General features: G+C 49.9%; 54 protein-coding genes, 1 tRNA gene and 1 pseudogene (2 of these 56 running past the window's edge). 28 read left to right on the top strand and 28 right to left on the bottom strand.

The window, feature by feature from the left end:
• The 7 genes from IPF95_01540 to IPF95_01510 all read right to left on the bottom strand — a co-directional run.
• Positions 1-188 carry the 5' portion of a nucleotidyltransferase domain-containing protein gene (locus IPF95_01540; protein ID MBK6473376.1) on the bottom strand. Its footprint begins 109 nt before the window's first position, so the window shows 188 of its 297 coding nt (coding positions 1-188); the start codon lies at positions 186-188; the stop codon falls past the left edge of the window.
• A gap of 115 nt (positions 189-303) precedes the next feature.
• Positions 304-618 (bottom strand): hypothetical protein, encoded by a 315-nt coding sequence (locus IPF95_01535; protein ID MBK6473375.1) that lies wholly within the window; start codon positions 616-618, stop codon positions 304-306.
• Between the two features lie 123 nt (positions 619-741).
• Positions 742-1,173, bottom strand: coding sequence for a hypothetical protein (locus IPF95_01530; GenBank protein MBK6473374.1), 432 nt, complete (start codon positions 1,171-1,173; stop codon positions 742-744).
• 223 nt (positions 1,174-1,396) lie between these two features.
• On the bottom strand, positions 1,397-2,272 hold the full coding sequence (gene fabD / locus IPF95_01525; GenBank protein MBK6473373.1) for an ACP S-malonyltransferase: 876 nt from the start codon (positions 2,270-2,272) through the stop codon (positions 1,397-1,399).
• A gap of 85 nt (positions 2,273-2,357) precedes the next feature.
• Positions 2,358-3,110 (bottom strand): Bax inhibitor-1/YccA family protein, encoded by a 753-nt coding sequence (locus IPF95_01520; GenBank protein MBK6473372.1) that lies wholly within the window; start codon positions 3,108-3,110, stop codon positions 2,358-2,360.
• Between the two features lie 89 nt (positions 3,111-3,199).
• Complete coding sequence (gene folE, locus IPF95_01515; protein ID MBK6473371.1) at positions 3,200-3,826, bottom strand: GTP cyclohydrolase I FolE; 627 nt, start codon at positions 3,824-3,826, stop codon at positions 3,200-3,202.
• Positions 3,816-4,235 carry a 6-carboxytetrahydropterin synthase gene (locus IPF95_01510; GenBank protein MBK6473370.1) on the bottom strand — a complete coding sequence of 140 codons (420 nt, stop codon included), beginning with the start codon at positions 4,233-4,235 and terminating at the stop codon, positions 3,816-3,818. The genes folE and IPF95_01510 overlap by 11 nt, the downstream gene beginning before the upstream one ends.
• Before the next feature lie 86 nt (positions 4,236-4,321).
• Between IPF95_01510 and rfaD the strand changes: the two genes are divergently transcribed.
• The gene (rfaD, locus tag IPF95_01505; GenBank protein MBK6473369.1) at positions 4,322-5,290 is read left to right on the top strand and encodes an ADP-glyceromanno-heptose 6-epimerase; all 969 of its coding nucleotides are present in this window, start codon (positions 4,322-4,324) and stop codon (positions 5,288-5,290) included.
• 17 nt (positions 5,291-5,307) lie between these two features.
• Here rfaD and IPF95_01500 read toward each other — a convergent pair whose 3' ends face one another.
• Both IPF95_01500 and IPF95_01495 read right to left on the bottom strand, forming a co-directional pair.
• A complete protein-coding gene (locus IPF95_01500; GenBank protein ID MBK6473368.1) occupies positions 5,308-5,661 on the bottom strand; it encodes a MerR family transcriptional regulator in 354 nt (117 codons plus the stop codon).
• A 21-nt stretch (positions 5,662-5,682) separates the two neighbouring features.
• Positions 5,683-6,654, bottom strand: a complete 972-nt coding sequence (locus IPF95_01495; protein MBK6473367.1) for a M23 family metallopeptidase — start codon at positions 6,652-6,654, stop codon at positions 5,683-5,685.
• Positions 6,655-7,081: 427 nt separating this feature from the next.
• Here IPF95_01495 and alaS point away from each other — a divergent pair.
• Positions 7,082-9,686 (top strand): annotated as a pseudogene (gene alaS, locus IPF95_01490) (alanine--tRNA ligase).
• A gap of 68 nt (positions 9,687-9,754) precedes the next feature.
• Here alaS and IPF95_01485 read toward each other — a convergent pair.
• Positions 9,755-10,201: a hypothetical protein gene (locus IPF95_01485; protein MBK6473366.1), complete on the bottom strand. Its 447-nt coding sequence runs from the start codon at positions 10,199-10,201 to the stop codon at positions 9,755-9,757.
• Positions 10,202-10,444: 243 nt separating this feature from the next.
• On the bottom strand, positions 10,445-11,620 hold the full coding sequence (locus IPF95_01480; protein MBK6473365.1) for a sigma-54-dependent Fis family transcriptional regulator: 1,176 nt from the start codon (positions 11,618-11,620) through the stop codon (positions 10,445-10,447).
• A gap of 194 nt (positions 11,621-11,814) precedes the next feature.
• On the opposite strand from IPF95_01480, the gene IPF95_01475 reads away from it, so the two are divergent.
• The 3 genes from IPF95_01475 (at position 11,815) to IPF95_01465 (ending at position 15,992) form a co-directional block, all read left to right on the top strand.
• Complete coding sequence (locus tag IPF95_01475; protein ID MBK6473364.1) at positions 11,815-11,955, top strand: hypothetical protein; 141 nt, start codon at positions 11,815-11,817, stop codon at positions 11,953-11,955.
• A gap of 81 nt (positions 11,956-12,036) precedes the next feature.
• Entirely contained in the window at positions 12,037-14,631 is a 2,595-nt protein-coding gene (locus IPF95_01470) for a hypothetical protein (protein MBK6473363.1), read from the top strand.
• A gap of 2 nt (positions 14,632-14,633) precedes the next feature.
• A complete protein-coding gene (locus tag IPF95_01465; protein MBK6473362.1) occupies positions 14,634-15,992 on the top strand; it encodes a hypothetical protein in 1,359 nt (452 codons plus the stop codon).
• On the opposite strand, the gene IPF95_01460 is transcribed toward IPF95_01465, so the two are convergent.
• From IPF95_01460 to IPF95_01435, 6 genes are all read right to left on the bottom strand, one after another.
• A complete protein-coding gene (locus IPF95_01460; GenBank protein ID MBK6473361.1) occupies positions 15,989-16,912 on the bottom strand; it encodes a phosphatase in 924 nt (307 codons plus the stop codon). The genes IPF95_01465 and IPF95_01460 overlap by 4 nt on opposite strands.
• A gap of 258 nt (positions 16,913-17,170) precedes the next feature.
• Positions 17,171-18,487 carry an ABC transporter permease gene (locus tag IPF95_01455; GenBank protein MBK6473360.1) on the bottom strand — a complete coding sequence of 439 codons (1,317 nt, stop codon included), beginning with the start codon at positions 18,485-18,487 and terminating at the stop codon, positions 17,171-17,173.
• Entirely contained in the window at positions 18,488-18,892 is a 405-nt protein-coding gene (locus IPF95_01450) for a hypothetical protein (protein ID MBK6473359.1), read from the bottom strand.
• A 15-nt stretch (positions 18,893-18,907) separates the two neighbouring features.
• A complete protein-coding gene (locus IPF95_01445) occupies positions 18,908-19,849 on the bottom strand; it encodes an ATP-binding cassette domain-containing protein (GenBank protein ID MBK6473358.1) in 942 nt (313 codons plus the stop codon).
• A gap of 141 nt (positions 19,850-19,990) precedes the next feature.
• On the bottom strand, positions 19,991-20,227 hold the full coding sequence (gene atpC / locus IPF95_01440) for an ATP synthase F1 subunit epsilon (protein ID MBK6473357.1): 237 nt from the start codon (positions 20,225-20,227) through the stop codon (positions 19,991-19,993).
• Between the two features lie 74 nt (positions 20,228-20,301).
• On the bottom strand, positions 20,302-21,810 hold the full coding sequence (locus IPF95_01435) for a F0F1 ATP synthase subunit beta (GenBank protein ID MBK6473356.1): 1,509 nt from the start codon (positions 21,808-21,810) through the stop codon (positions 20,302-20,304).
• A 280-nt stretch (positions 21,811-22,090) separates the two neighbouring features.
• On the opposite strand from IPF95_01435, the gene IPF95_01430 reads away from it, so the two are divergent.
• Positions 22,091-22,336, top strand: coding sequence for a hypothetical protein (locus IPF95_01430; GenBank protein ID MBK6473355.1), 246 nt, complete (start codon positions 22,091-22,093; stop codon positions 22,334-22,336).
• Positions 22,333-22,629 carry a type II toxin-antitoxin system RelE/ParE family toxin gene (locus IPF95_01425; GenBank protein MBK6473354.1) on the top strand — a complete coding sequence of 99 codons (297 nt, stop codon included), beginning with the start codon at positions 22,333-22,335 and terminating at the stop codon, positions 22,627-22,629. The genes IPF95_01430 and IPF95_01425 overlap by 4 nt, the downstream gene beginning before the upstream one ends.
• Before the next feature lie 17 nt (positions 22,630-22,646).
• Here the strand turns inward: IPF95_01425 and IPF95_01420 are convergent, their stop codons facing one another.
• Genes IPF95_01420 through IPF95_01410 form a run of 3 tightly spaced genes read right to left on the bottom strand, consistent with a single transcriptional unit; the run spans position 22,647 to position 24,754 of the window.
• Complete coding sequence (locus tag IPF95_01420) at positions 22,647-22,958, bottom strand: hypothetical protein (protein ID MBK6473353.1); 312 nt, start codon at positions 22,956-22,958, stop codon at positions 22,647-22,649.
• Positions 22,955-24,466 (bottom strand): T9SS type A sorting domain-containing protein, encoded by a 1,512-nt coding sequence (locus IPF95_01415; GenBank protein ID MBK6473352.1) that lies wholly within the window; start codon positions 24,464-24,466, stop codon positions 22,955-22,957. The genes IPF95_01420 and IPF95_01415 overlap by 4 nt, the downstream gene beginning before the upstream one ends.
• 6 nt (positions 24,467-24,472) lie before the next feature.
• Positions 24,473-24,754, bottom strand: coding sequence for a hypothetical protein (locus IPF95_01410; GenBank protein ID MBK6473351.1), 282 nt, complete (start codon positions 24,752-24,754; stop codon positions 24,473-24,475).
• A 70-nt stretch (positions 24,755-24,824) separates the two neighbouring features.
• Here IPF95_01410 and IPF95_01405 point away from each other — a divergent pair, with 70 nt between their 5' ends.
• Genes IPF95_01405 through IPF95_01395 form a run of 3 tightly spaced genes read left to right on the top strand, consistent with a single transcriptional unit; the run spans position 24,825 to position 26,955 of the window.
• Positions 24,825-25,766, top strand: coding sequence for a bifunctional riboflavin kinase/FAD synthetase (locus IPF95_01405; GenBank protein MBK6473350.1), 942 nt, complete (start codon positions 24,825-24,827; stop codon positions 25,764-25,766).
• The gene (locus IPF95_01400; GenBank protein MBK6473349.1) at positions 25,763-26,362 is read left to right on the top strand and encodes a leucine-rich repeat domain-containing protein; all 600 of its coding nucleotides are present in this window, start codon (positions 25,763-25,765) and stop codon (positions 26,360-26,362) included. The genes IPF95_01405 and IPF95_01400 overlap by 4 nt, the downstream gene beginning before the upstream one ends.
• A gap of 5 nt (positions 26,363-26,367) precedes the next feature.
• Positions 26,368-26,955: a nicotinamide mononucleotide transporter gene (locus tag IPF95_01395; protein MBK6473348.1), complete on the top strand. Its 588-nt coding sequence runs from the start codon at positions 26,368-26,370 to the stop codon at positions 26,953-26,955.
• 53 nt (positions 26,956-27,008) lie between these two features.
• Here the strand turns inward: IPF95_01395 and IPF95_01390 are convergent, their stop codons facing one another.
• Entirely contained in the window at positions 27,009-28,838 is a 1,830-nt protein-coding gene (locus IPF95_01390) for a T9SS type A sorting domain-containing protein (protein MBK6473347.1), read from the bottom strand.
• 94 nt (positions 28,839-28,932) lie between these two features.
• Here IPF95_01390 and IPF95_01385 point away from each other — a divergent pair, with 94 nt between their 5' ends.
• The 3 genes from IPF95_01385 to IPF95_01375 all read left to right on the top strand — a co-directional run bounded on the left by IPF95_01385 (position 28,933) and on the right by IPF95_01375 (position 32,757).
• Entirely contained in the window at positions 28,933-29,529 is a 597-nt protein-coding gene (locus tag IPF95_01385; protein MBK6473346.1) for an ATP-binding protein, read from the top strand.
• Positions 29,530-29,898: 369 nt separating this feature from the next.
• Positions 29,899-32,286, top strand: a complete 2,388-nt coding sequence (locus IPF95_01380; GenBank protein MBK6473345.1) for a TonB-dependent receptor plug domain-containing protein — start codon at positions 29,899-29,901, stop codon at positions 32,284-32,286.
• Between the two features lie 51 nt (positions 32,287-32,337).
• Complete coding sequence (locus IPF95_01375; protein ID MBK6473344.1) at positions 32,338-32,757, top strand: Rieske (2Fe-2S) protein; 420 nt, start codon at positions 32,338-32,340, stop codon at positions 32,755-32,757.
• 9 nt (positions 32,758-32,766) lie between these two features.
• On the opposite strand, the gene IPF95_01370 is transcribed toward IPF95_01375, so the two are convergent.
• Positions 32,767-33,492, bottom strand: a complete 726-nt coding sequence (locus tag IPF95_01370) for a geranylgeranylglyceryl/heptaprenylglyceryl phosphate synthase (GenBank protein MBK6473343.1) — start codon at positions 33,490-33,492, stop codon at positions 32,767-32,769.
• Between the two features lie 236 nt (positions 33,493-33,728).
• On the opposite strand from IPF95_01370, the gene IPF95_01365 reads away from it, so the two are divergent.
• Complete coding sequence (locus IPF95_01365; protein ID MBK6473342.1) at positions 33,729-35,042, top strand: adenosylhomocysteinase; 1,314 nt, start codon at positions 33,729-33,731, stop codon at positions 35,040-35,042.
• A gap of 75 nt (positions 35,043-35,117) precedes the next feature.
• Here IPF95_01365 and IPF95_01360 read toward each other — a convergent pair whose 3' ends face one another.
• Positions 35,118-35,447 (bottom strand): hypothetical protein, encoded by a 330-nt coding sequence (locus IPF95_01360; protein MBK6473341.1) that lies wholly within the window; start codon positions 35,445-35,447, stop codon positions 35,118-35,120.
• Here IPF95_01360 and IPF95_01355 point away from each other — a divergent pair.
• The 7 genes from IPF95_01355 to IPF95_01325 all read left to right on the top strand — a co-directional run bounded on the left by IPF95_01355 (position 35,440) and on the right by IPF95_01325 (position 46,176).
• Positions 35,440-35,583, top strand: a complete 144-nt coding sequence (locus IPF95_01355) for a hypothetical protein (GenBank protein MBK6473340.1) — start codon at positions 35,440-35,442, stop codon at positions 35,581-35,583. The two genes, IPF95_01360 and IPF95_01355, sit on opposite strands and share 8 nt — an antisense overlap.
• 85 nt (positions 35,584-35,668) lie before the next feature.
• The gene (locus IPF95_01350) at positions 35,669-35,965 is read left to right on the top strand and encodes a hypothetical protein (GenBank protein ID MBK6473339.1); all 297 of its coding nucleotides are present in this window, start codon (positions 35,669-35,671) and stop codon (positions 35,963-35,965) included.
• 254 nt (positions 35,966-36,219) lie between these two features.
• On the top strand, positions 36,220-39,990 hold the full coding sequence (locus tag IPF95_01345) for a carboxypeptidase regulatory-like domain-containing protein (protein ID MBK6473338.1): 3,771 nt from the start codon (positions 36,220-36,222) through the stop codon (positions 39,988-39,990).
• Positions 39,990-44,105 (top strand): T9SS C-terminal target domain-containing protein, encoded by a 4,116-nt coding sequence (locus tag IPF95_01340; protein MBK6473337.1) that lies wholly within the window; start codon positions 39,990-39,992, stop codon positions 44,103-44,105. Before IPF95_01345 ends, IPF95_01340 begins: the two co-directional genes overlap by 1 nt.
• Before the next feature lie 25 nt (positions 44,106-44,130).
• The gene (locus tag IPF95_01335; protein ID MBK6473336.1) at positions 44,131-45,186 is read left to right on the top strand and encodes a PorV/PorQ family protein; all 1,056 of its coding nucleotides are present in this window, start codon (positions 44,131-44,133) and stop codon (positions 45,184-45,186) included.
• A gap of 127 nt (positions 45,187-45,313) precedes the next feature.
• Positions 45,314-45,784 (top strand): transcription elongation factor GreA, encoded by a 471-nt coding sequence (greA, locus tag IPF95_01330; GenBank protein MBK6473335.1) that lies wholly within the window; start codon positions 45,314-45,316, stop codon positions 45,782-45,784.
• A 2-nt stretch (positions 45,785-45,786) separates the two neighbouring features.
• Positions 45,787-46,176, top strand: coding sequence for an HIT family protein (locus IPF95_01325; GenBank protein MBK6473334.1), 390 nt, complete (start codon positions 45,787-45,789; stop codon positions 46,174-46,176).
• A gap of 22 nt (positions 46,177-46,198) precedes the next feature.
• On the opposite strand, the gene ruvC is transcribed toward IPF95_01325, so the two are convergent.
• Entirely contained in the window at positions 46,199-46,828 is a 630-nt protein-coding gene (gene ruvC / locus IPF95_01320; GenBank protein ID MBK6473333.1) for a crossover junction endodeoxyribonuclease RuvC, read from the bottom strand.
• Here ruvC and IPF95_01315 point away from each other — a divergent pair.
• Together IPF95_01315 and IPF95_01310 are read left to right on the top strand one after the other, a co-directional pair.
• Complete coding sequence (locus tag IPF95_01315) at positions 46,809-47,783, top strand: flippase-like domain-containing protein (GenBank protein MBK6473332.1); 975 nt, start codon at positions 46,809-46,811, stop codon at positions 47,781-47,783. The genes ruvC and IPF95_01315 overlap by 20 nt on opposite strands.
• Positions 47,780-48,964 carry a glycosyltransferase gene (locus tag IPF95_01310; GenBank protein MBK6473331.1) on the top strand — a complete coding sequence of 395 codons (1,185 nt, stop codon included), beginning with the start codon at positions 47,780-47,782 and terminating at the stop codon, positions 48,962-48,964. Before IPF95_01315 ends, IPF95_01310 begins: the two co-directional genes overlap by 4 nt.
• Before the next feature lie 27 nt (positions 48,965-48,991).
• On the opposite strand, the gene IPF95_01305 is transcribed toward IPF95_01310, so the two are convergent.
• Together IPF95_01305 and IPF95_01300 are read right to left on the bottom strand one after the other, a co-directional pair.
• Complete coding sequence (locus tag IPF95_01305; protein MBK6473330.1) at positions 48,992-49,375, bottom strand: DUF3127 domain-containing protein; 384 nt, start codon at positions 49,373-49,375, stop codon at positions 48,992-48,994.
• Positions 49,376-49,379: 4 nt separating this feature from the next.
• Positions 49,380-50,276 carry a flavin reductase family protein gene (locus tag IPF95_01300; GenBank protein ID MBK6473329.1) on the bottom strand — a complete coding sequence of 299 codons (897 nt, stop codon included), beginning with the start codon at positions 50,274-50,276 and terminating at the stop codon, positions 49,380-49,382.
• A 328-nt stretch (positions 50,277-50,604) separates the two neighbouring features.
• On the opposite strand from IPF95_01300, the gene IPF95_01295 reads away from it, so the two are divergent.
• The 5 genes from IPF95_01295 to IPF95_01275 all read left to right on the top strand — a co-directional run bounded on the left by IPF95_01295 (position 50,605) and on the right by IPF95_01275 (position 55,269).
• Positions 50,605-50,685, top strand: a tRNA-Leu gene (locus tag IPF95_01295).
• Positions 50,686-50,763: 78 nt separating this feature from the next.
• Positions 50,764-52,116 (top strand): hypothetical protein, encoded by a 1,353-nt coding sequence (locus IPF95_01290; protein MBK6473328.1) that lies wholly within the window; start codon positions 50,764-50,766, stop codon positions 52,114-52,116.
• Between the two features lie 47 nt (positions 52,117-52,163).
• The gene (clpP, locus tag IPF95_01285; GenBank protein ID MBK6473327.1) at positions 52,164-52,832 is read left to right on the top strand and encodes an ATP-dependent Clp endopeptidase proteolytic subunit ClpP; all 669 of its coding nucleotides are present in this window, start codon (positions 52,164-52,166) and stop codon (positions 52,830-52,832) included.
• A gap of 188 nt (positions 52,833-53,020) precedes the next feature.
• Entirely contained in the window at positions 53,021-54,259 is a 1,239-nt protein-coding gene (gene clpX / locus IPF95_01280; protein MBK6473326.1) for an ATP-dependent Clp protease ATP-binding subunit ClpX, read from the top strand.
• A 140-nt stretch (positions 54,260-54,399) separates the two neighbouring features.
• Positions 54,400-55,269 (top strand): DUF2911 domain-containing protein, encoded by an 870-nt coding sequence (locus IPF95_01275; protein MBK6473325.1) that lies wholly within the window; start codon positions 54,400-54,402, stop codon positions 55,267-55,269.
• Positions 55,270-55,364: 95 nt separating this feature from the next.
• Here IPF95_01275 and IPF95_01270 read toward each other — a convergent pair whose 3' ends face one another.
• On the bottom strand, positions 55,365-55,763 hold the full coding sequence (locus IPF95_01270) for an SRPBCC domain-containing protein (GenBank protein MBK6473324.1): 399 nt from the start codon (positions 55,761-55,763) through the stop codon (positions 55,365-55,367).
• 255 nt (positions 55,764-56,018) lie between these two features.
• Positions 56,019-57,671 carry the 3' portion of a T9SS type A sorting domain-containing protein gene (locus tag IPF95_01265; GenBank protein MBK6473323.1) on the bottom strand. 246 nt of this gene lie beyond the right edge of the window, so only the last 1,653 of its 1,899 coding nucleotides appear in the window; its start codon lies off the right edge, out of view; the stop codon is at positions 56,019-56,021.

Here is a 57,671-nt window from a genome sequence, read left to right as displayed (position 1 = left end):
AGGTCTTCCATCCAGCTATAGAAATCCCATCCTATCGGTTTACTGTGATCCAATTCCACAAGCAGGTCCAGATCACTCTGCTCATCAGCGTCACCGCGTGCAAAAGATCCGAACACATAAGCTTTTGTGATCGGTCGATCGGCAAAGTAGGTGCGCAGAGTTTCTATCGTGGGATCGTCAAGCCGCATGACACAAAGATAGTTGTGTAGACGATGAGAGAGGCCTTGACGGATCCGATCTCATTGGAGAACGACCGCCCAGGTTTCGAAACTCTCCAGAAAACGACAGAGTCGCAACGCCCAATTACCGACGTGTGTTGACCCACCGCGCCTTCCATTGGGAGCCATTTCGGTCCGAAAGAACTCCAATGAACAACCCATCTACAGTGAACGTTTTCTGAACCGTACGATTCCCCTTACCAATATTCTGCCTGTCCATTAATTTGCCCGTGGCATCATAGATCGTAAGAGTTCCATTTGAAAATTCCATAGGGAAGGTTAACTGTAAAGTGCCATTCTCGGCATCCAGTGAAACAATGAATTCAGTATTCTGCCCTAGCGCACCGGGTTCAGCAATACCAACATTGGTAAATGAGCATGTATCAAACTGCTCGTCCAAATACAACTGAGTACCAAGGCTATCGTAACAAAGCAATTGATAGGATGATTCGCATCCATCGAATCAACATGCCATTGAATGGAACGGATGGGTAAGCGAACCGATCCCTTTTATCCAGATCATTTAGTTCATTGGGTCCGTACCCCAATTGCGATCATACAACATTGTGTAACGCAATCGCGAGACCCCATTGATCACTACGTGATCGATCGTATCAACGATGAAAAGTCCGGTATCCGGTTCGCTCAAGTATTGACCCAAGTACGAACTATCGCCGATCGCGAGGGAATAGTCGTACATCAGGTATTCTTTGTCGATGCAATCCGTTGTGTTCCGGTAGAGAACACGTTGACCATCGTTCCTGATGTACGCGGTGTCCTGCCATTGTAAGGGCAATACGGAATAGGTCTCACCGCACATGCTCAGGGTATCAACAAATCCGTATTCATCTGTTTCAAAATACCAACCCATGCCGAAAACTCCATGCAGAATACTCCAGTGACTTTGGTCGATATAGGTGCCGATTGGTTGTTGCGCATATGTATTACGCTGCATGATGATGACACATATTATAAGCACGTAGAACTTCATGGCGTGACGATCAATTACAATTGAATTCCAAGGCCATGATCAATAGACGTATCAATCCCTTTTTTCGCTGTCCGAAAAAAACACGGATCCAGAATATCCATATACAAGGACTTCCCGGAACTGATGTTCTTGGTGTTGGACTCGATCGAACGGCGAGCTGGTGACTTGCAACGCTGCAAAGTATAATTTACCCCGCTACCGTCTCCAATTCCCGGCTCACTTTCTTGAACAGTCCTTGTAGTACACTACCCGGTCCTACCTCAACGGCCTTATTGATCCCATCTGTAAGCATGTTCTGCATGGTCTGTGTCCAGCGAACAGGTGCAGTAAGCTGCGCGATCAGGTTTGCTTTGATGCGCGCAGGATCGCTGTGCGGACGAGCATCCACATTTTGGTACACCGGGCAACGCGGGTTCACGATGGGTGTGAATTCAATGGCTGTTGCTAGCTCAGCGCGTGCAGGCTCCATCAATGGACTGTGGAATGCTCCGCCCACCGGCAATATCAAGGCACGTCTTGCACCCGCTTCTTTCAAAGCTTCACATGCAGCATTAACCGCTTCAATTGAACCACTGATCACCAATTGACCTGGGCAATTATAATTCGCTGGGACTACTACGCCGCTGATCATACTGCATATTTCCTCCACCCTGGCATCTTCAAGGCCAATGATCGCAGCCATAGTGCCGGGTTGTGCAGCGCAGGCTTTCTGCATTGCATTGGCACGTGCTGCAACAAGCTTTAATCCATCGGAGAACTCTATCGCCCCAGCCGCAACCAGCGCACTGAACTCCCCAAGTGAGTGCCCTGCGACCATGCTTGGCTGGAAGGCATCACCCATCACTTTTCCCTTCACCACACTATGCAGGAAAATAGCAGGTTGGGTAACATTCGTTTGTTTCAGGTCCTCATCGGAACCCTTGAACATGATGTCCGTCAGGTTGAAGCCGAGGATGTCATTCGCATGTTCGAACCAGATCCGGGCATTGCTATCGGCATCATACAGGTCCTTGCCCATTCCGGAGAATTGGCTGCCTTGTCCGGGAAAAACGTAAGCGGTCATTGCGCGTTTGCTAGGTGCCAAGATACAAGGTCCGAGGACAATGGCATGAGCGCCACATTCCTCGGACCTTGCACGGTTGAAATGATCAGTTGCGGTTTCCGCCGAACAAGCGGAGCAACATCAAGAATAAGTTGATGAAATTCAGATACAAGCTAAGCGCGCCCATCAATGCCATTTTCTTGGCACTTTCAGTTCCGGTAGCTACTTGCTCGCCCATGGTCTTTAAGCGTTGCACGTCATATGCCGTTAATCCTGTGAATACTACAACGCCGATAATGCTTACAAGATAGCTCATCGTATCGCTCTTCAGGAACATGTTAACCACCGAAGCGATGATGATGCCGATCAGACCGATCATGAGGATACTGCCCATTTTGGTCAGGTCCGTTTTGGTGGTGTAGCCCGCAACGGCCATGGTGCCGAATACTGCAGAGGTGATGAAGAAGACCTTGATGATGGCCGCCATGGAGTAAGCGAAGAAGATGTAGCATAAGCTGATCCCCATGATCGCAGAAAATCCGAAGAAGGCGATCATGAGCATCATGCCGCTCATTTTATTCACCAATCCGCCCATGAGCAATACCAATCCGAGTGGAGCGAACATGACCACATAGCCTAAAATGCTGCTACCGGTGATGAACCCATCGGCATCAGTATTGAAAAGATACCCGTAAAGTGCGGGTGTGCTAGCGAACCACCACGCCATTACGCCGCTGATCACAAGCGCCAATGTCATGTAGCTGAACACGTTGGCCAAGAAAAGGCGCACGGTCGTTGCACTGTCCGGTCCGTAAATGACGTTACCTGTCTGTGCTTGGGGGAAATTGTTCTGTTCCATTGCTTATGAATACAAAGGTCGGTAATTGTTGGCTCGTTACGCCTAAGGTACGGAATTTCCCTTGAAGGTATTGCGCGAAAGTGGTGTGATCAGTGAAGTTTTGAGCTGATCAACTTGATGAATTCATCGCGCGTGCGTTGGTCTTCAAGAAAGACGCCCGTAAACGCAGAGGTAGTGGTAACGGAATTCTGCTTCTGTATGCCTCGCATTTGCATGCACAGGTGGCTGCATTCGATCACCACAGCCACCCCATGTGGATTGATCGCCTCCTTGATACAATCACGGATCTCATTGGTCAACCGTTCTTGAACTTGAAGCCTGCGGGCAAAAGCATCGACAACACGTGGGATCTTGCTAAGCCCAACGATCTTACCGTTCGGTATATAGGCAACATGGGCTTTGCCGAAGAATGGCAGCATATGGTGTTCGCACATACTGTAAACTTCAATGTCCTTCACCAGCACCATTTGGCTGTATTGTTCAGTGAATATAGCGCTCCGCAGGATCGCTCCAGGATCAATGTCGTAGCCGTGCGTGAGGTATTGCAACGCCTTGGCTACACGTTCCGGTGTGCGTTTAAGACCTTCACGTTCAGGGTCTTCACCGATCGCTTTCAGAATATCGGTATAATGGGTGCCGATACGTTCTATGCCAGCACTATTGTAATGCTCGACCCGCTCGTAGCCTTCACCCGTTGTTTCGTGTTCACTCGCCATGGTATTCCACGTGATTATTCTCGGTTTCTCTGATCTTTATACAATGCATGGTACAACCAAGGGCTTCCAACGGTTCCTTCAGCTGTTCCCAGAAAGCGATCGCCAAATTCTCGGTGCTGCTTAAGCGGCCATTCATGAAAGGCACATCCATGTCCAAGTTCTTGTGATCCACGTACCGGATTATCTTATCATTCACTATGCGACCGAGCTCACTGAGATCCACAACGAATCCGGTCAATGGGTCAGGCGTTCCTTTCACAGTGACCCAAAGCTCGTAGTTATGCCCGTGCCAGTTAGGGTTGGAGCATTTCCCGAAGACCGCCATGTTCTTTTCGGCGCTCCAATCCGGCAGGCTCAATTTATGGGCGGCGCTAAATCGTTCGCGGCGAGTAATGTGTACGGTTGCCATTGGGTTGAATGAAAGGGCTGCAAATGTACGGGGTCCATCCAGACCAGCGGTTGGTCAGCGCTATTCAGCGGCCTACATTTGTGGCCATGATCGTGGTTACAGGAGCAGCGGGTTTCATAGGAAGTGCATTGGTGGGCGAATTGCTTCGGCAGGGCTGGGCGGATATCGTTGCAGTAGATGATTTCTCCCGTTCGGAAAAGGCCGCTAACCTTAAAGGCAAGAAACTCACGGCGAAAGTTGATCGCAACAAGTTCTTTGATTGGCTGGAAGAGAACGAGAGGTTGGTCCAGTTCATTTTCCACCTTGGAGCGCGAACGGATACCACCGAGTTCGACAGGACGATATTCGATGAACTCAATGTAGCATACAGTCAACGAATGTGGGAGGCGTGCGTCAAGTATGGCATACCGCTGGTCTATGCTTCATCAGGGGCAACGTATGGCAATGGTGAATTGGGTTATGGCGATACGGACGATACTTTGCCACAGCGCTTAGTGCCACTGAATCCGTATGGTGAAAGCAAGAACGACTTTGACGTATGGGCATTAGCTCAGGAGCGAAAACCGTTTTTCTGGGCCGGGTTGAAGTTCTTTAATGTGTATGGTCCGAATGAATATCACAAGGGGCGCATGGCAAGCGTGATCATGCATGCCTTCAACCAGATCAAGAGTTCGGGTGGCATGAAGCTTTTCCGCAGTCATCATCCGGACTATAAGGACGGTGAGCAGTTGCGCGATTTCGTTTACGTGAAGGACCTGTGTCGCGTGTGTTTGTTCTTGATGGAACATCGCAAGAACAATGGGCTGTACAATTTAGGCACCGGTCAAGCGCGAACATTCCTGGATCTCGCACGGGCCACGTTCAAAGCAATGAGCGTACAAGAGAACATCGCCTTCATTGATACACCAATGGATATCCGGGATAAGTATCAATACTTCACGGAAGCCAAAATGGATAAATTGAAAGGTATCGGTTATGCTCAACCATTCACTTCATTGGAAGATGGCGTAACCGATTACGTGAAGAATTACTTGGAGCCGAACCGATATTGTTAAGTACTAGAGCCGTAGATTCAATTGACTCTTTGTTTGAGCGAGAGTACCATTTCCCGCAAACGTTCAAGTCGTACTTTCAGTTCGGGTAACGTGGGTACCTGTGTTTCTTGTTCCAATATCTCGCCACTTTTCAGTTGGTCCTTCGCACCTTGTAAAGTGAATCCCTTTTCCTTTACCAAGTGTTGGATCGTTTGCAAATGATCAATGTCCTTTTGCGTATAGAGCCTATCGCCTTTACCGGTGCGTTTTGGTCGTAGTGATCCAAATTCTTTTTCCCAATAACGTATCAGGGATGTGTTCACGTTCAACCGTTCTGCCACCTCTCCGATGGACCAGTACAATTTACCAATGGTTTTTTCCTTGTAAGGCATACAGTGCACAGTGCGCTAGGCTTAGTCGTAGGATTGCCCGGCGTTACGGGAAATTTCAAGTAACCGGGTATACTCTTCCGGAGTAAGATCGTTGAAATAATAGTTGGCGGGATCAACGGCTTCACTTCCCTTGTGTACCTCGTAATGAAGATGTGGCCCGGAACTTAGTCCGGAGTTACCCACAAAGCCCAGCAGGTCACCACGTTGTAGACGTTGTCCGTTCTTAACCTTTAGAACGCTCATGTGCGCGTAAAGCGTTTCATAATCGAACCCGTGATCCACGATCACATGCATACCATATCCATTGGTGGAATAATCCGCGAACGTAACGCGGCCATCTCCTGTTGCATAGATGGGCGTGCCGACCTTCGCGGTGAAATCCATTCCAGCATGGAATTTCGGGATCTTGTGGATCGGGTGTATGCGCATGCCATAACCACTCGCGATCATGGTAAGGTCCTTGTTATTGATCGGTTGCACTGCGGGTATGGAAGCCAACATATCCTGTTTCTTAAGGACGAGTTCGGCCACATGATCCAGTGAGCGCGATTGTACCAAGAGCTGTCTGGTCAACTTGTCCAAGCGTTTTTTCGTATCGATCACAATGTCACTGCTCGCGTAACCTTGAAGGTCCTTGTACCGGTTAACCCCGCCGGATCCTGCTTGGCGCATGCTCTCCGGCAATGGGTCAGCTTCAAAGATCACGCGGTAGATATTGTCGTCGCGTCTACGTACATCCGACAGTACGTTGTCGTATTCCCCGAGTTGTTTGTTGAGCAGTTCATATTGCACAAGGAGCTGCTGGTTCTCACGACGCAGATTGGCTTCTTTGGGTGAGTCCAGGAACTGATAGACAAGGAACGTACAAACGAGGCCGACCAACAGTCCCGGTAAGAGCATTAGACCGATCCTTTTGGACCGCTGCCACGCGGAAAGACGAATACGCTCGAAATTCAGCGTATCTGGATTGAATCGGTATTTAAGTTCTGCCATGGTTCGATCAAGCGGCCAAACGGACGGCGAAGATAAACGCAACCGAGCATTTGGACCGAACCGTGCAGGGGCGAATGATCATTCGCCCAAAGATCTTTCGCCCGAAAGTGAATTGAACCCAAAGTTGTGCAACCGAAATTCAGTGAAAAGAGAAAGTAAGAATGCGCCGCACCCCACTGGTACAAAACAGTTCGGACGGCACCTTTTGATCGGTGCCGTCCGGTTGCAGGGAGAGGCGGCTCAGCGTATTAACTTTAATTATTAGGAGAGTTCGCTATACGTGAACATTGCAAAAATGGCCCTTTGTACTGCGGCTCACAATACCCACAAATGGGGATATACAACTTCTGAATATGAGCCAGAAAAAGATCGATGCTTCATAGTTCTTCTTCGCTCCGCATACCTTTGGCGCCGCATTGAACAGCCCATGCTCACTTCCGTACAGATCCGTCAACAATTCCTTGATCATTTTGCTAAGCGCGGTCACGCCATTGTGCCTAGCGCTCCGATGGTAGTTAAGGACGACCCAACATTGATGTTCACCAATGCGGGTATGAACCAGTTCAAGGATCTGTTCCTGGGGAATAGACCAGCGAAGGATAAACGGATCGCTGATACACAGAAGTGTTTGCGCGTTAGTGGTAAGCATAATGACCTGGAAGAAGTTGGTATTGATACGTACCACCACACCATGTTCGAGATGCTCGGTAATTGGAGCTTCGGTGATTATTTCAAGAAGGAAGCTGTGCAATGGGCGTGGGAATTGTTGGTCGACACGTATAAGATCGATACCAATAACATTTACGTTACCTATTTCGGAGGTGATGACAAGGACGGTCTTGCTGCGGATGATGAAACACGCGAACTATGGTTGAAGTACCTACCTGCCGATCGTGTTCTACCCTTCGATAAGAAGGACAATTTCTGGGAGATGGGTGATACTGGCCCGTGTGGGCCATGCACGGAGATCCACGTGGATGTGCGTTCTGCGGAGGAGAAAACCAAAACACCTGGTAGTGAATTGGTGAACAATGATCACCCGCAAGTGATCGAGATCTGGAACAATGTGTTCATGCAATTCGAGCGCAAAGCGGATGGATCTCTTGTCACGCTGCCTGCGCAACATGTGGACACCGGTATGGGGTTCGAGCGCCTGTGCATGGTGCTTCAAGGAAAACAGAGCAACTACGACACGGACGTTTTCCAACCGCTGATCCAGGCCTTGGCAAAGCATGCTGGTAAGACTTATGGTAAAGCTGAAAAGACCGACATCGCGTTGCGCGTTATTGCGGACCATGTGCGTGCTATTGCATTCGCAATTGCTGATGGACAGTTGCCGAGTAACACGGGAGCAGGTTATGTGATACGAAGGATCTTGCGCCGTGCCGTGCGGTACGGATACAGTTTCCTTGGTTTCATGGAAGCATTCATGCACGAACTGGTGCCTGTGCTTGTTGGGACAAATGGGCGATCAGTTCCCGGAGTTGAAAAAGCAACAACAGATAGTCGTTAATGTGATACTTGAAGAAGAGAAAGCATTCTTGCGCACCTTGGAGCAAGGCACTAAACGCATTGAGCAAATGCTTGCCGAAACAAAAGGCGAGATCCCCGGAGACAAAGCATTTGAACTGTTCGACACGTTCGGTTTCCCGATTGACTTAACCCAGCTTATCGCACGTGAACAGGGTAGGGTAGTCGACATGAAGGGCTTTGAAGCAGAGCTGCAAAAACAGAAAACGCGCAGCCGCGCCGCCACGGCCGTCGCCACTGGCGATTGGACCGAACTGGCAAAAGGTGAAACGGATTTCGTCGGGTATGATGAATTGAGAACACCAGCGAAGATCCTCCGCTTCCGAAAGGTCACAGCAAAAAGTGGTGATCACTACCAGGTCGTGTTGGACCGTACACCGTTCTATCCGGAAGGTGGTGGACAAGTTGGTGATCAAGGTTGGTTGGTCCTGGGTGATGAACGGACCGAGGTATTCGATACCAAGCGCGAGAACCAATTGATCGTACACTTCGCAAAGAATTTGCCTGCAAATGTGGAAGGTGATCTCACTGCTCAAGTGGATGAGAAAAGACGTGCGCTTACCATGCGCAACCACACCGCTACGCACTTGTTGCATCACGTATTGCGGAAGCAATTAGGAACGCATGTAGAGCAGAAGGGATCGCTGGTTGCACCGGATAAATTGCGCTTCGACATCAGTCATTTCGCGAAACTTTCCAGCGAAGAACTCGAAGCCATCGAAGCTGAGGTGAACAGCATGGTCGCTGCGGATATTGCTTTTGATGATAAGCGCAACGTACCCATTGACGAGGCAAAAAAGATGGGCGCGATGGCGCTCTTCGGAGAGAAGTACGGCGACCAAGTGCGTGTAGTGAAATTCGGGCCGAGCGTGGAGTTGTGCGGCGGTACGCACGTCCTAAGGACCAGTGTCATTGGGCCGTTCAAGATCGTGAGTGAAGGAGCATTGGCTGCCGGGATCCGCCGCATAGAGGCGGTTACAAGCGAAGCAGCCGAACGCATCGTGCAAGAGAAGATCGAGAAATTCGAAGCAATTCTCGCGCTGCTGAAAAATCCTGCGGACCCTGTTCAAGCGGTGCAAAAATTGATCGATCAACATGCAACGTTGACCAAGGAATTGGAGAAGGCCGCGAAAGAACGCGTACAGAATTTAGCGCAGGAATTGCCGAAGGCAGCTAAGACAACGAGCAAAGGAAAGGTGCTTGTGCAACGTTTGGACCTGGACCCACAAAGCTTGAAAGACCTTGGCTATCAATTGCGCGAAAGTCATGGCGATCTTGCATTGGTTGTAGGAAGCATAGTTGAAGGTAAACCGCTCTTGGCCGTTTCATTGGGCAAAGCCTTCGCCGACGCAACAGAGTTAAAAGCGACGGACATCATCAAACAAATTGCACCATCTATAAAAGGTGGCGGCGGTGGTCAACCGGACTTTGCAACTGCCGGTGGAAAGGAGCCCGGTGGTATGGGCGATGCGTTGAAGAAAGCGGAGGAGATATTGGGGTAGCTATCCGATCGTCACGCATTGAAAAAGCCCCGGATCGGGGCTTTTTCAATGCATGGCTTTACAGCAGATCAAGCAATGGAATGCTCGGTCTTCAACGAACGTGCTGGAGGTGGCGGTACATGGCTGCCATAGACCGGTCCGCGGTATTTGGTCTCGTAGCTCAAGCCGATGTTGAGGATGTACAGGAAATTCAGAAGTATCACCATGACATAATCCATCATGCTGTTCTTACCAAAGCACTGGACCACTTCGATCCACATTTTAGGCATGAAGTAGACCTGGCCAACGACCGGGATCATCAACAACCAGAAATGGCTTGCTGGGCGACCGATGATCTTCAGGAAAACGATCACATTCCAGATCGGGACCAAGCTTGCGATACCCGGTTGGCCTGCTTTTTCATATAGCCTCCATTGCCCTACGACGGCAATGATCGCCAAGAAGATCAAGGCGTAATAGAGGGCATTCCCCATTTTGGAGTAGAAAAAATCGTGAAGGTTCATCAACCAATCCATGTTATGCAGGTGTTAGTAGGTTAGACTTATCCTATTTATTGCAACGGTTCCATGTAATAGGACGAGACCATTAGACGAAGGTTGCCTCCGGTAACGCTGCTTTTATCCCAAAAAGTACTTTTTGTTCAACCTGCGGACGTTGGAAACGCAACAATAACAGTGACTCGGCGGAAAGCGAACTGATGAACAAGTGATTGATGATCAGTATTTTATATCTAGAGTAGTGTCGATCTGTCGCTACGATCACGCTTTTGGGACCGCATAGGATCGCACGTCACTTTCTGTGATCTCTTTTCCGGAAAGGATCACCAATCGCTCAATTACGTTCCTTAATTCCCTCACATTTCCGGTCCACGGCAATTTTTGGAGCTCCTTTATGGCTTTCTCCGCGATCTTTTTGGGTGCGATCCCTTGTTCGGTACAGATCTGCTCAATGAAATGCTCGGCCAGCAGCGGGATATCATCAATGCGCTCACTTAGACTTGGAACATGAATGGGGATTACGCTTAGCCGGTGATACAGGTCTTCGCGGAAATTTCCTTCAGCGATCTCCTTTTTTACGTCCTTGTTCGTCGCCGCTATTACCCGCACATCTACCTTCACGTCCTTATCGCCACCCACGGGCGTAATACGGCTTTCCTGTAAGGCACGCAGCACCTTGGCTTGCGCTGCAAGGCTCATATCGCCCACTTCATCCAAGAAAAGAGTACCACCCGTGGCCAATTCAAATTTGCCTTTTCTGTCCTTGATGGCGCTTGTAAAACTCCCTTTGATGTGCCCGAATAGTTCGCTTTCGATCAATTCGCCGGGTATCGCGGCACAATTCACTTCAATGAAAGGACCCTTTGCGCGTTGACTCTTCTCGTGCAGCATGCGGGCCACACCTTCCTTGCCGGCTCCATTGCCACCTGTGATCAACACGCGTGCATCGCTTGGGGCCACCTTCTCGATCATCTCCCGAATGGTTTCCAGTGCTTTGCTTTCGCCCACCATTTGCACACCGTTGCCTTTGCTTTTGCCTGCTTTGGTGCGTAGTACTTTGGTTTCTGCTACCAGGTCGCCACGATCCAACGCATTCCGAACGCTCACCAGAATGCGGTTGATATCCGGTGGTTTCTGAATAAAATCGAAAGCGCCTTTTTTCAGTGCATCAACGGCCGTATCAATGGATCCATGCCCACTGATCATCACCACGGGTAGGTCCGGATCCAAAGCCTGTAGTTTCTCCAATACCTCGATACCATCCATTTTGGGCATTTTGATATCGCAGAGCACCAGGTCGAACTTGCCTTTCTTGGCCTTGTCCACACCGGACGAACCGTCCTCGGCCTCTTCAACAACGTGTTTTTCGTGCTCAAGGATCTCCTTCAGCGCGTAGCGAATTGCTTTTTCATCATCGATCACTAGTATTTTGGCCATGGCGGAAAGGTATGGAGGCAAAGATGGCACCTTTAGGTTATTCAGGATCTTTTGGAAACTCCAGGATCCGGCAACCTATTCGGTCATCGTCCGTCTTTATGGCGATCTCGTGCATGAATTGAGGAAGTTTAGGAGAGAACCACATTAATGAACCGCTCCTTGATCGTTTAATATGGTCCTCGTAAACTGATAAAATGAACAACGTCTACAGCCCACTCGACATCAACATGGATGGCGTAATACATTACACAGGAACGAACAACGATCGCGATATCATTTTACAAACCATTGGTGGTGTGGTACCAACGGCAACGCGGGTACAGCAGTGGCCATAAAAGCTCGATCCTAGCGAACCATTTAAACAACTCATTCGGAGGTTCGAGAACCGTGGTCCGCTTACAAACAAATACATGCACATGCTTATTTCCCATCGTCTAACCCGCCTTGCCTTCACCCTTGTTCTCTACGCAACGTACGTATGCCAGGCGGAGGGGCAACCGAACACATGGGTACAACGCAATGCCTTGGGCCGAGCCACACCGATCATGCAAGAGGCTTCCGCCCGGGCGAACGCGGTATCCTTCGCGATCGCGGGGAAAAGCTATGTGGTCGGAGGTTATTCGACCGGTACTCCGCTCAATGATGTGTGGGAGTACGACCCGGCCCTAGATACTTGGACTGAAAAGGCTCATTGCCCCGGTGCGGCACGTTCGTACGCGGTGGGCTTCGCTGTTGGCGGGAAGGGTTATTTGTGTACAGGATACAGCACTACCGCCTTGTCTGATGTATGGGAGTACGACCCCGTCGCTGATACATGGACACCCAAAGCGGCATTCCCGGGTGGGGCGCGGTATGATGCCGTCGGTTTCACCATTGGTGCCAAAGGCTACCTCTGTGCCGGATTAACTGCGTGGAATGGAACTTTCTTCAGGGATTGCTGGCAGTACGACCCTGCATTGGATACGTGGCTCCAGCGTGCGGATTTCGGCGGCACGGCGCGCTACAATGCCATCGGCTTCGCTATTGGTAGCACCGGTTACGTCGGCACAGGCAATGATGGTACGGGTAGGAAGTCCGACTTCTGGTCCTATGATCCAATTACCAATGTGTGGACCCAGCGGGCTGATTTTACTGGAGGAGGCCGTACACGTGCGGCCGTGGCCGCCATCAATGGAAAGGGCTATCTCGCCACGGGCGAAGCGCAGGCGGGACCGATCGAAAACGACTTGTGGCGTTATGATCCGCTATTGAACAGCTGGACCCAACTGGCGGATGAACCGCTCTTCGTGCGCCGAGGTGCCATGGCTTTCGCGCTGGACAACGCGTTCTATATGGTCGGTGGTGAGAGTGGAGGCTATCGGGGCGACCTCTGGCGCTACGACATCGGGGCGGGAACCTGGTTGCGCAAAGCCAACCTCACCGGCCTCGGTCGCTCCAGCGCCGTTTCCACGAGCGCCAACGGTGTTTGTTATTTCGGCACGGGCTTCAATTCCTTCGAGAGTCTTGGCGACTGGTGGAGCTACGATCCGGCGACCGGGATATGGGCGCAGCGTTCTGGTTTTCCCGGGCTCGAGCGCCACACGGCCTACGCCTTCTCCCTACGTGACAAGTGCTTTGTAGGAGGGGGCGTAAGATCCAGTGCGTTCCTCAACGACCTCTGGCGATACGACCCCGCCACCGATACCTGGACCCAATGCGCTTCGTTCCCGGGCCCCTCCCGCAATTACGCCGTTGCATTCACTGTAGGCAACCGAGCCTATATGGGCACCGGTGAGGCATCGGGAAACAAGTACGCGGACCTCTGGTGTTATGATCCCGATGCCGATCAATGGTCTCAACGCGCACCGATCCCCGGCTTGGGCCGGTCAAGGGCCGTGGCTTTCACTATCGGTGATCGTGGTTATGTGGCTTGCGGGATCAACGGTCCCACTACCGGCTACAATCTGAATGATCTATGGGCTTACGATCCCAGCGCTGATACATGGACGCAGAGGGCCTCGATACCAGCGAGCCCACGCAATGGCGCCTTCGCCTTCAGTATGGGCGGTCTCGGGTTCATCGGCTGTGGTCAGAACGGCACTTCCGGCACGGACGCTGTTTTTGTGCGATACGATCCAGTGACCAACTCGTGGCAGGGCCAGTCGGCCTATGGCGGAGGTGCACGCTATACGGCAAAAGGAGCCAGTTCTGGCGCTCGCGGTTTTGCGGCAACAGGTTCGGCCGGAGGTCAATATGCTAATGATCTATGGGAGTTCATCTCCACAAACGTCACGCTACCGGTATTCATCAAGGTCCGCCTCGGCGGTCCCTACGATCAACCCAGTGGTCTCATGCGCGATGACCTCCGTGCTGCCGGACTGGTCCCCTTGGTTGAACCGTATTCACAAGCGCAGTACGTCGTTTCTCAGGATCCAGGTGCGCAAACTACGCCGGCCGTGCTCGCTATATCGGGTACCAACGCCATCGTGGATTGGGTGTTGGTGGAGATGCGCTCACCAAACGCTCCCTATGGTGTGCTTGCCTCCCAGACTGCTTTGTTGCAAAGTGATGGGGACGTCGTACGGACCGATGGGGTTTCATCGGTCAGTTTCAATGCGACTCCCGGCACCTACTTCATCACTGTGCGCCATCGGAATCATTTGGGGGTGACGACCGTAGCCCCGGTGGCGCTCTCGACCATTCCGGCCATGATCGACTTCACCAACCCTTCAATCGCCACATACGGCACCAACGCCCAACACAACATCAACGGCACCATGGTTCTTTGGCCCGGCGATGCGAACTTCAATGGCGAAGTGAGATACACCGGCACTAACAACGACCGCGATCTAATTCTAACGGCCATTGGCGGAACCACACCTACCAACACAGTAACCAACACGTACAGCCCACTGGATATCAACATGGATGGCACGATCCGGTATACCGGAACCAATAATGACCGTGATATCATTTTGCAGGCGATCGGTGGGGTGGTACCAACGGCGACACGGATACAACAATTGCCTTAACAATGAAGCAGGACCTGAGAATAATACGCTCCTCCATTCGCACATTCGCCAAACAAGCTGCTTTGCTAATACTGGCCATACTGCCCGGTCTATCATTACGCGCACAAATTGAAGAAATACTGGTGCTCGATTTCAATGATGCAGTATTCGGCTCGAATTGGATCAGTGTAGGTGATCCAGCGCAGTTCGTGTCTTCGCCAGTCGATGGCAATGGACTGCGACTGTTGCCTGAGGAGATGCAATCCGTTCCTGCAAGTACCGCACCGTACTACCCAGTGATGATCATACCCATTCCTGGTGGCTACTCCCCAGATCATGGCTACCAACTGGAAGCCTATTGTTACCCGGACCTAGCGATCCCAGGGATAGGCCAATGTGGCCTCGCGACCCTCGGCTGGTTCGATGGCGTCAATTTCTACAATGCGCCACAGATCCTCTCGTTCGGCGCCGATCCGTTCAATTACGGCATCACCCCGTGGCATCTGGGCGGACCTCCTACCAATGCTGGCACCTTCGCCGTGGCGTTGCGAGCACAGATCGGACCCAATGATATTGCAATGGGTGCCACGTTCGACAATGTGATGGTGCGCAGGAAGCCTTACGGGACATCGCTCTCAATGCTCACCTTCGTGCTCAATGGCGCGTACGATACTGGCTTGGGGCGTATGCGCGACAACCTGCGTCAGCAAGGTCTTATTCCGCTTCTGGAGCCGTACACTGCCATGGGCTATCCGCAAATAAATGGCGGTGGCGAAGTGGCCACGAGTTTCTGGCTGGACCTGACCGCCTTCTCCGTACACCGCGCCGTGGATTGGGTACGCGTTGAGCTACGGGATCAAAACGACCCCACGCAACTTGTCGCGTCCGGACAGTATGTGCTTTGGAGTAATGGGCGTTTGCGGCAAAGCGACAACGGCTTGGATGTGGTGATGAAGGCACCGCCCGGTAACTACTACGTGGTTGTGCGGCACCGCAACCATTTGGCGGCAATGACAGCGGCTCCAGTATTTCTCAGCTCTAATTTGGGCACTTCAACCGTGCTCGATCTGACACAGACTGCAACCGCCACTTACGGTACTAACGCACAACAGAACAACAACGGCACAATGTGCCTTTGGCCCGGTGATGCCAACTTCAATGGCGATGTCAAATATACCGGCATCGGCAACGACCGCGATCTCATCCTTACCGCGATCGGCGGAGCCACACCCACCAATACGGTAACTAACACGTACAGCCCACTTGACATCAACATGGATGGCACTATCCGCTACACCGGTACCAACAACGACCGTGATATCATTTTGGAGACGATCGGTGGGGTGGTTCCTACCGCTACACGGGCAGAGCAATTGCCTTAGTTCGTCGAGATCATTCGTGAAGCACCACCTTCTTTCAACGCGTATTTGCTCCATGCCAATTCGCGTATTGCGCCTGCAGTGAGCACACGGTCGATCGCGATCAACGCGTAGGGTAGTGTGTCCACGCGGTGTTCGGGAAGGCCCGGCACGTTCAAGCGTTCCGCTCGTGTCATGCGCATGAGCTTGTCGCGCAAGGCGTCGAATTCCAAGGCAGTGAAATTCATGGTCTTCGCATCGTTCAGAAGCGGTTCATGGCGTTCAGTTGAAATGATCGAAGCAAGCGAGTCGAAACTACCGGCGCTACCAATGAGCACATGCGGTTCATGGCGTTCAATGATCGCATAGAGCGGCTCCAACTGATCGTCCAGGTGTTGTGCGATACGTTCCTCTTCACTCAAGGTAATCGGATCGCTGACCGGTATCCGATCACGCAGCCGCGTAACGCCCAGCTCGAAACTCCGTTTCCACATGAGCGCTTTATCCGTAGCTAAAATGAATTCGATACTACCACCGCCAATGTCCATGATCAGCATCGGTTTGCGCGTGAACGCGACGGCTTGTCTTACACCTGCCAGGATCAGTTCCGCTTCTTCATTTCCGGAGATCACGCTGATCATAATACCCAATTCCTGTTGTGCAAAGTTTACCAGTTCTGCGCCGTTCTTCGCATTGCGCAAAGCAGAAGTCCCGAAAACCGAAATATGATTGGCCCGTAATGAACCCGCTTTCGAAACGAGCATACGAAGCACGTTCTTGCCACGTTCCATTGCATCATCAGCAATAATTCCTTTTTCGATCCCTCCACGCCCAAGGAAAACAGGCAGTTCTTCGGCATGCAAGATGTGCATATCACCTTCGAACACCAACAAGTTGAATGTATTCGTACCGATGTCGATGATGGCATTGCGGATCTTTTTCATTGCCTTATGCACTCATCGTTTCAAAAAACTTCTCGCAATTTTTTTGCGTTCCATTTCTTGGACCAGGTAGGTGCTCCATTTTCTGATCCTCTCAGCGACGATCAGATCTTTCTGCGTTATCTGCGTCCTGCCTGCCCCGGCGGCCAATTTTCGACCCCCAATCAGGGTACGATCTTTCAGCGTTATCTGTGTTCCATCTCTTCGACCAAGCAGGCGCTTAATTTTCTGATCATCTAATTTTCTGATCATCTGATCGGATCACCCTTTATAGAACAACCACTTCCCCAATTCCTTCCAACTGGCCTTCTTGCCATACATCAGAATTCCCGTGCGGTAGATACGTCCTGCAAGCCACGTAGTAGCGATGAACGTGCCGATCAGGATCAGGATGCTCAACGCCAATTGCCAAAGCGGTGCATTGCCCATGGCCACACGAACCATCATCACAATTGGGCTGGTGAAAGGTATGAAGCTGCACCACATTACCGCAGGACTATTCGGGTTGAAAACAGCGATCTGCGCTACCAGCAAAGCAATGATCATGGGCACCGTTACCGGTAGCATGAACTGTTGCGTTTCGGCTTCGCTATCCACCGCGGAACCAACTGCCGCAAGCAAAGAACTGTACAATAAATAACCACCGATGAAATACAGGAAGAAAGCAGTCAGTGTCAATGGCAGGTCGATCATCTTGGCTGCCTTGAACAGTTTCACATCTTCCTCATCCACACCGGATGCTTCAAGTTCGCCTTGCAGTTGCTTTTGCACTTGTGGCGTCATTGGCATTTCGGCGATGGCTTTCGCATTCAGCTTATCCTTTAATAGGACCACGGAGCCAACGGTGACCAACAACGTAGTGATCACGATCCATAACACGAACTGCGTAAAGCCAACACAGGCAATACCGATGATCTTTCCCATCATCAATTGAAAGGGTTTCACGGAACTGATCAACACTTCCACAATGCGGTTCTGCTTTTCTTCCATGACGCCGCGCATCACTTGTACGCCGTACATGAAGATGAAAATGAACATGAAGTAACCGAAGAAGAATCCGATCCCTGCGCGTTCCTGCTCCAAGGATTCAACGCCCACATTATCAATGTCCACCCACTTTGTGATCAATTGTTTGCGTACCCTGCGGTAAGCTTCGGCGTCCACACCTTCGGTCCGCAACTTCACGAGTTCGATCGCTTTTTCCAGTTCGTTGCTCACCGTGCGTTGGACCGCCAGATTGGGCAGTTCCTTGTAATAGATCATCGCCGTCGGATCGGTGATCTCATCCGTGAACCGCACCATTACCGTGTACGGACTTTGTGCAAAAAGCGAATCACTCCAAGGGGTATGGTCCACGAAAAAGCTGATGTTCTCGGTATCGGTCAACTTGGTTGCGATCACTTGGTTGGGGTCGATCACGAGGACGCGGTGATCGTTACTGTCCTGCATGCCGAGGTATGCCGCGAACATGGCACCACCAGCGATCAGGATAGGCCCCAAAAGGGTCATGATCAAGAAACTGGGCTTTCGCACTCGCGTAAAGAATTCGCGCCAGATGATCAGTTTGATGATGTTCATTTACTGATGAAGTTCAATGGTTTCCAGATCGTGCATGCGCACCAGGATCTTAGGAGCCGGGGTAGTGGATCCTTTTCGTTGTGTCTTAGCGACGCGGTCTATTTCAGCATTAAGGAGATCTCTTAATTCTCTTGACGGGATCTCCTTAAAAACCAGTTCCACATTGCTGCTGGTGAGAATATCACTTGGAATGCGCAGGAGCAGATCCATTGTATCTTCCTCGAACGCTTCGGTGGTCACATGCCGATCCGCGGTAATGAATTTGATGGGCTGTACATCATGCAGCGCAGAGGCGAACAGGGTAGATTCATCATCGACCAGGATGGTGGTGATTGCTTTTCCGCCGCAGCCAAATGAGCATACTGCGAACAGAAAAACCATCAAGGAGAAATGCGTTCGTTCCATAGATCGTGTAATCATCTACTCTGTCATGCCCGGTGTTACTACCGAAGGATCCCGCTCACTAACGACCCGTATGAAAATGTCGTGCATCCGAGGTATTTCCTCGTGCACCCCGTGCACTTCCACAGCTGGTAATAACTGACGCAACACATCGTTAACCGTACTGCCCTTACCAAGTCTTACACGCGCTGTAGCGTTCTCGCCATGTTCCGTAGCATCGATCAATTCACCGGTGAATGAAAGTGCATTGGCCAGCACGACCTTCGTCCCTTTGAAGTCGATGCGGTAGGTATTCGTACTGAAGCGTTTGCGGATCTCTCCAACACTTCCTTCCAACATCAATTTGGAACGATCGATCAATCCGATGTTATCGCACAACTCTTCAACGCTGCCCATTCCATGCGTGCTCAGCATGATGGTGATCCCCTCATCGCGAAGTCGCAAGATCTCACTACGGATCAACTCCGCATTTATCGGGTCGAATCCGCTGAAGGGTTCATCGAGGATCAGCAATTTCGGTTCATGCATGACCGTGGTGATGAACTGGACCTTCTGCGCCATGCCCTTGCTAAGCTCCTCCACTTTCTTGTTCCACCAACCATCCATCTCCCAACGCTCGAACCAAGCAGTTAAGCGTTTCCGCGCTTCCGCCTTCGGCATTCCCTTCAACTGAGCCAGGTACATGGCCTGCTCACCGACCTTCATTTTTTTGTACAGGCCGCGTTCCTCCGGGAGGTAGCCCATTTGTGCTACATCAGCAGCCACCATGGGCCTTCCATCGAAAAGTATCCGGCCTTCATCAGGACCGGTAATTCGCGTAATGATCCTGATCAATGTGGTCTTACCGGCACCATTGGGGCCAAGTAGCCCGAAGACTTTCCCGGTTGGTACGTCCATGGTAATACCACTGAGCGCGGTGTAGTCACCAAAACGTTTTACGATGTTCTCGAGGTGGAGCATGAAGGACCAATTAGCGGCGAAGATAGCCTCGTCGGGCGGTTGTGGAACGTCCGTAAAATTCTAGTTATAACGATCGCATTGAACGAAAAAGGGCCATCCATCGGACAGCCCTTTTTTATATCGTTCTGTAATGATCAATGATCACTCGGCCAACACGAGCACGGTGTTGTTGCTCACTTCCACAACACCATTCAGCACAGGATAAACATCCACTTGACCATTTGCCAATTTCACTTTTACATCTCCGGCCTTTAGTACGGTGATCAAAGGGGCGTGGTTGTTCATGAATCCCATGCTTCCATCCACACCGGGTACGGTTACGCTGATGGCTTCTCCTTTGAAGAGTTCCTTATCCGGAGTGATGATCTCTACTTTCATGTTCAGTTCGTCAGTAACCCCTCTCCTTGGGCGCTGTTCGAGCGCAGTCGAGAACGAGGGGCAGGGGTGAGGCTCTATTTAGCAGCGTCGGCCATCAGTTTCTTACCGGCAGTGATCACCGCTTCGATATTGCCCTTCAGGTTGAACGCGCTCTCCGGGTATTCATCAAGCTCACCGTCCATGATCATGGTGAACCCTTTGATGGTCTCTTCGATCGGAACCATTACACCGGGTAGACCCGTGAACTGCTCTGCCACGAAGAAAGGCTGGCTCAAGAAACGTTGCACCTTACGTGCACGCAATACGCTCAGTTTGTCGTCCTCGCTCAACTCGTCCATTCCAAGGATCGCGATGATGTCCTGCAATTCCTTGTAGTGCTGCAACAACTCCTTAACGCGCTGGGCGCAGTTGTAATGCTCATCGCCAACGATCTGTGGTGTGAGGATACGGCTTGTGCTATCCAGAGGGTCCACCGAAGGGTAGATACCTAGCTCAGCGATCTTACGGCTCAATACCGTGGTCGCATCCAAGTGAGCGAATGTGGTAGCAGGTGCAGGATCGGTCAAGTCATCCGCAGGAACGTAAACGGCCTGTACGGAGGTGATGGAACCACGCTTAGTGGAAGTGATCCGCTCTTGCATGGCACCCATTTCGGTGGCCAACGTAGGCTGGTAACCAACGGCGCTCGGCATACGACCAAGCAACGCACTTACTTCAGAACCGGCCTGTGTAAAGCGGAAGATGTTATCCACGAAGAAAAGAATGTCACGTCCACCGCTTTCCTCATCTCCATCACGGAAATATTCAGCGAGTGTGAGTCCGCTCAATGCCACACGAGCACGTGCTCCAGGAGGCTCGTTCATCTGTCCGAAAACGAAGGTGGCCTGTGATGTCTTCAACTGCTCGTAATCAACCTTGCTCAGGTCCCAGCCGCCTTCTTCCATGCTATGCACGAAATCCTTGCCGTACTTGATGATACCGCTTTCGATCATCTCACGCAGCAGGTCATTTCCTTCGCGGGTACGCTCACCAACACCGGCGAATACGCTGTAACCGCTGTAACCTTTGGCGATGTTATTGATCAATTCCTGGATCAATACGGTCTTACCTACACCAGCACCACCGAACAATCCGATCTTACCACCTTTCGCGTAAGGTTCGATCAGGTCGATAACTTTAATACCGGTGAAGAGGATCTCCGCACTGGTAGTAAGGTCTTCGAATTTTGGTGGATTGCGGTGGATCGGATAGCTCTGACCGGAAGCAATTTCCTTCATACCGTCGATCGGCGCGCCGACCACATTGAACAAACGGCCTTTCACTTCATCACCGACCGGCATGCTGATCGGCTTCCCTTGACCAAGAACCTCAGTGCCACGCGCAAGACCATCCGTAGATTCCATGGAGATGGAACGCACGGTGTCTTCACCGGTCAGCTGCTGAACTTCGAGCACGAGCAACGACCCATCAGGGCGCGTTACGTGCAGTGCATCATAGATGTTTGGGAGGTCCTTACCGGCCTCAAAGCGAACGTCGACAACGGGTCCGATGACCTGAACGACCTTTCCTATCTGCTTGGACATGAGTGTTTTATGCGATTAAAAGGCATTTTGCCCTTATTTGCGAGCGCGAAGGTAAGAGAATAGGGTGATCGAACAAAAGGAGAATATGAACGGTCGTTGATAACTAGGGCAGTTCCGCTTCGTACCTTGAACGGTAGTTCAGTTCCGTTTCTGACCCATCATAGTGGTTACCCAAAAATGCCTTCATCAACTAGGGAAGTTCTGGTCTTGAACTTCTGGACGAATAGATCAAAAGGACGGCATAGCGTTTCTGGTTTATATTTGCTCTGGACCATTTGCCATGACAACAGATACGCTTAAACTTCAACTGATCGAGCGCTTGCTCATGACCAAGGATAAAGGTCTTTTGAATAAGATCGCATCACTTTTCAAGCAGGAAACGGATGTTGACCAAGAAGAGGTCACCGACGAGCAGTATAGCATAGTTCAGGAGCGCTACGAAGAATACAAGCGCGGTGAGGGGAAGAGCTATACGTGGGAAGAAACAAAGGCGATGATCCGTGCGGGCAAAGGCAAGGACGCATGACGTCAACGCTGGTGTGGCGTGGAGCTGCCATTCGGGATCTTCAACTAATTTATGATCAGTACGAGGCCTTATCCAGCGGGACAGGGGAACGATTCCTGAGCGAGTTGGACGAATATGTCACTTTCGTAGTGGACCATCCGAGTGCAAATCCCAAGTGGCGGTCCCACTATCGCAAGATCACTCTTGTACACTTTCCTTACTTGGTGATCTATGGTTATCAAAAAGGAACGGTCACCATCTTCAGTATTTTCCATGGCAAACGTAATCCGGCAAAATGGGGAAAGCCAAAGTGAAAAAATAAAGTTCGGCGCTACTCCCCAACAAAAACATACTGATACCGCATATCCAACTGCGTAGCATCAATTGTATCTACAAGCGCTTGCGAAATCTTTATGGGATAGAGCGAATAGTTGACGGGCTTCAGCATCATTTCCTTCCATTGCGCTTCTGGAATGGTCGCAGGGCGCTGCGCCATGATCACCTGCATGGTGAGTGCATTTGGCTTCTCGACTCCACTAGGTCTTCGAGCGGAGTCGAGAAGCCTAGCGGAGTCGCTCTCCTTTTGCTGCGCACACAAGAACAACGGAAACAAAAGCACGAAAAAGAATGTGATCAACCTCATCGTAAAACAGTTAAGTACGTTGACAGTTTTGTAACGCCCCAGCGTATTGTGGCTGTGTATGCACCGTGTTCTTGATCACTGATATCGAAGTTATGAATGGTGCTCCATTGCGGTATGCGCTCTTGCAAGACCACGCGGCCCGCTGCATCAATTACCTCCAAAGAACCTACTTCTGAATTTGCCGCATAACTGATGGTGAACTGCCCGGTGCTTGGGTTGGGATGGGCGCGCACGCCCACCTCACCCCCTTCCCCTCTCCGGTGGAGAGGGGGGACAACGCCAACGTTGATCCCCAAGCTATCACACACACTCCCATCTATGGGGCCTAAGTGGTAGTTGGGGTGGTTGGGTAAGGAGTTGCTGTACCACCTATCTAACTCCACGCCGTGTTGCTCTAAGTTGCATGCCAAACCGGGTTGGTCGGGATTATGAATTACGTGCAGGTGAAAGGTGGAATTGCCGGTGCCGATGTAGATTTTGCCGTCTGGTGCAAGTTGGGCAATACTAAACGCTGTAGCAAACGGTTCGGATGGTGAATAAAACCCGTCCCACGTAGCGACAATTACCATAGATGCCTCAATATCGGCGGCCTCCGTATCGAACTGGTATACATCTGCTACAGATGGCACATACAGAAACCGACTATTGGGCGAAAACGCTACTCCGCCACCGCCATTCGTGTCGTCGATGGGTATGAAAACCGGATTGGAAAACAAACCAGTACAACGGTCGAAATCGAAAACCTCTAAATCTTGAACACCCCAGTAATACGCGAACTTGGTACCATCTGGTGAAAAACAAACTTGGCCGGCATCTGCGGGGCGAAATATGCCAATGGCCTGGGTACCATCAACGGTTACCCCTTCGGGTGTAACTAACAGGTGTTGAAATATATTGCTATTAGTTCTTCTACAGAAAACCCACCAGTCGCGACCATTCGCGTGTCTGACTGCCGTAATCTTACCCGGATTCAAGGCATCTTCAATTACGACTTCGTTTTTAATAACCACTTCTCCTAAACCACCATCTCCTTCCATGTTTATCGTGGTTGCATAAAGAAAAGATGCAGCTGAATTCGGTCCGTCATCAATTGTGCTATGAAAAAGCAGATAAGTACTTGCACCACCGGGCTGCGGCAGAACCAAAACTGCTTGATTGATGTGCAATCCCTCAGGATAAAGCTCGGTGTAAAAACTAGGACTGAGCCCTGTCCCATTCATGAGTGTATCACCCATTGCATTGCCTAAGAAACTGCCGTTACTAGAAATTAACCTTTCACCTACATTGTCTGAAATATTCGTATTGCACCGGTAAAAATCAATTTCTCGGATGATATAAGATTTGTCAAGACTACCGCTTAAGAAATTGAGGTTAACCCCGCCGTGAGGTGTCCCAGACCAATTCGCATACCCACCCAACCAAAAGTTATTTACACCTTGTGCGAAAACCTGCTGCACACCAAAGATGTACAGTAGGTTAATCGCAATCAAGGTAGCTCTTAAGCTCATACGTTTTTAGTGCGTGATACTCAACTTGCCTTCACCAAGCTGAGTGCCGGAGCTAAGTACGCGGTAATGGTACATGCCCGGCGCTAAGTTAGCCGTTCCGAAGGTGAATCGCTGTTGTTCGCCCGGTACCCGCAGGGTCATTACCTCTGCCCCTACGCCGTTGTAGAACACTAACCAGCCGGAAGCATTCAACGGCGTTGTCAATACCAAGGTCGCCATTTCGTTTGCCGGGTTAGGAAGCATTTGCACAGCATTCGGATCCTTTTCCACCACGTTCTTGGTGATCAAGCCTTCCAACAAGCACAACTACGGGTCGTGCATGAGAACCCCAACATCTTTCCCGACATTTACGGCCCTAATGCGCGTTCATACTTCGCTCGAGACGATCAAGCAAGTTCGTCGTCCGGTGCTCACGACGGGCACTTTTGATGGTGTTCATCGCGGCCACCGCACCATGTTGCAACGGCTCACGGCGATCGCAAAGGACGAGGGTGGGGAAAGTGTGCTCTTCACGTTTCATCCACATCCCAGGATGGTTCTTTTTCCGGGTGATAATGATCTGAAACTGCTGTGTACGCATGAAGAAAAGATCGCCTTGTTGGAAGCCGCCGGATTGGAGCATTTGCTCGTAATTCCGTTCTCGCGGGATTTTTCCAGAATGCGTGCAACCGATTACGTCCGCGAGTTCCTAGTGGGCGAGATCGGTGTTCGTTGTGTAGTAGTAGGGTATGATCACCGGTTCGGGCGCAACCGCGAAGGAGACCTTTTATTATTACGTCAGTTGGGTGATATGAATGATTTCCGTGTGGAAGAGATCCCCGCGCAAGAAGTCGACCATGTCCGTGTGAGCAGTACCAAGGTGCGGAACGCATTGCTGGAAGGGAAGGTGGAGGTTGCCAATGAATTGTTGGGATACCATTATCCGTTGAGCGGCGTTGTGGTAAAAGGAGATCAACTCGGGCGTACTTTGGGATACCCAACAGCGAATATCGGTGCCATCGATCAGCATAAACTGGTGCCCTTGGATGGCATCTATACCACTGGCGTTGAAGTGGGCGGTGAACAACACGTAGGCATGCTCTACATCGGAGACCGACCAACGATCCGAACAACGGAGACCCAGAAATCCATCGAAGTGTACATCTTTGATCTGGACCGGGATCTGTATGGTGAATCGATAACCGTACGTTTGAAGGATCGCATCCGAGGCGATATGCAATTCAGTAACTTGGATGAATTGAAAGCACAAATGGATCGGGACAGGACGATCGCAATGAAACTACTGCAGCTCAACACATGACCATCAGGCTCGTCATTTTCATACTGTTCGTGCTGGTCGTTTCCAAAGTGAATGGACAATTACTCGATGCGATCGCGCTTGATTCAGTGCATACGTATACCAGTTTGGAGAAGGCACTTCTGGAACCAGAGAAGACATATAGGTTGGACCTATCCGGTAAGAAACTGAAAGAACTTCCGGAAAGCATTCGTGACCTGAAGAACTTGAACGCGTTGGATCTTGGCAGTAACAAGCTGAAGGTGGTCCCGGAATGGTTGGGAGAAATGAAATACCTCCAGGAGTTGCGGATCGCACGGAACAAACTGGTTGATTTTCCTGTGTTGATCTGCAAATTGATACATCTAAAACGGTTGGATCTTAGCCGCAATGCACTGACCGGTCTTCCACCTTGCATTGGTGAACTAACGGAGCTGACCTCTTTGGATCTCTGGAGCAATGATCTTGCGGAGTTTCCGGAAGAGATGGAGAAGTTGGACAAACTAAGATTCATGGATCTACGGGCGATCATGTTCGAAGAACCGGAAATGGAGCGTATTGAAGGCCTTGTCCCCAAAGCAAAGGTCTACTTCTCGCAACCGTGTAATTGCGGTATGTAATGATCTTGGGTTTATCGACTGCCGAGATCCTTGAATGGATATCGGTTATCCTCAACATTCTTTTTACGATCCTGCTCGGACGAGAGATCCGTCTCGGTTGGTTATTGGGATTCGTTGCGAGTGCTATCGGCGTTTGGCTGTATGCAGAACAGAGCGCTTGGTTGATGAGCGCATTGAACGGATTCTATGCCGCCATGGGTATCTACGGCTGGTGGAATTGGGGCCGTACGGAGGTTGTTGGCAAGATCACGACCATGAGTTTAGCGATGCATGTAGGCATGATCGCGTTGGGTGGGCTGATCACATTCGGGCTGGTGTTATTGATGCGTGCTATCGGACTCGAAGGAGAGTATTTATGGATGGAAGCATTCATAGCCGCGTTCGCAATTATTGCAACGTGGTTGATGAGCAAAAAGGTCTTGGAGAATTGGTTCTATTGGACGATCGGCGATGCGTTCGGTGTTTACTACAACTACAAAATGGAGTTCAATGCCTACACGTTGTTGATGCTGGTGTACATCGTCTTGGCCGTAATTGGTTTCATCAATTGGCGAAAGCAGATGACGCTCCAAATTGCCACTTCTGAAAAATGAAAAAATGCCCTGCATGATCATCATGCAGGGCATTCCATCAATAGCGTATTGTCTTATTGTTTAATGAACCTTCCGCTTGCGCGTGCATTCCCTTCCAGCAGGTCGATCTGATAGCTTCCGGTCGCCAATATTCCAACATTCAATCGATAGGAATTGCCGTTCCGGACAGACTCAACACGAATGATCTTTCCGGACGCATCGGTCACACGGAGCATTGCATTTGTGGTCATGCCCGTTGGAACTTGGATCGTAATGATCTCCGAGGATGGATTCGGTGAGATCGCGAGGGGTGCTAGTTGAAGGTCATCGTTGATGGCGGCGGTTAGGTCTGTAGTTGCAACATGAGCGTGAGGAGTTGTGAATTCCCCACCGATCAATAAGCTGGCGTTGTTCACGGCAAGGGTATTGATGCTACCATCCAACACACCGATCATTGGTGAAAGGTCATCCGGCGTTCCGTTGAATTGTACCAGGTTATAACTGAATAGACCGACCGCGCCACTTGAGTAATTGAAATCGCCTGCAGCATACACTTTGTCCTGATACAAAGCCAGTGAACCAATGTATGCCGGACCTTGGTTCGGGAACATGTAATCCACTTTGTTCGGCATGAGCATTTCCCAACTGATGCCGGTACCACCAATACGTGCCAGCCCGAATACAGGAACCACGTTCGCAAAGAGAGTTCCACCGGCGTATAGTGTGCCATTTACGTTCAACAACGCATGTACCGGAGCATCCAGGCCGTCGCCAAGTTGGGTCCAAGAATTATTACTGAGCACGGCAACATGGGAGATATCCGGGGTCGTTGATGAATAGGTTCCATCAAATAGGCCACCGGCTACAAGATCGCCATCAAGAGTGGCTAGACAGAAAATGGTTTCATTCAAGACTTCACCGACCTGTTCCCAGATAGTCCCATTCTTGCGCAACACCAGGTCATCGATCCCTGCAAAGCCGCTCATGGACCCAGCTACATAGAGGTCTCCATTGTGTACATGCATAGCATTGATCTGTGCATATTTACTGGAGAACGCGGCTTGTGCTTCCCAGTTGCCAGCGTTCCAACGCAGAAGGTCACTAGTGCCTCCGTTGAAGGACCCTCCAAGATAAATATCTCCATTGTGTTCGATCGCAGCGGAAATTGTTCCATTCATTGGCGAACCCATCTCAACATAATTCGCACCATTCCATCGCGCCACGTTCATACACGATACGCCCCCTGCGTCCGTGAAATTCCCCGCAACGAGAAGTTCCCCACTCGCGAGCGTTCTTACCACCGTCACCGACCCGTTGGTCCCGCCACCCAATGTGCTCCAAGGAATGGGCGGAGCATATCCTGGTTGGATCCATGCCAATTCATCGGTAGAGAAACCATTGGTCTTCGCCCATTCGCCGATCTCGGGCCAATGCATCTCGCGAACGTATGCTGTTTCCATTTCAGCATCTATGCGTTGAGCAAGATCCATTGCGCCACTCTCGATCATCAACTGACCCACGGCACATGCGGTTCCATTTGGATCTATGAAGATCGGATTGCGGAACGGAAGCACAATGTTCTGAGGAAAGATCCCGCGATCAGCGTACGCATCCAATTTTTCCAGCAGTACGTTCCGGTTTGCGAATGCTTCAGCAGAAAGACCTGCACTGGATGTAGCGCTCAAGCGCTCGCCGACCATGTGTAGGTGTGTTGCAATACGTTCAGCCTCATTCGCAAAGGATACCGGACCGTCATAAACTGGGTTCGTGGTATCGTTCGTTTTCCATTCTGCGTTCACTTCGATCATATGCTCAAGGAGTGAAGCAGGTTGTTGTGGTGCTAATTGTGCGACGCCGGAAAATGTTAGGAAGGCGAGCAAGGGGAGGAGTATGTGTCGTTTCATTTTGTTAATATTGATCGTGTTCATAGCTTAGACGAATGCCAGTAAGTTTCCGCTGCCTAGGATTGAATTTTAACACTATTTCATTTGCAAAAGCATGCCAAGGATCACGGTCGTAGGTCCGGAGAGTAGTGGTAAAACTACGCTAGCGGAACAACTTATGTTCCATTTTCACGGAGGATACTCTTCCGAAGTGGCGCGGGAATATCTGAACGAATTGGAACGTCCGTATATTGAAGCAGATCTGTTGGAGATCGCAAAAGAGCAGTGCCGGTTTCATGGTTTTGGTGAAGAGGTTTTCAAAGGGTTCGAGGTCCAAGTTCAAACGCCTCCCATGGTGCGGGGTCAAGCACGTGAACGGAAATTGCGTGGCTACATGTTCTGCGATACGGACCTGATCACGATCTACATCTGGAGTATGGAAAAATACGGACGAGCACATCCCGAGATCGAACGAATGGCAAGAACCGTAAATTTCGATCATTGGCTTTTATGCAAACCGGATATACCCTGGGAGCCCGACCCGTTGAGAGAGAATCCGCACGACCGGGATCGTCTTTTCGATATCTATGAACGAACGTTGAAGGAATTCGGTAAACCGTATTTTATTGTGGAGGGAGGAAGAGAAGAGCGTATGCAAAAAGCAACTGCCAAACTCGATCTATTATTCGGCAATAGAGAAGTGGAAATCTGACATAGGTCTTCTCAAAAAAGAAGTCTGTTCCAAGAGCAAAGGATAAGCTGAATTTCGGACAAACCATGCCTAGGATATCGGCGCGACATGTGTTCAATATCTGAGTTGATCTGATCTCCCGCACTCGATGCGGGACTGTGCCTGTCACTCCGGTCCCGTCATCACATGCTACGACACGGGGACCGGAGTGCGTTCCGATGATCATCATCAACACAACGTCGTACATTTGTCCCGTCGAGCAAACGGGGTGTCCATCACATTTGATGGTCTGAGATCAAACCCGAAGAACCTGCGCAGGTAATGCTGCGAAGGGAATCAAGGCCTGTTCAATTAGGCACCTCCGCAAGTCGACGATCAATACGGAGGAAAATGAGGTCTTTATTATTTATCGTCACGTTAACATTTGGCGCTTTTGCATCTGCGCAATCTTCGATCACCGGATCGGTAACGGATGAGGCGGACTTGCCGATGGTCGGTGTCGTTGCAACCCTAGGAGAAGCAACCTTGCTGGGTACTACTTCCGCAAAGGATGGATCCTTCGAATTACGTGGGATCGGAACTGGTCGACAGGTTCTGCATTTACGCTTCATTGGTTATGCACCATTGGATACGACGATCGATGTCGTTGCAGATGAGGAATTCATTTATAATTTCTCTATGATGCCGGATCCGTTGACGATGCGTTCGGCGGAAATAACCGCATTGCGTGGTGGTGAGAATTCGCCATTTGCAAGATCTCTGGTTACAAAAGAAGAGTTAGCGAAAAGGAATACAGGAGTTGACCTGCCTTATTTGCTGGAGTTGGAACCAAGTGTAGTTGTTACCAGTGATGCAGGTACTGGAATTGGTTACACGGGCATGCGTATTCGTGGAACCGATGCAACGCGTACCAACATTACATTGAACGGCGTTCCATTCAACGATATGGAAAGTCAAGGTGCATTCTTGGTGAATTTGCCGGATCTCGCTTCAAGTGCTGAGGACATTGAAATACAACGCGGGATCGGCACCAGTACCAATGGTCCGGCGGCATTCGGTGCTACGGTCAATCTTCGTACGACCAGTGTAAAGAAGGATCCCTGGGGAACAATTGGTGTCAGTGGTGGGTCATTCAATACGCAACGTTATAGTATGTCTGCTGGTACGGGGTTGATCAAGGATCGCTTCAGTTTTGATCTGCGGTTGAGTTCAATTACCAGCGATGGGTACATCGATCGTGCGACATCCGATCTGAAAAGTTACTTCCTTCAATGCGCATGGGCAGGAAAGAAAAGATCACTTCGCTTAATCACCTTCCGTGGAAAAGAACTGACCTACCAGTCGTGGGGAGGAGTGCCTCGCGAGGTGATCGATACGAACCGAACATACAACGAGTACACGTATAAGAATGAAGTGGACAATTATGATCAGTCCCATTTTCAATTGATCTTCGAAGAAAAGCTGGGCGTCAATACCACTTTCAATCTAACGGGTTTCAGAGTGGATGGCAAAGGTTATTTTGAGAACCTGAAGGCCAATGTTGAGAGTCCCGGTTATTTCCCGGATCCTATCGTAGTTGGAAGTGACACGGTGCTGATGAACGACTTCATAATCCGTCGCTGGCTTGATAACTCAATGTTAGGAGTGAATGCCTCAATTTCGCATCGGTTCAACGGTCATGATCTAATTCTAGGTGGGTCATATAGCGATTACCGAGGTTCACATTTTGGCGAGGTGATCTGGGCGCGTTTCGCAGGACCGTTCAGCAATGATCTCCGCTATTATGATGATGACGCGCGGAAAACGGATGGCAACATCTATGCTAAGCTGAATTTGAAATTGAAAGATCGACTACATCTATTCGGTGATCTACAAATGCGCACGGTGAAGTATGATTTTTTGGGATTCAATGACGACCTGAACAGTGCGATACAGAACAGTGCGTTCACATTCTTCAATCCGAAGGCCGGCATGAATTGGCGCATTCATGAAGGTGGGCGTCTCTATGGATCCGTTGCACTAGCGAACCGCGAACCGAATCGCGATGATTTCACGGAAACCACTCCAACGAGCAGGCCGACGAGTGAACGAATGATCGACCATGAAGTGGGTTATGAGCGGCGTGGGTCGAAGTATGCCACTGGATTGAACCTGTACTACATGGATTACACCGATCAATTGGTCCTCACCGGAGAACTTAACGATGTGGGCGCAGCGCTGCGAACGAATGTTGCATCAAGTTATCGGGCTGGCCTGGAATTGACATGGGTCGCACAATTCACACACTGGTTGAGCTGGAAAGGAAATGCGACATTCAGTCGGAACCGGATCTTGGACCTTACCGAGTTTGTTGATGATTGGGATACGGGCGGGCAAGAGGCAGTGAATTATCCGGAAACACCGATCGCATTCAGTCCGGAGATGATCGCCGGAAGTGAACTTGGGCTTCGTTTTTGGCAGAACGAAGGAATAGGCTCTGCGAATATCACGCTGGTTACGAAGTACGTGGGTGAACAATATCTGGATAACAGTGGAAGTGCCGATCGTGCGTTGGATGCATATTTCGTGAATGACCTGCGGATCAACATATCCTTGCTTCAGCGGAAGAACGCGCCTAAAGTTGATCTCAATGTGACGGCCCGTAATATTTTCAATGAGTTGTACGCGAGCAATGGATGGAGTTATGGTTTTCTTTCGGATGGTGAACGAAATGAATTGGTAGGTCTTTATCCCCAAGCACCGCTGAACTTTATGTGTGGTTTAACTGTTTCATTTTGAGAAGATGCTTCACCATAGTACATTAGCCCTGACCAACGAACCATTAACCAAATGAAAAGGCGCGACTTTCTTTTACGCTCATGTCAGGCTTGTGCAGCATTGGCAATTATCCCAGCGGCCACGTTAGCGAGCTGTTCAGGTGCTAAAGGATTAGCCCTTACCGCAACGAATGGGATGGTGCAGGTTCCAGTGGCGCAATTGGATGTGAGTGGCAACACGATGGTAAAAGCTAAAGGTGCACCGGATAACTTCATGGTCATCAAGAATACGGATGGAACCTATGAGGCCATCGGGTTGAAATGTCCACACAAAGGTGGTCCCGTAAAAATGAAGGGTGGGCAGTTGGTGTGTAGTTGGCACGGAAGTGCGTTCGATACGACCGGCCACGTTATAAAAGGTCCTTCGAAAGATGACCTGCCACGTTACAAAACGGAACTGCTCGGAGAAATGCTCCACGTGAAATTCGCCTAGGTAGGCAATTCAAGCTACTGCCTCGCGCATCTCAAAGATCCGCTCCGGGTCTTCTTCGAATGCCGTTCCGATAACGAGCACATCGGCGCCTGCAGTACACAATGCACGAGCCGTCTTCGCATCCCGGATCCCACCACCAATAATGATCGGGAGATCCACGCTATTGCGCACTGCTGCGATCATTTCAGGAGATACGGTGAATTCCGCGCCACTTCCTGTATCCATATAGATGGTGCGTAGGCCCAGCATTTCGCCAGCTAGAGCAGTGCAAGCGGCAATACCAGGTTTGTCACGCGGTATGGGTAAGGTTTGGCTCACGTAACTTACTGTCGTTGGCTTCCCTCCATCCACCAGCATATACCCGGTGGGGATCGTTTCAATACCCATGGCCTTCAGGGTAGGTGCTGCCGTAACATGGTGGCCTATCAACAACTCAGGGTTACGTCCACTGATCAGGGAGAGTAGTAGAACGGCATCTGCATGTTTGCTCAATTGTGCAGGACTTCCAGGAAACAGCACGACCGGTCTATCGCTCCATTGTTTCACCAATTCAACGCACCTGTTGAACGCAGCGGAAGTCAACAAGCTCCCACCGACGAATAGCAGATCCGCCTTTGCCATACAGGCATTCTGAACGGTGCGTTCCAACCTCGCTTCATCTTGCCCAAAGTCTGGGTCTATAAGCACAGCAAGGAGTTTGCGCCCGGTGTTCTTTGCAGATACGATATGCTGAATTACGCTTTCCAAATCGTTGCGAACTTACGGAGGTTTGATCACTCCGGGCCTTCTTTCCGGGCCTTGAGCCGGGACGAAGTCGCCTTGAAGTGACCAAGGTCCACAGCTGGACGAATGAAAGTCCCAAAGGTTGTTCCTGCTTCTATGAGAGAAAGAACGGGACAGTGGTAAAAAAACCCAAGGTCCACTGGTTTCACATGCAAACCTTACCTTTGCCGCCCCAAATGAATACGACCATGCCACAGACAAAAGAACAACTCAAGTACAAAGTAAAGGATATGTCCCTTGCTGCTTGGGGTCGAAAAGAGATCGAACTTGCCGAAGCGGAAATGCCCGGACTAATGTCCTTGCGCAGCGAATTCGGTAAAGAGAAGCCGCTGAAAGGCGCACGCATTGCAGGTTGCTTGCACATGACCATTCAGACAGCCGTGTTGATCGAAACATTGGTTGAGCTTGGCGCTGAAGTGACCTGGAGCAGCTGTAACATCTTCAGCACACAGGACCATGCCGCAGCTGCAATTGCAGAAGCAGGAATTCCTGTGTTTGCATGGAAAGGCCTCAACGAAAAAGATTTTGATTGGTGTATTGAGCAGACCATTTTCGGTTTCGAAGGTGGCAAGCCATTGAACATGATCCTGGATGATGGTGGTGACCTAACGAACATGGTGTTCGATAAATTTCCCGAATTGACCAAAGGCATCAAAGGGCTGAGCGAAGAGACCACGACTGGAGTTCTTCGTTTGTTGGATCGTGAAAAGAACGGAACATTGGTGATGCCTGCGATCAATGTGAATGATAGCGTTACCAAGAGCAAGTTCGATAATAAATACGGTTGTAAGGAAAGTGCAGTGGATGCCATCCGTCGGGCAACTGATGTAATGATGGCCGGTAAAGTTGCTGTGGTCTGCGGTTACGGTGATGTAGGCAAAGGAACCGCCGCTTCGCTGGCAGGTGCAGGTGCACGTGTTATCGTTACCGAGATCGACCCTATCTGCGCGTTGCAAGCTGCAATGGACGGATTCGAAGTGAAGAAATTCGGGAATTGTGTGCACCGTGCGGACATCATCATAACGACCACAGGTAACCGGGATATCGTTCGTGCTGAACACTTCGAGAAGATGAAGGACAAGACCATCGTGTGTAACATCGGCCACTTCGACAATGAGATCGACATGGCTTGGATGAACAAGACCCACGGTGCTTCCAAAGTTGAGATCAAGCCGCAAGTGGATAAGTACACCATAAATGGGAAGGATATTCTGATCCTTGCTGAAGGCCGTTTGGTGAACCTTGGTTGTGCAACAGGCCACCCGAGTTTTGTAATGAGCAACAGCTTTACCAACCAAACGTTGGCCCAGTTGGAGCTATGGAACAACAACGGGAATTATGAGAATAAGGTCTATGTGCTTCCAAAGCATCTTGACGAGAAAGTTGCTCGTCTCCACTTGGAGAAGATCGGTGTTGAATTGGAAGAGTTGAACGATACACAAGCGAAGTATATCGGCGTTCCAAAGGAAGGTCCGTACAAGAGCGATGCGTATCGCTACTGATTCCAAAGATCACTTAAAAGCAAAAAGCCCGGCTGTTACAGCCGGGCTTTTTTTATGGAAGAGTGAAAGGTGCTTTTAGTTGTAGATCCTCAATGTGGTTCCGTTGAACGATGTATTGTACCGTTGTAAGGGCAGTGCACTTGGACCTTCGGATACGCTACCATCAAGGATCAAAAAGGCGGATTGGCAACAAGCGGTATCCCGGGCAATGATATTGCTGTCATCAACGATCACCCTGCACAGTTCCGCGGTTTGATAAGGGCAGTGCCGGTCCATGGCCACAAAGTCATCCGGGCTGCTGCGGTAAACGATGATCCCTTGGGAACCACCGCTGAGATAGAGCCATCCGCCGGTTACCGCAATATCCGCATAAGAAGGGTTATTGACATTTATGCTAATGTTCACATTCGTCAATGGTACACCGCCTGGCCTTGCTTTCCTGCAAGAAGCTGCCAGTAAAAAGCAGCACACGATGATCAAGGTAATTGCCGGATTGCGGTACATGAACGGTCTAACGAATAAATACAAAGGTATCGTATGATAAGCTCAGTGGCCGTTCCTCACACCTCAACGACCCAGGCTGGTCCGTCGGATTTTCAGTTCGTAGGTATCATCTTTGCTGGATCATGCGAAAACTGATACGCACATTGCTCGTCCTATCCCTGCTATTCGTGGTACCTATTGCATCGTACGCACAAGATGGCGGGATCAGCCAGAAGAAGCAGGAAAAGATCCTCGCGAAAAAAGCTGTGAAAGACAAAAAAGCTGAGGCTAAGCGAGAAAAGCAGGGTAAAAAACGCCACCTTAAGATCCAGAGCAAGGACGTCAGAAAAAGATTGAAACGGAATACGAAACGAGCGGATAGAAGTGGTTCGGATCGGCATCGTGATGGCTTTTTCGTAAGGCTTTTCGGTCGTAGGTAGTATTGGTGCCTGTGTGAGCAAGCTGCGTTGGACCTGTATATTTCGCTCCGAATTTTGAACGGATCACACACACGATCGGTGATATCTTTACCTCGGGACAAGGTGTGCCGATCGGATTTCTCCAATTGATCTATTGCACCTTATAGAAAAAAAGCAATGCGAACAACGAACTTTGAACGTTTTGGCGAAAAGAGATCTTCCTATATTAGCGCCCCCTCGTTGTCCAGTTCAGTTAGACGTAAAACCATCCGTTGATGTTGAGAAGACTATTCTCTATCGTAGTAATTTCCTTATGTGCCGCAGTCACCGTGAATGCTCAGGTGGGTGCTGGTAGCTTAAAAGGAACCGTCAAAGACAAGAAAAGTTCGGAACCACTTCCGTTCGTTAGTGTGGTCATAGAACGTGGTGGCACTCAGGTGACCGGCGGCTCCACGGATTTTGATGGAAACTACTTCATCAAACCGATCGATCCGGGTACATATGATGTGGTCATCGCTTATACGGGATACCAACCATCACGCCAGACCGGAGTGGTCATTAACAGTAACCAGATCACGTTCTTGGACATTACGCTGAACTCTGGTATCGAACTGGTGGAGTTCGAAGTAGTGGAATATAATGTGCCATTGATCCAGCGGGATGGTGGTGCATCGGGTGGAACCGTTACACGTGAGGATATTGCAAAGATGCCGGGTCGTTCGGCTGCTTCCATTGCAACATCCGTTGCAGGAGCAAGCACAGCCGGTACTACTGATGGGGAGATCAGCATTCGCGGATCACGTGGCGAGAATACCTACTATTATATTGATGGAGTAAAAGTTCCTGCTGGAGCAGGCACTGGTCTCCCAAAGAGCGCGATCGAGGAAGTACAAGTAATTACAGGTGGTGTTCCTGCTAACTATGGGGACGTTACCGGTGGTCTCATTAATATCACAACGCGTGGTCCGAGCAGGAACTTCAGCGGTGGGTTGGAATACCTTACTTCAGGATACAAAGTCGGAGATGATATCACGGATATTGTTGGTCTCGATAAATATGCCTTCAACCAGGTTGAAGCTTCTCTGTTCGGTCCCATTTTATTCAAGAAGGATAGTTTGGGTAATAAGGACAAGCCGTTGATCGGGTTCTTCCTGAGCGGACAGTACAGCAATATTGTTGATCCCTCTCCATCGTATTTAGGCGACGTGCGTGTGAAACCGTCCTTACGTGCAGACTTTTTGGAGAATCCCGCTCGACTGGTCTCAACGGGAGGAGATGATTTTACAATGACCTACGCCAGCGATTACTTGCGTACAGGTGATATAGAGAGCATTAAGACACGTCAGAACGCGGGTGAGACAAAGTATCTGGCTTCGGGTAAGATCGATATCACAACGTCGCCAACGATCACGCTGACCATGGGTGGTTCGATGGATTACGGTAACCGTCAGAATTATAACCGTAAGAATGCATTGTTGAATGCGGAGAATAATTATCGTACCAAGGAGAGTACTTACAGAGGATTCATTAAATTCACTCAACGCTTCGTGAACCGTACGGATGAGGAGGAGAAGAAAGCGACCATCCAGAACGCTTACTACAGCCTTCAATTGGATTACTCGCGTTATCAGAATAACGTGGAGGACTTTGTACACGGTAAGAACCTGTTCGATTATGGCTATGTGGGCAAGTTCGATATTTACAGTGCTCCACAGTACGAGTTGGATTTTCTGAATGCGCGGTGGAATAATGTAGGAATGCGCGATACCTTGGTGTCGTTCACCCCTGGCACCCAGAATCCGGACCTTGCCTCCATTAATAATTTCTATTTCAATGCATTACCCCATGAGCAGTTTCCTATAGGCGACCTTTTCAGTGCTCCAGGTGCACCTGAGGATCCGAACTATGTTGGGTACTACAATAATTTTGCGGAAACCCAAGGGCGTGGTGTTATTTGGAACGGCTTACGTCCACGTGACCTATATGGTCTCTGGAACAATATCGGATTCGTTGATGATCCGAATGGGGCGGAATTCCGCAAGCGCCAAAGTGATCAGATCCGATTTACAGCGCTCGGAAGTGCGGATATAGGTGACCATGCGGTAAGTGTTGGTGTGGAGTATGAGCAATTGACCCAGCGCCGTTATGATCTTGCACCGATTGGTCTGTGGACCCGTGCACGTGCGCTGGCTAACTTCCATACTTCGGAGTATGAGACCGAGACTCCAACTGCTATCTTCCAGATACCATTCAGCCCGTTACCATTCTACGTTTTCTCACCACTCGTTGGCTCCGATCAGCGGAATTTCGATCGCAATTTGAGAACCTCGTTGGGCTTGGATCCGAACGGTTCGGACTTCATCAATGTGGATGCATTGGATCCTAGTGCATTTTCGTTGGATATGTTCTCTGCGGATGAGTTGATCAACAACGGTAACAATTTGGTGAATTATGCAGGTTATGACCACGTTGGTAATCGCCTGACCTCCAAGCCAAGTTTCGACAGCTTCTTTACCGCAAAGGATGAGAAAGGCAATTTCACACGACTGCAAGCACCGTTCCAGCCGATCTACATCGCTGGTTATCTGATGGACAAGTTCGCTTTTGATGACATCATTTTTAACGTTGGTGTGCGTGTTGATCGTTATGATGCCAACCAGAACGTATTGACCGACCCTTATTTGATGCAGGAAGCATACACTGCGGGATCAGTGGTTCCTGACCAGGACATTGCGAATCAATTGGCCGATCGTCCGAGCAATATCGGTGATGATTTCGTCGTGTATGTGAATGATGAATCGAATGCGATCACCATCAAAGGTTACCGTGATGGTGATACCTGGTACAGTGCTACTGGAGTTGAATTGAATGATGGAGGTAGCTCGGTTCAGGAAGCGGGGGAGATCCATCCATATTTGATAGAGAAAGGCCTTGCGGGAGATCTGGATGGTTCAAAATTGAGCAAGAAAGCATTCAGTGATTACACACCTGCGGTGAATGTGATGCCGCGTATCGCTTTCTCATTCCCGATCTCGGATGAAGCCGTTTTCTTTGCCCACTATGACGTATTGGTGCAACGTCCGAATGCGATCTATTCCCGAGGGGACCTCGCTGAATATGCGTATTATGAGACATCATTGAATGAACTCAATAATCCGAACCTGAAGCCGACCAAAACGATCGACTACGAACTGGGATTCCAGCAAGTATTGAGCAAATCGTCGTCGTTGAAATTGTCAGCGTTCTATCGTGAACTTCGCGATCAGATCCAGATCGTTAATCGCAACAATGCATGGCCGCGTAGTTATCGTTCTTATGACAATATTGACTTTGGTACGGTAAAAGGGTTCAGCGCTGCCTTCGATCTTCGACGCACAGGGAATATTTCGATGCGCGCCACGTATACCTTGCAATTCGCCGATGGTACGGGTTCCGGACCACGGAGCGGATTGGCCGTGATCAATAGCGGACAGGCAAATCTGCGAACTATTTCCCCATTGGATTTTGATCAGCGCCATCGTATCACGTTGAACATGGATTACCGCTATGGTTCCGGGAAGGACTACAACGGTCCTATGCTATTCGGTAAACCGATCTTTAGCAACACAGGTCTCAACACAGCGATCGTACTGGGCAGCGGTACACCATACAGTGGTAGTAGCCAGGTTGTTAATGAAGGCGCAGGCAACACCAACTACCGCTTGGACGGTAAGTTGAACGGCTCACGCTTGCCTTGGCAATTCTCCACGGATATGCAGTTGGATCGAAATTTTGACGTGCAATTCGGTGGTAAGGAAGGGGACAAGGTCAAGAAGATGAGTTTGAACGTCTACTTGGTGGTTACCAATGTCTTCAACACCCAGAACATCACGGATGTATTCCGGTATACGGGTTCACCGAATAATGATGGTTACATCGAACAACTTACAGACCGTTCACAGATCGACCCGGATGCATTCCGTGATCTGTATGCGATAAAAGTGAACGATCCAGGAAATTACGGTGCTCCCCGCACCATTCGTCTCGGGGTACGTTTCGATTTCTGATGAATAAAAGAGCACAGATCATGAAAGGCTTTACCAGCGCAATTCCTACCAGAACCTTCGCACTGAGCTTAGCCGCGTGCATTGGCCTCACCGCCTCTGCAAAGAACCCTCCGCCTACCGGTGGAATGACAACACATTCCGGTCCTGCATTAGTGGCAAAGGCGGCAGCGTGTTCGCCTGCTTCTCAGGTTACACAGTTGGCGTTCAACAACGTTAGGGCGGTGATCGAGAACGGCGGAAACATGTGGGAACGCCGAGCGGGCAACTCGCGTTCTGGCTATGAGGTTCCGAAGACTGATGATTTCAGCGGTCCGAATGCGATCTTCGCTGGTGCGCTCTGGATGGGAGGGATCTCTTCTACAGGACAATTGAAGATCGCGGCTGTAGAATACCGTCAGAATGGTAACGACTTCTGGCCGGGACCGCTTACGAATGATGGTGCTGCTACGGTTACCCCCGAGGTTTGTCTTGAGTACGATCGGTTCTATGTCACAAGCCGTGCAATGGCGGAAACACACCTGCAATACTTTAATTGCTCCAATGATCCCGATTGTGATATTGAGGAGCTCTTCCCTGATGGATACTCCATTCCAACTGCTTTTGTCGATTGGCCGGCCAATGGTAACCCCAGTGCAGGACAAGACCTTTATTTGGCCCCGTTCATAGATTCGGATGGAGATGGGTTCTATGACCCGTATGCAGGTGATTATCCGGATTATGGATTCAATACCACGGTTGAGGATTGCAAGAACAAGGATCGCGATGAACCTGTAGCACTCTTCGGAGATAATAATATCTACTGGATCTTCAATGATAAAGGAGACGCCCACACGGAGACCAACGGCGAACCGATCGGTCTTGAAGTGCGCGCACAGGCCTTCTCGTTCAATAGCAATGATGAGATCAATAACATGACCTTCATCAACTATACGGTGATCAACCAAGGTTCTCAGACCTTGACCAATACCTATTTCGGTCACTTTATTGATCCGGACCTCGGTTGCCCGGATGATGACTTCGTAGGTTGTGATGTACAACGTGGTTTAGGTTTTGCCTATAATTGGGATGACAATGATGAAACATGCCAAGGTGGTAGCAGTATCGGTTATGGAGCTCAGCCACCGGCAATTGGAGTTGACTTTTTCGAAGGGCCCTATCAGGATGATGACAACGTGGATAATCCAGGGCCGGAGAATACAGGTGAGTTCGTTGATTGCATTATCGCACGCGATCAACATGGTATTCCATACAAGGGTCTCGGTATCGGCTATGGTGATGATGTGATAGACAACGAACGATTCGGTATGCGTGCGTTCATCTACTTCAACCGTGAGGGTAACTCGAACCTGACCGATCCAAGTAACGCTTCACATTGGTACAACTATCTGCGGAGTATTTGGAAGAATGGTCGGCCTCAGAGTTATGGAGGGAATGGATATTCAGAGGATCCGAATGCCATCCGTTGCTATTACATGTTCCCTTGGGATACGGATGTAGTAGGTTGGGGCACGGATTGTGTGCCACAGCCCGATTGGCGGGAGACCGCCCCAACGCCAGCACTTCCCGATCGTCGTTTTGTTCAGAGCGCTGGTCCGTTCACATTGGAACCTGGTGCGTACAATAACGTTACCGTTGGAGTTGTTTATGCCCGTGCGGCTTCCGGAGGTGCTGCGGCCAGTGTAATTCCGCTACGCGTTGCAGATGATAAAGCACAGGCTTTGTTCGATAACTGTTTCAAGATCCTTGATGGTCCGGATGCGCCCGATCTAGCGATCCAGGAATTGGACCGTGAATTGATCCTTTATTTGGTGAATCCAGTAGGAAGCAACAACGAAAGTGAGACCTATGAGGAACTTGATCCGGTCATTCCGGAGAGCGGTCCGAATGGCCTTTATGATCGTACCTATACGTTCCAAGGGTACAAAGTGTATCAGTTGAGAGATAATACCATCAGTGTTTCGGACCTGGGTGATATTAACCTTGCACGGTTGGTCTATCAAGGTGACATTAAGGATAGCATTGGGCAATTGATCAACTACACCTATAGTGATGTTGTGCAACAGGCTGTTCCTACCCAACAGGTCAATGGTGCGGACAATGGTGTTGTTCACGCGATCCGTATTGTGGAGGACAAATTTGCCCAAGGGAACCCTGCTTTGGTGAATTTCAAGTCGTATTACTACTTGGCCATTGCATACGGCTATAATAACTATGAAGATTACAACATTGGTGCAGGTACCGGCCAAAGCAAGCCCTATGTTGCGGGTCGTAAAGCAGCGTTCGGGTCCATCCGTTCATATGTCGGAATTCCGCATAAACCATCACCTGAAAGTGGAGGAACCGTACAACATTCGAACTTCGGTGACCTTATGCCGGTTACTCGCCTGGAAGGGCAAGGAAACGGTGGTCTGCGATTGGAGTTGGAACAGAGCAGCTTGGATGCCATTGCGTCCAGCCCAAGCGGTCGCGTTGGAGAGTTGAGCTACAAGCCGGGTGCAGGCCCTATTGCCGTGCGTGTGATCGATCCACTTGCCGTGCCAAAAGCGGAGTTTGAGGTATGGATGCAGGATAGCGTTACCCCGGGTGATCTGAATGATGCCTACTGGTACATCACCAAAACAGATGATGACGGTGTAGAAACCGTCCCCAGTGATCGTACCATAGACCTCAATTACGAGCAGTTGTTATTGGATTGGGGAATTTCGGTGAGCATTGGGCAAACGTTCTACAACTCAACGGCACAGGGTCCTGAGTTCTTGTCCACTTTACCCGTTGGTAATGGTACTATGACATTTGCGGATCAATCGAAACCTTGGCTACAGGGTATACCTGATGGAGAAGGCATCAATAACCCGGTGAATTGGATCTTATCCGGGCTTACGGCAGACGAGGACTTCCCGATCTACAATGACCGTTTGAACAAGGACAATAATCAGATCTACGAGAGTATTCTTGGTGGAACATGGGCTCCGTGGACCCTTGCCGGTATTGACGATTTCCAGCCGGGAAGAGCTGGAAGTCTAGGTAGCTCTACGCAAACACCATCAAAGATCTCTGAGACACCAAGTATTCAAGTGATCATTACTTCGGATAAGAGCAAGTGGTCACGCTGTATGGTCGTTGAAGAAGAAGCGAATACGTCGTTGTCAATGGGTGGTGCGCAGAAACTTGGACTTCGTAGTTCACCAAGCGTGGACAAAGAAGGCCGTATGAGCGGCACCCCTGGTTGCAACGAAGCGGAGGCAACCTTGAACGGTACCCAACCAACCGGTGCGGGCTGGTTCCCAGGCTATGCGGTTGAACTGGAGACCGGTGAGCGATTGAACCTTGCCTTCGGTGAGAATAGTTTCTGGGGAGGTGCCATCGGTCAGGATATGATCTGGAACCCTGGAACGGATATTTTTACAAACTCCGGTGACCCAACATTCGGTGGTAGCCATTGGATCTATGTGTATAAGAACGATCGCAGGCTTACCGGCAATCAGGGTCGCGTACCATCCTACGATGAAGCGCAATTCATGTATGGACTTGCCGCTAGCGGCGGAACTGCTGATCTGATCAACCTTTACCGTGGCGTAGCTTGGGTCGGTAGCGCAATACGCAATGCAAGCTTCGCTCATATGGCGACTGATGTCAATATTGTACTGAGCGTGGCAAAACCGTACAACGCATTTGTTCAATATCCGGGGGCGGTCGGTGATCCGATCCAAACACCACTGAACAATGGGTTACCGTTGTACAAATTCGGTAGCGGTGATTACGCGGTTACACTCAGCGATGATGAGACAGCGAACGAAACGTTGGACATCATCGGTATTGTTCCGAATCCGTATTATGGTTTCAGCGGTTATGAGACCACACGGTTGGACAATCGTGTGAAGTTCATCAATCTACCTGAAGAATGTACGATCTCCATCTACAACGTTGGCGGTACGCTGGTGCGTAAGTTCAAAAAGTCCAATGATCTGACTTACTTGGCTTGGGCCCTGAAGAACAGTACCAATATTCCGATCGCCGGTGGAGTATACATCTGCCATATTGATGTTCCGGGTGTAGGTGAAACCGTATTGAGGTGGTTCGGTGCACTACGCCCACTGGATCTACAGAATTTCTAAGCTGACGACGCAATAATAAATGGACATGAAGCGAATTATTAAACGGTCCTCTGCTTTTGTAGGCTTGATCGCAGTACTTTCCAGTATACCTGCTATGGCGGGTAATCCGGATCGCGCAGGTGCAGCAGGAGCCACACAGTTGCTGATCAACCCATGGGCGCGTTCCGCTGGCTGGGGCTTGGCGAATTCCGCATCCATACGAGGCGTAGAAGCCATGTATGGCAATGTCGCAGGACTTGCCATGGTGAACAAGACAGAGGTCCTGTTCACGAACACACGGTGGTTGGAAGGTTCCGGAGTGAAGATCAATAGCATTGGATTAGGCCAGAAGCTGGGTGCCTCAGGTGTACTTGGGCTTACGGCTACCATGATGTCGTTCGGTGAGATCGATGTTCGGACCTACGATTCTCCGGAAGGTGGTCTTGGAACATTCCGACCTACAATGGCCAACATCGGTCTGTCCTATGCGAAGAGCTTCTCCAACAGCATTCATGGAGGGATATTGGTACGGATGGTCAGTGAATCCATCGCGAATGTGCGAACATCAGGAGTTTGCTTCGATGCCGGTATTCATTATGTTACTGGTCCTACGGACAACGTTCATTTTGGTATTGCGCTTAAGAACGTTGGCCCGGCAATGGCCTTTAAAGGTGATGGTCTTGCCGTACAAGGTCTATTGGTGCAAGGCAGCGATCAGTTGACATTGGAACAGCGCTCAGCGGACTTCGAAATTCCTTCTATGCTGAACATCGGTGCGGCGTATGATCTGAACATGGGCGAAATGCATCGTGTATCCTTTGCTGCTACGTTCACCTCCAATTCCTTTACGAAGGACCAAGGGGTGTTCGGGATCGAATATGCATTCAAGAAAATATTCCATCTGCGGGGCGGGTTCCTTTATGAGGAAGGTATTACTAGCGATACGGATCGTACAACGGTATTTACTGGACCAAGTGGTGGGCTTAGCGTCGACTTCCCGTTCGGCGAGGAGAAGAAATCCTCTATCGCATTGGACTACGGTTACCGTACGACCAATCCGTTCTCAGGGGTACATAGCATTGGTATTCGGATCGCGATGTGAGCTCATTTCAAGAAGTAATGAAGAGGACCTCTCGGGGTCCTCTTCTATATTTGTTACCATGGTTCATGCATTTCCGAAACTGCATGAACCCCATCGTGAAAGTCGTTGTATAAAATACGCATAGCACATGAGCACGGCATACTATACGGAAGAAGGCTATAAGAAGCTGTTGGATGAACTGAACCATTTGCGTTCAGTGGAACGGCCGCATCTTAGCCAGCAGATCGCCGATGCAAGAGATAAAGGTGATCTGAGCGAGAACGCGGAGTACCACGCGGCAAAGGAGGATCAAGGCATGTTGGAAGCACGCATCGCGAAAATGGAAGAAGTGGTGGCAAATGCCCGTGTGATCGATCCCGATCAATTGGATACAAGCAAGGCGTTCATTCATACCACTGTAAGGGTGAAACAGTTGGGCAGTGACAAAGAGCGAAGTTTTACGCTGGTCGCGGAAAGTGAAGCGGATATTAAGTTGGGCAAGATCAGCGTAACCTCTCCGATCGGTAAGGGCCTGCTTGGAAAAAGTGTAGGGGAGACTGCGGAAGTTATCACACCGACCGGAGGCACGAAATTCGAAGTGCTGGAAATAACGCGCTGACCATGCCAAGCATTTTTTCGCGGATAATTTCCGGAGAGATCCCTTGTCATAAAGTGGCAGAGGATGATCGGTATTTTGCATTTTTGGATATCAACCCATTACAGGAAGGGCATACACTTGTAGTACCCAAAGTTGAGGTGGATCGATTGTTCGATCTGGACGATGAAATTCTAGCGGGCATGTTGCCGTTCGCCAAAGGAGTAGCACGAAGGATAAGTTCGGTGGTGCCATGCAACCGCGTCGGAGTTGCGGTAATTGGTCTGGAAGTGCCGCATGCACATATTCATTTGATCCCGATCAATAGCGAACGGGATATGGACTTTAGCGCTCCGAAACTGAAATTGACGCAGGACCAGCTAGCAGCGATGGCCGAGCGATTGCGTAACGGGTGATACAGCAAGTAGTGAAATGTGTTCACTTGACCCTATCCGGGTTGTTCCGTAAGAACGAACTCCAATCTTTTGCGCTTCCACGGGAAGATGAACGTCTTCCGATCCCGCTGTTCGCAAAATGGTGGCACACAGCCACCGCGATCGCATCCGTAGCATCGGTACTGGACGGCAGTTCCTTTACGTTCAAAATGTTGTGAAGCATCGCCGCAACTTGTTCCTTACTGGCATTCCCGTTTCCCGTAATGCTTTGTTTCACACGCTTGGGAGCATATTCCACAACGGAGATATCCTTGTTCAATGCTGCCGCGATCGCTACACCTTGCGCGCGTCCGAGTTTCAACATGCTCTGGACATTCTTTCCGAAGAACTGCGCTTCAATTGCAAGCTCGTCCGGGTGATGCGTTGCAATTATCGTGGTAACATGCTTAAAAATAGCGCGTAATTTCAACGTATGGTCATCTCCTACCGTAAAGCGAATGGCACCAGCTTCCAGCAATGCAACCTTGGAATTCTGTACCAGCAAAACCCCGAAACCCATCACCGTGGTGCCGGGGTCTATGCCAAGAATGATGCGTTCCGATGGCCGGGACCTACTTTTGGCTGAAGCAACGTCTTGTTCATAAACGCTATCCGTGGGCCGCACACTACTCATAGTCTTCCGTTGGGGGATCTTTTTGCTTGCCAGTGTGTTCCTATACACACAGCTCTCTGCTGCGAAAGGTACGCAGGCATTAGCTGCGCTCCGCCACTTACGTACGGATGGTATTGCACCATGGGTATTGTTGGTAATGCTCGTGTGCATGGCCGTGAACTGGAGCCTGGAGTCGCACAAATGGCGATGGCTCTTGCGCCCAGTGGAAAGAATAGGGAGCTGGAGGTCGTTGGTGGCAACGATCGCTGGAACCAGTGTTGGTCTTGTTACGCCGAACAGGACAGGTGAATTCTTGGGCCGTGTGCTATTTCTAAAGCCTGAGAATCGCGTAAAAGGCAGTTTCGCCACAGCGCTTGGAAGCATTGCGCAATTCGTTGTTACACTACTAATGGGTGCGCTGGCGCTGGTTGTTCTGCGGATCCTCGATCACCCGTTCCCATGGCCCAATGGGTGGGTAACATGGTTCATCCTAACGCTTACGTTGCTTGTTTCCTTCGGTACGTTGGTGTTGTATCTGCATCCATCGTTACTTCGACAATTACTGCTACTTGTTCCATTCTTGAAACGATTGGAGCGTGCCTCGAGCGTGCTGAACGGATATGCTTGGCCTGAGCTTTTGATCGTTTTTTTTCTGAGCCTAATGCGGTACGTGGTTTTTACGGGACAGTATGTAATGCTACTTGTGGTATTCGGCTCCGGACTCAGTATGATGGATGCCATACTTGCTGTACCGGTGGTCTATTTACTAAGCACATTGGTCCCTACGGTTATGCTTACTGAATTGGGTATTCGTGGCACAGCTGCCGTAGCATTGTTGGCCCCGCTTGGTGGTGCTGAGATATCCGTGTTGCTCGCAACTACAGTGCTTTGGTCCATTAATGTGGTATTACCTGCATTGGTCGGTAGTTTGATATTGCTCGTTGCACGGATACGAACTGAACGGTTACCTGAATGACTGTAGGGTTGATCACGGTTCTACTGGTTTTTATGTGCGCCTTTGCGCAAGCCGCTATATTGGAGGGTTGGCGATCCCGGATCGCGAAACATCCTCTTAAAGTACCCTATGACCCGAGCGCAACAACGGATATGCGCGTAACCATGATCGTACCAGTGCGCAACGGCGCGGCTACGATCATACCCTTGTTACAGGACCTCTACGCGCAACGCTATCCTAAGGAATTGTGCGAGACGATAGTGGTCGATGATGGTAGCACGGATCGCACGGTTGAGCTTGTTCAGGGATTCATGCGAACTTGGTCACAACTACGGTTGATCCAATTGGAGAATGAATATGGTAAGAAAGCAGCCATTGCGAAAGGAGTGGAACTGGCCACCGGAGAATTGATCCTTCTATCGGACGCGGATGTTCGTTGCACGCCAGAAAGGCTGCCCAGTCTGGTTCAGTATCAACTGAAGAACAATGATGCCATGGTGCTGATGCCGGTCCTTACCAATGGGAATAGTTCTGTTCTAGGTCGTTTGCAAAGCGAGGAGCAATGTGCGCTTCAAGCCGCAACAGCGGGCAGTGCGATTGAAGGGGATCCGATATTGGCCAATGGGGCGAATATCGCATTCCTAAAAGAGCGATTCAATCAAGTAGAGGGTTATAAAGAAGACCGCTGGGCCAGTGGGGACGACCTGTTCCTCATGAAAAAATTCAAGAAGGCTCAATTTCCAATTGAGTATTTACTGGATCAAAATGCGGTGGTGAACGTCGAGCCTGAAGCAACTTGGAAAGCATTCCTTCAACAGCGACTGCGCTGGTCCGGTAAAATGCGATCGTACAGCAATTTTTCCGGCATGCTTGCGGGGCTGTTCATCCTGCTCTTCCCATGGGCGTTATTGGCGATCACCTTTCATGTGGTGCGCTATGTCGGTATCGGTGAAAGCCTTTTTTATACAGGTGCTTTGCTCGCTGGCGCTTGGGCGCTCTGGTTGTTCCCGATCCTGAGGTTGACCCAAGAAATGAAAGCCTTCTTCAATAGTACCGAACTGCAACACAATAAGGAGGACCGGTTACCACGAAGATCGTTCTTCAGACCGCTTTTTGCGCTGATCGCATTTACCATATACGCACCGGTCATCGCATTCGCTTCCACTTTCATCCGACCCATGTGGAAAGGAAGAAAAGTTTAAGATCCGTAGGTGTTAAAGCACGATGCTTTAGAAAGGCAGGTCGTCATCGTCACCTCCGATAGGCGGCATATCCGCAGCTGTCGGTGGGGGTGCGGACTGATGGCCACCACCACTTGGTACGGCCGCTCCGGTCCGTTCGATCCGGTTGCCAGCGAGGCTTAAGAAGAATTTTGTTACGCCATCCTTGCCTGTCCATTCGCGGCCGTTGACAAAAGCTGCAACAGTAACTTCTTCTCCTTCCTTGAACCCATCGAGCATACTGCAGCGATCCATCGTGAATTCGATCGGGATCTGCTGACTGCGCTGTCCGCTTGGTTCGGTAAGGATCAATTCACGTTTTTTGAACGTTGCTCCAACTTCTTGAACGTTGCCGATCTGTCTGATGTTTCCGGTAATGGTGACTTGTGCCATGGTGTTATCTTGCGTTGTAAGCGAGAACGGTTCTCCATGCATCCTCCAATTCACCATCAAGAATAAGTTGATGGGCCTGGCTATGCAATGCGGAAAGTAGTTCGCTGGGTTTGTTCTGTAGGTCGATAAATATATCACTTAGCTCCGTGAGCTTGTATTCGTTTACACTGGTTTCATCCGGAACGGAAAGTACAGCGGCCAGTTTTCCAATGTCGTTACCGGTCAGTACATGACTCTCACGCACTTCCTTTGGTAGCGCATCCGCGCCAACACAGATACCGGATGTGGGCTGTGGAAGTTCAAAAAGCGCATCGCCGTGTGCACGGGTATAGAAATGGCCGCCAATGCGTCCGACCAGGTCGATCTTGCGTTGATCGATCCTGCCATTTTCATCAAGGACGCTCTCCGCAACATGGATCATCACTACTTCGCAGATCACCAGATTTCCGGCTCCACCTCCCGTTCCGGTCTCGATCACTTGTTTCACGATACACTCGAACTGCACCGGGCTCTCTTTAACGCGGAACGGTTTTACCTTTTCTGATGCGATCGGTGTGAAACCGGCTTTCTGGAATTCATTCACTCCTTCGGGATATTCCGCACTGGCAACATTGGTCTGCTCCACCATTGAATAACTCACCACATTGATCACTACTTCGGGTACCGCTTTTACGTTATGGTACGTATGCTTCGTAGTGTTGTCCCGGCCCCTTCTTGCTGGGCTGAAGATCAACGTAGGGGGATTGGCACCGAAGCAATTGAAGAAACTGAACGGACTAAGGTTCGGTCGCCCCTCGGCATCTACCGTACTGGCAAATGCAATGGGCCGTGGACCGATCGAGCCTACTAAGAGGCCATGCACCTGTGGAACGGTAAGGGCCGAAGTGTCGAAATGTTTCATCTGATACCGTTACATTATGCACAAGCACCCGAAGATGCGTAGCTATTTTTAATCAGGGCGAATCGAAATGATCGATGCATCTGCCGTACGGCAGACGGAACTATTATTTCGAGGAAGCAACGATGAAAAAGAGCAAGTAGATTGGGGGGTTTTGTATGATGAAATGGTATAATACTGCCCGCAAAGGTAAATGATCGATACAAGGGTGAGGAGGTCTGTTTTTCAAGGATCCACATTTGTGATCGCGGTCCTTTTACATGATCTATTCCCAAGGTGTCCTGCGATCAAAGGATCCATTATCTTTGCACCCCTTATTGCAAAACCACGAACGGACGTGGCGGAATGGTAGACGCGCTGGTCTTAGGAACCAGTACTGTGAGGTGTGGGGGTTCGAGTCCCCCCGTCCGTACAATTAAAGGGCGATGCATGCATCGCCCTTTTTAGCTTTTTAGTAGACGAATTGCGCCAAATAACAGCACTGAACGAAATGAACATTGAACGCGAAGAGACCGGCAACCTCACCGCCACGCTCAAAATGAAGATCCAACCGGAGGATTATCTGCCCGGCGTGGAGAAGGCACTGAAAGAGCAGCGTAAGAACGCCGTATTACCTGGGTTTCGTCCTGGCCAAGTGCCCATGACCATCATCAAGAAGAAAGTCGGTAAGGCTCTTCTTATCGGAGAAGTGGAGCGCTTGATAGATGCCAATTTGAAAGGTTATCTACAGGAGAACTCCTTGCGCGTTCTTGGCCAGCCATTGCCGAAAGCAGAGAATGCAGTAAACAACAATTGGGAAGAACCCGGCGAATTCAATTTCAGTTATGAACTGGGAATGGCACCTTCTTTTGAAGTGAACTTGGACAAATTAGGGGTTGAATACCCGGCTGTCGATGTGGACGAAGTGCTTGTGACGCGTGAGATCACGGACATGCAGCGCCGTTTTGGCAAGGTCGAGGATGCCGAAGTGAGTGAAGACAAGGATATGTTGCTAGGTGATATGATCGAGCTCGATCCAGACGGTTCGATCAAACAAGGAGGGATCCTGAACCGCGCCACCATCAGTTTGGAATTCGTCACGGAGGACGCTGCGCGACAGTCCTTGGTCGGTAAGAAAAAGGATGATGAGATCACTGTGGATCCACATAAAGTGAGCAAGGATCCGGAGGACATGGCACATATGCTCGGCATTAGCGTTGATCAAGCAAATGAAATAGGCGATAGCTTCATGTTCCGAGTTGCCGAAGTGAAACGTATGGCACCCGTTCCGATCGATCAAGCACTATTTGATCGTGTCTACGGCAAGGACGCCGTAAGCGATGAAGCCGGATTTCGAGCAAAGGTCAGTGAAGGTCTGGATCAGATGTTCCGCAGGGATAGCGACCGTTTATTCTTGCGTTTCGCGATGAAGAAGATCCAAGAGCGCACCAATGTTGAACTACCCGATACCTTCTTGAAACGCTGGATCCAAGAAACGAGCAAGACGCCTGTTACATTGGAGGATGTTGAAAAAGGATACACCGATTATGCCAATGGTCTGAAGCGCCAATTGGTGCAGGATCGTGTAATTGAGACATACGGTCTAGAGGCGAAGGGGGAGGAAATGGATGCATTCGCAAAACGCTATGTCAGCGATCAATTCATGCAATACGGCATGCCAGCACCAGAGGGAGAGCAACTCCAGCTAATGGCAGCACGTATGTTGGGTGATCAAGAGCAGATCAACCGTATCCGCGGTACCATCGTTGAGCAGAAGCTGATGGTCCACTTTAAGACCTTATTGGAGCCCACTGAAAAGAAAGTGAGCTTTGATGAGTTCGTAACCTTGGCTCGCACGGTGTAGTTCGCCATTCATAAGCTGCCTTACTTTACCACACAACAAGATCAACCATGTTCCCGAAAGACGAATTCCTAAAATACGCTGTAAAGCATCGTGGCATCAGTAGCACAACGCTGAACGGTTACATCACATCCTCCGTAACACCCTACATCATCGAAGAGCGTCAATTGAACGTTGCACAGATGGATGTGTTCAGCCGATTGATGATGGACCGCATCATATTCCTCGGTACAGGGATCAACGATCAAGTGGCCAACATCATTCAAGCGCAATTGTTGTTCTTGGAAAGTGTTGATGCCAAGAAGGATATTCAGATCTACATGAATTCACCCGGAGGTTCCGTTTATGCAGGCTTGGGTATTTATGATACCATGCAATACATCAATTGTGATGTTGCTACGATCTGTACAGGTATGGCAGCAAGTATGGGCGCCGTGCTATTGTGCGCAGGTGCAAAAGGAAAGCGCAGTGCGTTGAAACATGCCCGCGTTATGATCCACCAACCAATGGGTGGAGCAGAAGGGCAGGCCAGTGATATCGAGATCACGGCACGCGAGATCCAGAAATTGAAGAAAGAGCTTTATGACATCATCGCGGCCCACAGTGGACAAACGTATGAGAAGGTAGAAAAGGACAGCGATCGTGACTATTGGATGAAGGCAGAAGAAGCCAAAGCCTATGGTATGATCGATGAATTGCTCGTAAGGAATCCGAAATAGTTTCGGTGTTACGATCCTCTGTTGATCTACGATGATGCGATCCCGGACCGGTAATTTACGGTCCGGGATCTTCATTTTCCGGAATGCGATCGATCACTGGGATCTGAGAAATTGGCGCTCCGGTATCATTCGCTGTATCTTTGTGGACTCACTTCTGAACTAGGCATTTACTGAGTTAGGAAAGGGTTATGGAAAAGAAAGAGATCAAATGCTCGTTCTGCGGGCGCGATAAGCAGGATACCAACGTGTTGATCGCTGGTATTACCGGGCATATCTGTGATAGTTGCATTACGCAGGCGCAGAACATCATTTCCGAGGAACTAAGTCAACGCACGCGTTCCGAGGTCGAGGGTAATTTGATCCTACAACGCCCTTCCGATATCAAACGGTTCCTGGATGAATACGTTATCGGACAGGACGATGCGAAAAAGGTATTGAGCGTTGCTGTATACAACCACTACAAGCGCATTGTACAAAAACCAGTGAGCACGAATGATGATGTGGAGATCGAAAAGAGCAACATCATCCTAGTAGGTGAAACAGGTAGTGGAAAGACCCTGTTAGCGAAAAGCATTGCCAGAATGTTGAACGTGCCATTCGCAATTGCGGATGCCACGGTATTGACGGAAGCGGGCTATGTAGGTGAGGATGTGGAGAGCATATTGAGCAGACTGTTGCAAGCCGCGGATTACGATGTCAGCAAAGCGGAACGCGGGATCGTCTTCATCGATGAGATCGATAAGATCAGTCGGAAGAGCGATACACCGAGCATAACACGTGATGTGAGTGGTGAAGGTGTGCAGCAGGCCTTGTTGAAATTGTTGGAAGGTAGTACGGTAAGCGTACCTCCACAAGGTGGTCGTAAACACCCGGAGCAGAAATTGATACAAGTGGAGACGAAGAACATTCTCTTCATCTGTGGTGGAGCGTTCGATGGTATCCAGAAGATCATTGCACGCCGGGTAAAGAGCAGTGCGGTCGGATACAGTGCAAGCAAAGAACAGCGCATCAACGATGAACATTTGTTGCAATATGTTTCTCCAACGGATCTGCGCGCCTACGGCTTGATCCCCGAATTGATAGGCAGGTTCCCTGTTCTGACCTATTTGGATCCTTTGGACCGCGATAGCTTGCGTCGGATCCTTACCGAACCGAAGAACGCATTGATCAAACAATACGTCAAGCTCTTTGATATGGATAAGGTTAAATTGAGCTTGGATAAGAAAGTGCTCGATTTCATTGTGGAAAAAGCATTCGATTACAAATTGGGTGCCCGTGGCCTTCGCAGTATTTGTGAAGCCATTCTCACCGACGCTATGTACGAGATGCCTGGAGCAGAAGACCGCCCGGCCGAGTTGCGGATCACGCTGAGCTATGCGCGCGATAAATTCGATCGTTCGCGGTTAAGTGCGCTGAAGGTTGCCTGATCGGTCGTGGTATGTTCAGGCTTTGCATGTGGTCACTGTATTTACTCATGCGTACGAATTACAGTTTGAGGCATTAAATTTGCACCGCAGATCCATACTGCGGACCCAAGACCGTATTTTCCAATTGAAACCTTAAAAAGATGAAGAACCTATTACTCCCGGCGTTGCTATTTGTCATTACGCCAGCATTTGCGCAAGATCTGCCCCAACCAAGTTCCCATGGTGAAGTGGAGCAGATCGTAGGCCTTACAAAGATCGAGGTGGAGTATTCCCGACCAAGTGTAAAAGGAAGAACGATCTTCGGAGGGCTTGTTCCATATGGTCAGGTTTGGCGTACAGGAGCTAACAAGGCAACCCAGTTCGAAACTGATGGCACGATCGAAATTGAAGGCCAAAAGCTTGAAGCGGGGAAGTACTCATTGTTCACGGTACCCCGTGAAGGTGCGTGGGAAGTTATTTTCAATAAGAACACCGAGCTATGGGGAGAAAGTGATCGTAAGCCCGAAGAAGATGTACTTGCAGTTAAGGTCAGGGTCGTGCGAACTGAATTCACCGAGACATTCACCATTGGCTTCGAGAGCGTGATCGATGACGATGCGGTGCTGGAATTACGTTGGGAAAAGACCAAAGCCACAATGAATATCCATGCGGATTCCCAAGAAAAGGCACTGGAGAACATAAAAAAGGCAATAGCCGATCCTGCTGTTGATTATCGTGCTTACGCTAGTAGTGCACGATACTTGGTGGATCATAAGCTGAAGCCTGAGGAAGCACTGAAATATGCTCAGCAGAGTGTTGATCTTGAGAAAAAGTATTGGAATACGCACACCTTGGCACTGGCTTATGCCGAGAATGGCCAGTTCACCAAAGCCGTGGAAACTGCGAATTTGAGCATAGGATTGGCAAAAGAGGCCAAGTCTGATGCGTATGTTGAGAAGAACAATGAACTATTGATCAGTCTAAAAGGGAAAGTGGATACGAATAAGGGTAGCACTTTGAACGCCAAATAGTACTTGGCCGATCGGTTAATAAAAGGCCCTCTCAGGAGGGCTTTTTTGTTGCTGTGTTGTCTATGGTAGCGTCTCGGCTAAGTGATGAGGTAAACTCATTTGTTCAGCATCGCCTTTAGTGGAACCCAATACGTACTATGCCATTTGTGGCGCAATCGAGCGGCCAGTTGAGCTGGGACGCGCTCATGCCGTAAGATCATGCGGGTACCGTTAGCGATCGCCTCTAGGCGTACACTGATCTGTGAATAATGTAGTTCCGGCCAACCGATCTGGTGCGCACGCCAACTTTGCACTATCCGTTTTCCGGGGTCGAGCGCAAGGTTAACACCGTCGATATAGCCGTCCAGGGAGATGAAAGGGTCACCCACCTTTTTTCCGATGCGGGCCTTTTGGTGTGTAAAGCGACTATGCGATCGTGCATTCATCAAAGCGTCATAGACCTTTTCAGGGGAGGCAGCGAACGTAGCACGTTGTCGTATGGTGGTCACTTCCATTATGAATGAGCGTTAGAGCGTTCAATATAATCCGGAAGACAGCAGATCGATACTTTTCTGGATCGCAAGATCGCTTAGCTAAAGGTGATAATGTGTAAAGATCATCCAATAAAGTACAAGGGATAACCGGATCGATCATTGGATGCCTAGGTGCATGGATGTGCAGCTTTCGGGTCTGTTGACCGGAAAGATAAATTGGCAATTAAAAAGGGCCGCCTCTTCCGAGACGGCCCCTTCTCATAAAGGTCAAAGAAATTACTTCAACGTAACACGCTGCACGGTGCTAGCAGTCTCGCTGCTTACACGTACCATGTAGACGCCTTTTGCTACGTTGCTCATGTCGATCGAGGTGGTACCGTTGATGCGCTCAGCGTGAACGATCTCACCGATCACGTTGGTAACTTCGACAGTGTACACACCAGCAACAGCTGCGTTTACAGTGAAGATACCGTTGCTTGGGTTCGGGAATACGGAGATACCGCTCAGTTCCTCCACTTCGTTGATACCAATGGTTATCGGCTCGTTAACAAGGCGGATCGCCAATGCATTACCATTACCATATACTTGGTCACCTGCAATATAGATAAGGCTCACATCACCAGGTTGTGGCACTGTCGCATCATCCATTACGCCCATGTCTTCTGCATTGGCGTTGCTGAACATCTCAACTCCAGCGTAGTAAGCATTCGGAGTAAGTGTGTACGAATTCAAGAATGGCACGCGTACCACACCTGCTGCAACATCAGCGGCGGTCAACACATAAAGATCGCTTTCTGCAAGAAGAATTGTTGTTATGTCTGCATTAACATCTGCTGTATCACGCAGCGCAGCAACAAGCGTGGCTCCTGCAACAGAAGCTGGGGTAAGATCGATCTCCAGACCAAACACCTCCAGGTCATTCGTGATGTCGTATTTGGTAAATGCGATCAGGCCATCTTCGCCACCTACGAAACTTGCAGTTCCCAAGGATGATGTGATCTCGGTTCCAGCAGGGTGGTTACCAAGGTTATCTACTGAGTAGAGGTCATCATTGATCTCGAACGTACGCTGGGTGCCGTCATCAGAAGGATCTTCTTCATCAGCATCGTTATCCGAGGTGACCGCAAAATTAACGGTGTAGATACCTTGCGCCATTGTACCCGGCAGTGGTACGGCCATATTCATGAATGCAGTGTCACCTGGTGCAATGGAAGCGTATGACTCAGAAGTATTGAACGAAGGAGCCATGCTTGGATCGAGAACATCAGCGGTGATGGTCATGTTGGTCTGCGCCATCTGTCCGAAATTGCGAACTTGAGCACCCAGCACGAAATCGCTTCCGAGTTGGCCAGAAGGAATACGTCCATATTCAACACCTTCACTTGCATGAGACAGAACACCAAAGAGGAAGGTGCGCTCGTAATCAGGAACAGAAGACAATGCAAGATCATCAATTGCCCAGAAATACTCCCATCCGCCGTTCCACTCGAACTGTAGGTATACAGTGGCTTGGTTAGCAGCAACAGAGGTGATGTCGACCTCTACCAGATCAGGGTTTCCGGACCAGCGTGTGCAAGGAGGTGCAGCTGCACCGGTTACCAAACATGGGAAAGGGAAAAAGTCCGTCCAGGTCAAAAGGTCAGTACTCACACGCAGCTTCACGAATTCAGAAGCATTGTTCTCGTAAACCCCGATCAAGCTCTCCATAGAGAATAGAACCGAAGCTTGACCAGAACAATCGATCGCTGTTGTTGTAAGCTGTGTATGCTGAGGAACTGCAGGAGCAGCAGCTAAGCCACGATCAGAATTGCACCAGAGGTATCCATTGGACGCCGATGAAGCCATGAAATCGGAAGATGGCAGATAGTTCAGTGCAGCAGCTGCAACATCCGCAGAAACGTTGGACCATACGAACACGGCAAGTTCAGT

The organism is Flavobacteriales bacterium, assembly GCA_016704485.1.
Classification (GTDB): Bacteria; Bacteroidota; Bacteroidia; order Flavobacteriales_F; family PHOS-HE28; genus PHOS-HE28.
Note: the sequence above shows the minus strand (reverse complement) of the source record. Positions and strands in the feature narration are given on the sequence as shown.

What these genes read in the sequence shown, in the direction of transcription:
- IPF95_01530 (MBK6473374.1), bottom strand. Translation starts at nt 1,173, where the DNA reads ATGCAGCGTAATACATATGCGCAACAACCAATCGGCACCTATATCGAC.
- fabD (MBK6473373.1), bottom strand. Translation starts at nt 2,272, where the DNA reads ATGACCGCTTACGTTTTTCCCGGACAAGGCAGCCAATTCTCCGGAATG.
- IPF95_01520 (MBK6473372.1), bottom strand. Translation starts at nt 3,110, where the DNA reads ATGGAACAGAACAATTTCCCCCAAGCACAGACAGGTAACGTCATTTAC.
- folE (MBK6473371.1), bottom strand. Translation starts at nt 3,826, where the DNA reads ATGGCGAGTGAACACGAAACAACGGGTGAAGGCTACGAGCGGGTCGAG.
- IPF95_01510 (MBK6473370.1), bottom strand. Translation starts at nt 4,235, where the DNA reads ATGGCAACCGTACACATTACTCGCCGCGAACGATTTAGCGCCGCCCAT.
- rfaD (MBK6473369.1), top strand. Translation starts at nt 4,322, where the DNA reads ATGATCGTGGTTACAGGAGCAGCGGGTTTCATAGGAAGTGCATTGGTG.
- IPF95_01500 (MBK6473368.1), bottom strand. Translation starts at nt 5,661, where the DNA reads ATGCCTTACAAGGAAAAAACCATTGGTAAATTGTACTGGTCCATCGGA.
- IPF95_01495 (MBK6473367.1), bottom strand. Translation starts at nt 6,654, where the DNA reads ATGGCAGAACTTAAATACCGATTCAATCCAGATACGCTGAATTTCGAG.
- IPF95_01485 (MBK6473366.1), bottom strand. Translation starts at nt 10,201, where the DNA reads ATGGATTGGTTGATGAACCTTCACGATTTTTTCTACTCCAAAATGGGG.
- IPF95_01480 (MBK6473365.1), bottom strand. Translation starts at nt 11,620, where the DNA reads ATGGCCAAAATACTAGTGATCGATGATGAAAAAGCAATTCGCTACGCG.
- IPF95_01475 (MBK6473364.1), top strand. Translation starts at nt 11,815, where the DNA reads ATGAACAACGTCTACAGCCCACTCGACATCAACATGGATGGCGTAATA.
- IPF95_01470 (MBK6473363.1), top strand. Translation starts at nt 12,037, where the DNA reads ATGCTTATTTCCCATCGTCTAACCCGCCTTGCCTTCACCCTTGTTCTC.
- IPF95_01465 (MBK6473362.1), top strand. Translation starts at nt 14,634, where the DNA reads ATGAAGCAGGACCTGAGAATAATACGCTCCTCCATTCGCACATTCGCC.
- IPF95_01460 (MBK6473361.1), bottom strand. Translation starts at nt 16,912, where the DNA reads ATGAAAAAGATCCGCAATGCCATCATCGACATCGGTACGAATACATTC.
- IPF95_01455 (MBK6473360.1), bottom strand. Translation starts at nt 18,487, where the DNA reads ATGAACATCATCAAACTGATCATCTGGCGCGAATTCTTTACGCGAGTG.
- IPF95_01450 (MBK6473359.1), bottom strand. Translation starts at nt 18,892, where the DNA reads ATGGAACGAACGCATTTCTCCTTGATGGTTTTTCTGTTCGCAGTATGC.
- IPF95_01445 (MBK6473358.1), bottom strand. Translation starts at nt 19,849, where the DNA reads ATGCTCCACCTCGAGAACATCGTAAAACGTTTTGGTGACTACACCGCG.
- atpC (MBK6473357.1), bottom strand. Translation starts at nt 20,227, where the DNA reads ATGAAAGTAGAGATCATCACTCCGGATAAGGAACTCTTCAAAGGAGAA.
- IPF95_01435 (MBK6473356.1), bottom strand. Translation starts at nt 21,810, where the DNA reads ATGTCCAAGCAGATAGGAAAGGTCGTTCAGGTCATCGGACCCGTTGTC.
- IPF95_01430 (MBK6473355.1), top strand. Translation starts at nt 22,091, where the DNA reads ATGACAACAGATACGCTTAAACTTCAACTGATCGAGCGCTTGCTCATG.
- IPF95_01425 (MBK6473354.1), top strand. Translation starts at nt 22,333, where the DNA reads ATGACGTCAACGCTGGTGTGGCGTGGAGCTGCCATTCGGGATCTTCAA.
- IPF95_01420 (MBK6473353.1), bottom strand. Translation starts at nt 22,958, where the DNA reads ATGAGGTTGATCACATTCTTTTTCGTGCTTTTGTTTCCGTTGTTCTTG.
- IPF95_01415 (MBK6473352.1), bottom strand. Translation starts at nt 24,466, where the DNA reads ATGAGCTTAAGAGCTACCTTGATTGCGATTAACCTACTGTACATCTTT.
- IPF95_01405 (MBK6473350.1), top strand. Translation starts at nt 24,825, where the DNA reads ATGCGCGTTCATACTTCGCTCGAGACGATCAAGCAAGTTCGTCGTCCG.
- IPF95_01400 (MBK6473349.1), top strand. Translation starts at nt 25,763, where the DNA reads ATGACCATCAGGCTCGTCATTTTCATACTGTTCGTGCTGGTCGTTTCC.
- IPF95_01390 (MBK6473347.1), bottom strand. Translation starts at nt 28,838, where the DNA reads ATGAAACGACACATACTCCTCCCCTTGCTCGCCTTCCTAACATTTTCC.
- IPF95_01385 (MBK6473346.1), top strand. Translation starts at nt 28,933, where the DNA reads ATGCCAAGGATCACGGTCGTAGGTCCGGAGAGTAGTGGTAAAACTACG.
- IPF95_01380 (MBK6473345.1), top strand. Translation starts at nt 29,899, where the DNA reads ATGAGGTCTTTATTATTTATCGTCACGTTAACATTTGGCGCTTTTGCA.
- IPF95_01375 (MBK6473344.1), top strand. Translation starts at nt 32,338, where the DNA reads ATGAAAAGGCGCGACTTTCTTTTACGCTCATGTCAGGCTTGTGCAGCA.
- IPF95_01365 (MBK6473342.1), top strand. Translation starts at nt 33,729, where the DNA reads ATGCCACAGACAAAAGAACAACTCAAGTACAAAGTAAAGGATATGTCC.
- IPF95_01355 (MBK6473340.1), top strand. Translation starts at nt 35,440, where the DNA reads ATGTTCACATTCGTCAATGGTACACCGCCTGGCCTTGCTTTCCTGCAA.
- IPF95_01350 (MBK6473339.1), top strand. Translation starts at nt 35,669, where the DNA reads ATGCGAAAACTGATACGCACATTGCTCGTCCTATCCCTGCTATTCGTG.
- IPF95_01345 (MBK6473338.1), top strand. Translation starts at nt 36,220, where the DNA reads ATGTTGAGAAGACTATTCTCTATCGTAGTAATTTCCTTATGTGCCGCA.
- IPF95_01340 (MBK6473337.1), top strand. Translation starts at nt 39,990, where the DNA reads ATGAATAAAAGAGCACAGATCATGAAAGGCTTTACCAGCGCAATTCCT.
- IPF95_01335 (MBK6473336.1), top strand. Translation starts at nt 44,131, where the DNA reads ATGAAGCGAATTATTAAACGGTCCTCTGCTTTTGTAGGCTTGATCGCA.
- greA (MBK6473335.1), top strand. Translation starts at nt 45,314, where the DNA reads ATGAGCACGGCATACTATACGGAAGAAGGCTATAAGAAGCTGTTGGAT.
- IPF95_01325 (MBK6473334.1), top strand. Translation starts at nt 45,787, where the DNA reads ATGCCAAGCATTTTTTCGCGGATAATTTCCGGAGAGATCCCTTGTCAT.
- ruvC (MBK6473333.1), bottom strand. Translation starts at nt 46,828, where the DNA reads ATGAGTAGTGTGCGGCCCACGGATAGCGTTTATGAACAAGACGTTGCT.
- IPF95_01310 (MBK6473331.1), top strand. Translation starts at nt 47,780, where the DNA reads ATGACTGTAGGGTTGATCACGGTTCTACTGGTTTTTATGTGCGCCTTT.
- IPF95_01305 (MBK6473330.1), bottom strand. Translation starts at nt 49,375, where the DNA reads ATGGCACAAGTCACCATTACCGGAAACATCAGACAGATCGGCAACGTT.
- IPF95_01300 (MBK6473329.1), bottom strand. Translation starts at nt 50,276, where the DNA reads ATGAAACATTTCGACACTTCGGCCCTTACCGTTCCACAGGTGCATGGC.
- IPF95_01290 (MBK6473328.1), top strand. Translation starts at nt 50,764, where the DNA reads ATGAACATTGAACGCGAAGAGACCGGCAACCTCACCGCCACGCTCAAA.
- clpP (MBK6473327.1), top strand. Translation starts at nt 52,164, where the DNA reads ATGTTCCCGAAAGACGAATTCCTAAAATACGCTGTAAAGCATCGTGGC.
- clpX (MBK6473326.1), top strand. Translation starts at nt 53,021, where the DNA reads ATGGAAAAGAAAGAGATCAAATGCTCGTTCTGCGGGCGCGATAAGCAG.
- IPF95_01275 (MBK6473325.1), top strand. Translation starts at nt 54,400, where the DNA reads ATGAAGAACCTATTACTCCCGGCGTTGCTATTTGTCATTACGCCAGCA.
- IPF95_01270 (MBK6473324.1), bottom strand. Translation starts at nt 55,763, where the DNA reads ATGGAAGTGACCACCATACGACAACGTGCTACGTTCGCTGCCTCCCCT.